This is a genomic window from Shewanella fidelis ATCC BAA-318 (assembly GCF_000518605.1).
Lineage (GTDB): Bacteria > Pseudomonadota > Gammaproteobacteria > Enterobacterales > Shewanellaceae > Shewanella > Shewanella fidelis.
The window spans coordinates 1-56026 of sequence record NZ_JADX01000025.1; the positions used below are offsets into that span (position 1 = coordinate 1).

At 43.9% G+C, this 56026-nt stretch carries 40 protein-coding genes and 1 tRNA gene; 18 read left to right on the forward strand and 23 right to left on the reverse strand.

The features are described 5' to 3' along the window. Window positions 1-224 precede the first annotated feature (224 nt). Complete coding sequence (gene yedE, locus L884_RS0112685; RefSeq protein WP_028767858.1) at window positions 225-1478, reverse strand: selenium metabolism membrane protein YedE/FdhT; 1254 nt, start codon at window positions 1476-1478, stop codon at window positions 225-227. Window positions 1479-1690: 212 nt separating this feature from the next. Then, window positions 1691-2554: a formate dehydrogenase accessory sulfurtransferase FdhD gene (gene fdhD, locus L884_RS0112690; RefSeq protein ID WP_028767859.1), complete on the reverse strand. Its 864-nt coding sequence runs from the start codon at window positions 2552-2554 to the stop codon at window positions 1691-1693. Window positions 2555-2837: 283 nt separating this feature from the next. Between fdhD and L884_RS23060 the strand changes: the two genes are divergently transcribed. Beyond that, window positions 2838-2932: transfer RNA gene (locus L884_RS23060), tRNA-Sec, on the forward strand. On the opposite strand, the gene selB is transcribed toward L884_RS23060, so the two are convergent. From selB to zntR, 9 genes are all read right to left on the reverse strand, one after another. Further along, window positions 2910-4817: a selenocysteine-specific translation elongation factor gene (gene selB / locus L884_RS0112695; protein ID WP_028767860.1), complete on the reverse strand. Its 1908-nt coding sequence runs from the start codon at window positions 4815-4817 to the stop codon at window positions 2910-2912. The two genes, L884_RS23060 and selB, sit on opposite strands and share 23 nt — an antisense overlap. Further along, on the reverse strand, window positions 4814-6292 hold the full coding sequence (gene selA / locus L884_RS22065) for an L-seryl-tRNA(Sec) selenium transferase (protein WP_051435629.1): 1479 nt from the start codon (window positions 6290-6292) through the stop codon (window positions 4814-4816). The genes selB and selA overlap by 4 nt, the downstream gene beginning before the upstream one ends. A 95-nt stretch (window positions 6293-6387) precedes the next feature. Further along, entirely contained in the window at window positions 6388-7341 is a 954-nt protein-coding gene (gene fdhE, locus L884_RS0112705; protein ID WP_028767861.1) for a formate dehydrogenase accessory protein FdhE, read from the reverse strand. A gap of 2 nt (window positions 7342-7343) precedes the next feature. Beyond that, complete coding sequence (locus tag L884_RS0112710) at window positions 7344-7988, reverse strand: formate dehydrogenase subunit gamma (RefSeq protein WP_028767862.1); 645 nt, start codon at window positions 7986-7988, stop codon at window positions 7344-7346. Between the two features lie 5 nt (window positions 7989-7993). Further along, window positions 7994-8896, reverse strand: coding sequence for a formate dehydrogenase subunit beta (fdxH, locus tag L884_RS0112715; protein ID WP_028767863.1), 903 nt, complete (start codon window positions 8894-8896; stop codon window positions 7994-7996). 2 nt (window positions 8897-8898) lie between these two features. Further along, window positions 8899-11919: a formate dehydrogenase-N subunit alpha gene (fdnG, locus tag L884_RS0112720; protein ID WP_156925688.1), complete on the reverse strand. Its 3021-nt coding sequence runs from the start codon at window positions 11917-11919 to the stop codon at window positions 8899-8901. A 764-nt stretch (window positions 11920-12683) separates the two neighbouring features. Then, window positions 12684-13073, reverse strand: coding sequence for a thiol-disulfide oxidoreductase DCC family protein (locus L884_RS0112730; protein WP_028767866.1), 390 nt, complete (start codon window positions 13071-13073; stop codon window positions 12684-12686). 158 nt (window positions 13074-13231) lie between these two features. After that, entirely contained in the window at window positions 13232-14614 is a 1383-nt protein-coding gene (locus L884_RS0112735) for an SO_0444 family Cu/Zn efflux transporter (protein WP_028767867.1), read from the reverse strand. 45 nt (window positions 14615-14659) lie between these two features. Continuing rightward, on the reverse strand, window positions 14660-15148 hold the full coding sequence (zntR, locus tag L884_RS0112740) for a Zn(2+)-responsive transcriptional regulator (protein ID WP_028767868.1): 489 nt from the start codon (window positions 15146-15148) through the stop codon (window positions 14660-14662). 343 nt (window positions 15149-15491) lie between these two features. On the opposite strand from zntR, the gene purH reads away from it, so the two are divergent. The 3 genes from purH to L884_RS0112755 all read left to right on the forward strand — a co-directional run bounded on the left by purH (window position 15492) and on the right by L884_RS0112755 (window position 19402). Further along, window positions 15492-17081 (forward strand): bifunctional phosphoribosylaminoimidazolecarboxamide formyltransferase/IMP cyclohydrolase, encoded by a 1590-nt coding sequence (purH, locus tag L884_RS0112745; RefSeq protein ID WP_028767869.1) that lies wholly within the window; start codon window positions 15492-15494, stop codon window positions 17079-17081. A gap of 169 nt (window positions 17082-17250) precedes the next feature. After that, window positions 17251-18552 carry a phosphoribosylamine--glycine ligase gene (purD, locus tag L884_RS0112750; protein ID WP_028767870.1) on the forward strand — a complete coding sequence of 434 codons (1302 nt, stop codon included), beginning with the start codon at window positions 17251-17253 and terminating at the stop codon, window positions 18550-18552. Window positions 18553-19183: 631 nt separating this feature from the next. Beyond that, complete coding sequence (locus L884_RS0112755; protein ID WP_028767871.1) at window positions 19184-19402, forward strand: hypothetical protein; 219 nt, start codon at window positions 19184-19186, stop codon at window positions 19400-19402. Window positions 19403-19419: 17 nt separating this feature from the next. Here L884_RS0112755 and L884_RS0112760 read toward each other — a convergent pair whose 3' ends face one another. Both L884_RS0112760 and L884_RS0112765 read right to left on the reverse strand, forming a co-directional pair. Beyond that, window positions 19420-20259 (reverse strand): SDR family oxidoreductase, encoded by an 840-nt coding sequence (locus L884_RS0112760; protein ID WP_051435630.1) that lies wholly within the window; start codon window positions 20257-20259, stop codon window positions 19420-19422. Between the two features lie 66 nt (window positions 20260-20325). After that, complete coding sequence (locus tag L884_RS0112765; protein WP_028767873.1) at window positions 20326-22881, reverse strand: putative bifunctional diguanylate cyclase/phosphodiesterase; 2556 nt, start codon at window positions 22879-22881, stop codon at window positions 20326-20328. A 292-nt stretch (window positions 22882-23173) separates the two neighbouring features. Between L884_RS0112765 and L884_RS0112770 the strand changes: the two genes are divergently transcribed. From L884_RS0112770 to L884_RS0112780, 3 genes are all read left to right on the forward strand, one after another. Then, the gene (locus L884_RS0112770) at window positions 23174-23875 is read left to right on the forward strand and encodes a spondin domain-containing protein (RefSeq protein WP_028767874.1); all 702 of its coding nucleotides are present in this window, start codon (window positions 23174-23176) and stop codon (window positions 23873-23875) included. A gap of 10 nt (window positions 23876-23885) precedes the next feature. Continuing rightward, the gene (locus L884_RS0112775; RefSeq protein ID WP_211239201.1) at window positions 23886-24617 is read left to right on the forward strand and encodes a spondin domain-containing protein; all 732 of its coding nucleotides are present in this window, start codon (window positions 23886-23888) and stop codon (window positions 24615-24617) included. Between the two features lie 88 nt (window positions 24618-24705). Further along, window positions 24706-25434 (forward strand): response regulator transcription factor, encoded by a 729-nt coding sequence (locus L884_RS0112780; protein WP_028767876.1) that lies wholly within the window; start codon window positions 24706-24708, stop codon window positions 25432-25434. A 78-nt stretch (window positions 25435-25512) separates the two neighbouring features. Here L884_RS0112780 and hemE read toward each other — a convergent pair whose 3' ends face one another. Continuing rightward, complete coding sequence (gene hemE, locus L884_RS0112785) at window positions 25513-26577, reverse strand: uroporphyrinogen decarboxylase (RefSeq protein WP_028767877.1); 1065 nt, start codon at window positions 26575-26577, stop codon at window positions 25513-25515. Between the two features lie 532 nt (window positions 26578-27109). On the opposite strand from hemE, the gene L884_RS0112790 reads away from it, so the two are divergent. After that, the gene (locus L884_RS0112790) at window positions 27110-27577 is read left to right on the forward strand and encodes an Rsd/AlgQ family anti-sigma factor (RefSeq protein ID WP_028767878.1); all 468 of its coding nucleotides are present in this window, start codon (window positions 27110-27112) and stop codon (window positions 27575-27577) included. Between the two features lie 156 nt (window positions 27578-27733). Here L884_RS0112790 and acnB read toward each other — a convergent pair whose 3' ends face one another. After that, complete coding sequence (gene acnB / locus L884_RS0112795) at window positions 27734-30331, reverse strand: bifunctional aconitate hydratase 2/2-methylisocitrate dehydratase (protein WP_028767879.1); 2598 nt, start codon at window positions 30329-30331, stop codon at window positions 27734-27736. Window positions 30332-30733: 402 nt separating this feature from the next. Between acnB and hxpB the strand changes: the two genes are divergently transcribed. Continuing rightward, complete coding sequence (gene hxpB, locus L884_RS0112805; RefSeq protein ID WP_028767880.1) at window positions 30734-31399, forward strand: hexitol phosphatase HxpB; 666 nt, start codon at window positions 30734-30736, stop codon at window positions 31397-31399. A gap of 132 nt (window positions 31400-31531) precedes the next feature. On the opposite strand, the gene L884_RS0112810 is transcribed toward hxpB, so the two are convergent. The 8 genes from L884_RS0112810 to ampD all read right to left on the reverse strand — a co-directional run bounded on the left by L884_RS0112810 (window position 31532) and on the right by ampD (window position 47321). Next, a complete protein-coding gene (locus tag L884_RS0112810) occupies window positions 31532-33748 on the reverse strand; it encodes a patatin-like phospholipase family protein (protein WP_028767881.1) in 2217 nt (738 codons plus the stop codon). 89 nt (window positions 33749-33837) lie between these two features. Then, window positions 33838-38301: an EAL domain-containing protein gene (locus tag L884_RS0112815; protein WP_028767882.1), complete on the reverse strand. Its 4464-nt coding sequence runs from the start codon at window positions 38299-38301 to the stop codon at window positions 33838-33840. A 144-nt stretch (window positions 38302-38445) separates the two neighbouring features. Beyond that, on the reverse strand, window positions 38446-39873 hold the full coding sequence (gene lpdA / locus L884_RS0112820) for a dihydrolipoyl dehydrogenase (protein WP_037410897.1): 1428 nt from the start codon (window positions 39871-39873) through the stop codon (window positions 38446-38448). Between the two features lie 218 nt (window positions 39874-40091). Continuing rightward, window positions 40092-41975 carry a pyruvate dehydrogenase complex dihydrolipoyllysine-residue acetyltransferase gene (aceF, locus tag L884_RS0112825; protein WP_028767884.1) on the reverse strand — a complete coding sequence of 628 codons (1884 nt, stop codon included), beginning with the start codon at window positions 41973-41975 and terminating at the stop codon, window positions 40092-40094. Window positions 41976-41988: 13 nt separating this feature from the next. Next, entirely contained in the window at window positions 41989-44649 is a 2661-nt protein-coding gene (gene aceE / locus L884_RS0112830; protein WP_028767885.1) for a pyruvate dehydrogenase (acetyl-transferring), homodimeric type, read from the reverse strand. 108 nt (window positions 44650-44757) lie between these two features. Next, window positions 44758-45510: a pyruvate dehydrogenase complex transcriptional repressor PdhR gene (gene pdhR, locus L884_RS0112835; RefSeq protein ID WP_028767886.1), complete on the reverse strand. Its 753-nt coding sequence runs from the start codon at window positions 45508-45510 to the stop codon at window positions 44758-44760. 361 nt (window positions 45511-45871) lie between these two features. Continuing rightward, window positions 45872-46720 carry a beta-lactamase regulator AmpE gene (gene ampE / locus L884_RS0112840; protein WP_028767887.1) on the reverse strand — a complete coding sequence of 283 codons (849 nt, stop codon included), beginning with the start codon at window positions 46718-46720 and terminating at the stop codon, window positions 45872-45874. Window positions 46721-46778: 58 nt separating this feature from the next. Beyond that, complete coding sequence (ampD, locus tag L884_RS0112845) at window positions 46779-47321, reverse strand: 1,6-anhydro-N-acetylmuramyl-L-alanine amidase AmpD (RefSeq protein ID WP_028767888.1); 543 nt, start codon at window positions 47319-47321, stop codon at window positions 46779-46781. Window positions 47322-47540: 219 nt separating this feature from the next. Here ampD and nadC point away from each other — a divergent pair, with 219 nt between their 5' ends. The 9 genes from nadC (at window position 47541) to mutT (ending at window position 55810) form a co-directional block, all read left to right on the forward strand. Further along, a complete protein-coding gene (gene nadC / locus L884_RS0112850; RefSeq protein WP_028767889.1) occupies window positions 47541-48425 on the forward strand; it encodes a carboxylating nicotinate-nucleotide diphosphorylase in 885 nt (294 codons plus the stop codon). Window positions 48426-49203: 778 nt separating this feature from the next. Next, window positions 49204-49650: a prepilin-type N-terminal cleavage/methylation domain-containing protein gene (locus L884_RS0112855; RefSeq protein ID WP_028767890.1), complete on the forward strand. Its 447-nt coding sequence runs from the start codon at window positions 49204-49206 to the stop codon at window positions 49648-49650. A gap of 78 nt (window positions 49651-49728) precedes the next feature. After that, window positions 49729-51438, forward strand: a complete 1710-nt coding sequence (gene pilB / locus L884_RS0112860; RefSeq protein WP_028767891.1) for a type IV-A pilus assembly ATPase PilB — start codon at window positions 49729-49731, stop codon at window positions 51436-51438. A gap of 71 nt (window positions 51439-51509) precedes the next feature. Further along, entirely contained in the window at window positions 51510-52778 is a 1269-nt protein-coding gene (locus L884_RS0112865) for a type II secretion system F family protein (RefSeq protein ID WP_028767892.1), read from the forward strand. A 72-nt stretch (window positions 52779-52850) separates the two neighbouring features. Continuing rightward, on the forward strand, window positions 52851-53762 hold the full coding sequence (locus tag L884_RS0112870) for a prepilin peptidase (RefSeq protein ID WP_028767893.1): 912 nt from the start codon (window positions 52851-52853) through the stop codon (window positions 53760-53762). Between the two features lie 20 nt (window positions 53763-53782). Continuing rightward, entirely contained in the window at window positions 53783-54388 is a 606-nt protein-coding gene (coaE, locus tag L884_RS0112875; protein ID WP_028767894.1) for a dephospho-CoA kinase, read from the forward strand. An 8-nt stretch (window positions 54389-54396) separates the two neighbouring features. Further along, a complete protein-coding gene (gene zapD / locus L884_RS0112880; protein WP_028767895.1) occupies window positions 54397-55131 on the forward strand; it encodes a cell division protein ZapD in 735 nt (244 codons plus the stop codon). 62 nt (window positions 55132-55193) lie between these two features. Beyond that, window positions 55194-55430: a DNA gyrase inhibitor YacG gene (gene yacG, locus L884_RS0112885; RefSeq protein ID WP_028767896.1), complete on the forward strand. Its 237-nt coding sequence runs from the start codon at window positions 55194-55196 to the stop codon at window positions 55428-55430. Then, window positions 55427-55810 carry an 8-oxo-dGTP diphosphatase MutT gene (gene mutT / locus L884_RS0112890; RefSeq protein WP_028767897.1) on the forward strand — a complete coding sequence of 128 codons (384 nt, stop codon included), beginning with the start codon at window positions 55427-55429 and terminating at the stop codon, window positions 55808-55810. The genes yacG and mutT overlap by 4 nt, the downstream gene beginning before the upstream one ends. Window positions 55811-56026: the final 216 nt, after the last annotated feature.

Here is a 56026-nt window from a genome sequence, read left to right on the forward strand (position 1 = left end):
GCATCAGAATCGCTAAAACTCGCCATTCTGGAGCGTTTTTGGCTGCCTACTTCTGCGTTGAATAGCTTGATAAGGGAATAACCATTATTGCAGCTATTCGCCTTGAATTAGTTTGCCAAAAACCGCTCTGAGTAGATCAAATTCTTATACTGATTGGTATAATACCAATCAGTATAAGAGCTGAACCGCAGATTGACTCTTGGCATCAACTCCAATCCCCCATTTTAGGCTTGGCCTGTTACGGTAGAATTGGCTGTGGCTGTTAACTCTGCAAGCTTGGCGCTCATGGCTTGCTGCTGTTTCTGTTGCTGCTTAAAAAAGCGCTGCTCCCAGATTAAGATCAACACAAACGATACGCCCAGCAAAAGATAAGTCATACCCAAGCCGCCAAGTGGGCCAAACAGCTCTAGCAGGTTAATTTTGTCCCAGCTGGTCGCCATAGGCTCGGCAATCGCATCCCAGTAGTAAGCTAAAATGGTTGCGCCAATAATGTTACCTATACCTACCCACCAAAAGTGAACTTGCCCCTCTAATGCACGATACATCCAGCCTGTTTCACAGCCACCAGCAATCACAATACCGATCCCAAACAGTAAGCCACCAATCACCGCGTTCGGACCAGCCCATAGCGTTTTAGGCGTCATACCTAACTGCACATAGCTATAAATACCGATCACACTCACCGCCATGCCTAAGATAATCGCCTTAGCCATATGCGTGCGCCCCGTGATCCACATATCTCTAAATGCGGAGGTAAAGCAGATCTGTGCACGCTCAATCAATAAACCAAAGATAATTCCCATGAACATGGCAATACCTAGCTTAGTTGAGCTTTGCATAACATAGAATGAAGCCGCGATCATGGCAGCAAACACTAGCCAGCCTAAACGAAAGCGGTTCTGCACTTGATTCGGGCTGGGTTTAGCTATTTGCTTCAAGCCGCCAAGCTTAACCTTGGCGCTTGAACGGAAAAACGGTAGCAAGGTGATCTTAGCGCCTATATAAGTGCCTGCTGCAGCGGCAAAGGCAAAAATCCATGCATGTAGCGTAAACTGCGGAATACCTGTGAAAAAAGCCGCTAAGTTGCATCCCATTGCCAAACGCGCACCAAAACCGGCAATCATGCCACCGATTAGTGCCTGTGCAATACGCTTTTTAGAACTTGGCATGCGCAGCTTCATGTTGTTGGCCCACAATACCGCAGCCAAACACCCACCAAACATACCAATAATCATCACCCCGCCGACGCGATCTAGCGGTGTGCCGTTAAGGCCAATAATCTTAAAATACTGCCAAGTTTCCGGCTCAGCACCAAACCACTGCAGTATATGGCCGCCCCAACGAGTAAACTCGCCGGTTACTGCCCATAGTGAGCCTGTAAGCCCAAAGAAGTAGGTCGACAAAATACCTGCCGCAATAACGGCAGCAAAAGGCGACCAGAATTTAATAAAAAACTGATTTTTAAAGGTTAACCACATATTCCACACATACCAACTTAATACCAGTCAGCATAAACATTTACTCAGTCTGCGATATTTTCGCGCCTCTGAGTAAATCAAACTCTTATACTGACAGGTATAAAATGAAACACTTAATTTAAGCGTTTAAGCTAAGCGGTCACTTATTGCAATGCGCTTAAATTAAGTGCTAAAACGTAAAACACTCATTAACAATAAAAATAACAGCTCAACTAAACCACAGCTAAATTATTATTTTCAACATCACTGAGTGTTTCATTACATAAATATAACCTTTGAGGGTGGGTATATATTGTCACGCGGTTTTCACGACAAAATCCCACTAAGGTTATATTTGATTTATTCGCAATATCAATCGCTAATGAAGTTGCTGAAGAAATTGCAAATATAATACTGATATTGGCTATCGCTGCCTTTTGTACCATCTCAAAACTGGCTCGACTGGTTAATAACAGCGCCGCATGACGAGCCTGCTTATCAATATTGATATGACCAATTAATTTATCTAACGCGACATGACGACCGACATCTTCGAAGCAGGATATTATATCACCTTCTGCCGATAACATGGCAGCAGCATGGGTTGCACCAGTCAAATTAAATGCGGTTTGGTGCTTATGCAAATTGGCTAAAGCTATCTTTAAGCTGTTTAAGTCAAACCGCGTATCCTTGGTCACTTTCACTATGGGTTTGACCGTTTGCTCTATCTGTTCAACCCCACATAAACCACAGCCTGTACGGCCTGCAAGGCTACGACGATGAGCCTTTAACTGCATAAAACAACGTGGTGCTATCTCAATATGAACCAACACACCACTGGCAATCGTTTCTATTTCAATAGCACGAATATCACGGACACTTTCAATGATGGACTCAGATAAACTAAAACCAATAGCAAACTCTTTTAAGGCTGTTGGACATGCCATCATCACCACATGAGAAATACCATTATAAATCAACGCCACCCTCACTTCTTTGGCAACGGTTTCAATAAGTGATTGTTCTCTGTCATTACGAAAACAGGTGACTGAAGCTTGCTCAGTAATATTATTTAAGCCACATACGAGTTCCGTCATAAAACTGTTCCATTTTTCGATTAAATATTCTGCCAATTAATTGTTTAAATATTTTTAACGGCAAAATGTAAATTAGACTCACATTTACAAAACATATAAGTCGATTAATATCACTTCTCAAAACAATTCTGATGAAGTCATGTTTTAATTACTTGGTAAATAATGTCCCACTCGTGGTAACTAATAAGCCGAAATCTCATTTAGATTCACAGTTAATAAAGTTAACGACCAACCACTATTGTTTAGCTAAACCCAATTGCCTATCATGCGCCGCAAGTGATAAGGAAGAACGTCGTTTCCGGTGAAACGTCTGGACTTCAAATCCAGGTGGGGCTGCCAGCAGTCCCGGGTAGGTTCAACTCCTATGTTCTTCCGCCAAATCACTTGCGATAAAAATACTGCTATCTCGTATCACTCTCGAATTATCTTTCTTCTTACGCCAAGTTAATCCACTGCGGTCATAAAACTCTAACAGTTGAATACTGGCTTTGCGGCCAAGCTGAATAATGGCATTGAAGTCTGCAGTCTTAATCTCACCTGCCATTGCCACTTGGCTACGGATAACATCGGCGTAAAGATACAAGCTCTCTGTAAGCATGAAGCGATCTTTAACGATTGCCGATAGATATCCCAGCTGGATCAACTTGCGGCATAGTGCGCGGATCTCTTTAAGCTCAATAGCCAATGCCGCAGCAAAGTCTGTCGACCACAGCGGGCCTTTTGCCGCTAATAGCTGTTGCTTTATTTGCCGCCACAGTTGTTGTTCAACCTCAGACAGTGCCAAGTTATGACATGGCAGATGCAATAAACCACGGGTACTTTGCAACAGCTTTTGTTCTCGAAGACTGTCGGTGAGCTTTAGCAGTACTGCTAATGGGTATTGGTTGTGAGTCATGCGCTGCAAGCGGTTTATACTCAAACCTAATAGCTCAGGCGACTGTTGATGGTAATCGTCAATTAACGCCAGTAACTTTGCTGTAATCTGTGCGTGAAGCGACTTAGATAGTAAATATCCCTCAAGCGTGATCACTTGCTCATTCGTCAAACATAGGGCGTGCTCAGTTAATTGATTAGCCCAAATAAAAGCTGACTTTTGTACACAGTGCTCAGCAGTTTGTAACTGTAGACTCGCCGCTAATGAATCGCATTGCTTCAACTTTTCTAGATAAGCTAAGCGCTCAACACTGCGTTTTGCACGAGTAGGTGGGTTAATGTCTAATACCCGCAATGCACCCAACGTTGTTTTAGCGGCACTGTCGCGAACAACGATGCGGTCTTGCTCGATACAACCTAGTGGCTGCTCACATTGCAACTCAACTAAGGCACTGCCGTCAGCAAGGTTTTGCAGTAATCCTAAACGCGCCGTTGTGTGACGATTGCCAAGATGCACTTGCACATTTTGCCAGTGCTTAAATGGCAATACAGATTCAAACACGCCACAAATGGCTTTGGCTGGTCCTGCTACAGGCTCAAGCTCGGTCAACCAGTCACCGCGCTCAGCGCCCCTATGAGCATCAACCCCAGTAATATTGAGTGCGACTCGCTGGCAATGATGTGCGCTATCACTCACTCGCCCCTGACTATGTAAGGTTCGCACCTTGACCGGTTTTCGCTGACCTGAAAGATATAGGCTTTGGCCTTGACTAACTTGGCCGCTAATCACAGTGCCAGTAACTACAAGACCCGCGCCTTTTACACTAAAGGCTCTATCAATTGCCATGCGAAAGCTAGCTTGCTCGCGAGTCTGTTTAAGCTTGGTCATTTGCTTCTGAGCAAGCTCAGTAATCGCAGCACTTAACTCGCGAATACCCAAGCCTGTTTGCGCTGAAACAACATAGATAGGGCTTGGTCTTTGATTTTTTTGCAGTAGCTCCGCCACCTCTAGCTTCACCATCTCAACTCGGTCACTGTCGACCTTATCTTGCTTGGTGAGCACCACAATAAGATGTTCAAGATTAAGCAGTTGCAAAATGGCTAGATGCTCATGGGTTTGCGGCATCACGCCATCATCACAGGCGATAATAAGTAGCGCATGTTTGGCACAGCTCACTCCAGCTAGCATGGTGTTAATAAACTTACTGTGCCCCGGCACATCGACAAAGGCTAAGCGCTCACCGTCAGCTAAATCCATAAAGGCGTAGCCTAGCTCGATGGTCATGCCACGCTGTTTTTCTTCTGGCAAACGATCAGCATTGGTACCTGTTAACGCTTGAATAAGGCTAGTTTTACCGTGATCCACATGGCCTGCGGTGACAATAATCATGACGCAGCCTCCATGCTTTTGTTCTCAAAGCTAATCTCTCTATGAAAGCTAAGTAGGCTTGTTGTCAGGACTTCAATAAGCTGGTTGTCATTGTCAGTGCCTCGTAAGTCTAACCACAACTGATTAGCGGCAATCCGACCAATAATTGGCACGCTAGCAGCTTTAAACCACTTATCTAGCTGCAATACACTTGGCGAGTTATTCTGTTTGTTTGCGTTAGTATTAACAGCAAAACACAAGGCAACAGAATCAAGCAACACATCAGGTTGCGAACCGCTACCCACTTGGGTTTGGCAAGCTTGAATTGATACATCAAATACGCTGCTACTGGCTAATTGTTGCTGAAGCTCTTGTGCAAATCGTTCAAGTTCAACCAAAGGACGGGAGAGTTTTCTAAAGATAGGTAATTGGCTATCCAGCTTTTGTGGATTGCGGTACTGCATCAAGGTTGCTTCGAGCGCGGCTAGCGTCATTTTATCGCAGCGCAACGCACGTTTAAGTGGATGCGCTTGCAGCTTAGCAATTAACTCGCTATTGCCAACCACCAATCCAGCTTGCGGCCCGCCAAGCAGTTTGTCGCCAGAAAAACTGACTAGATCAACACCATCTTGTAGCATCTGCTGTGGCATTGGCTCTTTTGATAAACCAAAGCGAGACAGGTCGGTGAGCGCGCCGCTGCCAAGATCGGAGATCAGTGCAATGCCTTTGTCTTTACATAAAGCCGCAAGCTCAGCTTCTTCGGTAACTTTTGTAAAGCCACTAATATGGTAATTACTGGTGTGCACCTTCATAATCGCCGCGGTGTTTTCATTTATAGCGGCTGCGTAATCTTTAAGATGAGTACGGTTGGTACAACCCACTTCCACTAGCTTACAACCCGCCTGCGCCATAATATCGGGGATCCGAAACGCACCACCGATCTCCACCAGCTCACCACGGGAAACAATGACCTCTTTACCAGCGGCTGTTGCAGCCAGCATCAGTAAAACTGCGGCTGCATTGTTGTTTACTATGCAGCAACTGTCAGCCCCTGTTAACTCGTGGATAAGTGCTGCAATGGCACTATCGCGATGACCACGCTTGCCTTGGCCCATATCAAATTCAAGCGGCACAGGACTGCGCATTACTTGAGTGACAGCATCAATAGCAGCTTCACACATCTGCGAGCGTCCTAGGTTGGTATGCAATATAGTGCCAGTAAGATTAATCACTGGGCTCATACTTTGACGTTGAGCTTTTACGATGCGATCAGCAAGCTCAGTGCTAATATCACCGAGATCCAAACACCAATTAGGTAAGCTGTGATGACTAGCGATTTGCCGACGTGCGTCCTGCAGCATTTGCGCCAATAAGGATTTAATCCAAGGCTTGCCCTGCTGCTCGATAAAACCTATCACTTGAGGTATCAGTAACAAGCTATCCATTGCCGGTAAACAACGGTATAGCGCTTGAGTGGAGTTGATAGCTTGAGTCATAAGTCTTGGTCTAGTTTCTTCTGTTAATGCTGATTGCTGGTTAATAAAAGAGCCGCAGCGATATGCGGCTCTTGATTGCCTTTTGTTAAAGCTGATTAGTGAATATCACCCACCTTTGGCTGCGGCGCTTGCTCTTGCTCATGAGCAAGTAGCAATGGATTGACTGTGGTTGCGCTGTATCCCTGCTCAACCAAATGACTATCCATCACTAAGGTCGCCAAGTCGTCTGCCGCCACTTCAAGTCTAGGGTTGATATCGGTAAAGAACATCTTGGTATACCCTTTACAGGTGTCGCAGCTTTCAACTCGAATTGCCGCATTGGTTTCGGTCTCAGCCCACAACAACACACCTTTGCTTTCACCACATGAAGTGCACTCAGCGCGAACTTCATGCCACTCGGTTTCGCATAAACTGCAATGTAAGTAACGTAAGCCCACACGTGGCTCTTCCTTGATCACGCTCCCTACTGGGTGGCTACCACATACAGGGCATAAACGTTTATGTGCCTCACCGTTATCCGCTAAGTGTTGAGCAACATCCACAGCCCAATGCGACCAGTACACCGACAGTGAGGCCCATATAAATAGGCTGTACTGCGCTGGTACTTGAGCAAAATGACCGTTTAACATCGACTCGGCATAAGCTTGCAGTACATCAGCCTTAGCTTTAGCAAGTTCCTTTAACACTACGTGCAAGTCAGTACTCACTTTAGGCATTAGCTCACTAACTAGTTCCAGCAATACTGACTGCCAATAGTTGCCCCACTCAAAATGCTGCTGCGCCATCGGCTTATCTCGGCTTAAATCTAACTCTGGTTTTGGACCAAAGCAGCTTTTTGCCGCCTCGCCATATAGAGCCGATACCTTCTCTTGAGCGATAACTAACTGCTCGAGTAAGCCAAAGTATTCTGTTAAACCAGACTCTTCAGCCAGCTCTGCTAGTCGCTTGGCTCTAAATTGATAAACGGCTTTGGGATCAGCGGCAATCACGGTTTTAATATCCAATGACTGACCAGGGATCTTTTCAGCGTCGAGTATTGCTGTGCTCATAATTAGTGTTTTTCCTGCTTATTAGTCTGTAATTCAGGATCGTTTAGCATGTTAGGGTGATGCTTCTTGCACCAAGCCCGTGATACGTAGCCGTACAACATGCCAGCAACCGACCCTTCCACCCACGTTGCCATCCAGAAGTGCACAATCACGAAGATCAACATGATCACGGCACAGATTGCGTGGATTAAAATCGCCCACTGGATCGCACTTGCTTCAAAGTAAGGAGCAAAGTACGGCTGCCACATCATGATGCCGGTAATCGTCAGTGCGATTGAGGTCACCACGAAGGTACGGAACAGTACTTTTTGACCTGGGTTGTAATGGCCGATTGCCGGGATCTTATCCTCGTTTTCGAACATCACATCCTTGATAGCTAACATCCAAGTTAGGTCGTTCTTTTCCCACTTGTTATGGTGGTAATAGCGCACTAGCATCACCATTAACGGTAAACACATTAGTAAACCGGCAATTGGGTGAACAAAGCGTGCCATTTGCGGTGTGCCTGCAATCGCTCCCAACCATTGAAATGATGGGAAGAAGAAAGCAAAGCCGGTTAGGAATGTCACCAAACCTGCTGCAACCACAAACCAATGACAGATGCGGTCGAACAACTTATGGCGCAAAATCATATTCTGCTTATGCATGAGCGTTACTCCTTATCTGACTTATCTTCGTGAGTGTGGTCGAACGCTGCTGGCTCGTCCTCTTCAACAAGGTTACGACCCACAGTGATGCGGTGTAGACACGCAACAGCAACTGTTGCCATGATCCCCGCTGCACCTAATGGTTTAACCACGTCTTGCCATAACTTAACTGGCACACTCGTTTTCGGATCGGCTGGTAAGCCATAGTCTTGCGGCTTATTAATGTCATGCAAAATCATAATCATACCTGTACCACCCACGCCTTCAGGGTTATATAGGCCGGCATTAACATAGCCACGTTTACGCAACTCTTTAATCCGTAAGTCTGCAATAAATAGCATGTCTTCACGGGTACCGTATTTCAGCGCGCCTGTGATACACGACTTCACACAAGCAGGCTCTTGGCCAACTTGGATCCGGTCTGAACACATGGTGCACTTGTAGGCTTTTTGATCGATAGGATCGAGTCTTGGTACATCGAACGGACAAGCCGATACACAGTAACCACAACCGGTACACTTATCAGAATCAAAATCCACCACACCGTTAGCGTGCTGTACGATGGCACCTTTAGTCGAACAAGCAGTTAAACAAGCTGGATCGTCACAGTGCATACATGCGCTATGGGCAAAACGCCAATTTAGCTTGTTATCTCGCTCAACTTCTTGGTACTTCATCAGTGTCCAACACTCTGAAGACAGATCCATTGGGTTCTGGTAAGAACCTTGGAAGCTACCTACTGGGGCGCGCAAATCGTTCCATTCAGAACAAGACACCTGACACGCTTTACAGCCATTACATTTGGTGGCATCGAATAACTTAGCCACTTTACTTAACTTACGTCGAACCTGCGCTGCAGGAGTAAGCTCTGATGTACCAGAGCTTAAAATGATATCTTGAGCAGACATGTTTAAACTCCTTCAGCCTTAGCGATATCCACAAGGAACGCCTTAAATTCAGGCACCTGGGTATTCGCATCGCCCACTTCAGTGGTCAGTACGTTACAGCTATAACTTCTGCGGGTAAGTGCGTTGTGACCACCATGACGCGGTAGACCTACTGTATGCACCATCTGGCCATGAACTTTCAGTGGCTGCAGACGCTTAGTCACTAATGCTTTAGTTAACAAACTACCGCGCTTAGAGCTCACTTTGACCCAATCGCCATTAGCAATGCCTTTCTTCGCCGCTAGAATTTCATCAAGTTCGACAAAAGTTTCCGGCATAGAAATCGCGGCTAAACGACAGTGAATAGTCCAGAAATTAAAGTGCTCAGTTAACGAGTAAGTAGTACACACATACGGGAATTCATTATGTGAACCCAATGTGCTCTCTACGCCCTCTAACAAACGTACCGCAGGGTTACTAACAACATTAGGGTGTAATGGGTTAGTACCAATTGGTGACTCCATCGGCTCGTAATGCTCTGGGAACGGACCTTCTGCTAATAGTTTTAGCGAGAAGAAACGACCCACACCCTCAGGCTGCATAATGAACGGATGTGCTGACTCTTGCGGTGGTAACGTCATATTGAAGTCACCCACGTCGATGCCGTGCCACTTGCCGTGGTTCCACTCAACGATCATGCGTTTTGGATCCCAAGGCTTACCATTCACATCACACGATGCACGGTTGTAGAGTACGCGGCGGTTTTGCGGCCAAGAGAACGCCCAACCTGGAGTGATACCTTTACCTGACGTATCAGAGTTATCACGACGCGCCATCATGTTGCCTTCTTCGGTCCAACTACCAGAGTAGATCCAGCAACCACACGAAGTACTACCGTCATCTTTTAACTGGCTGAAGCTATCAAGCTGCTTACCGGTTTTAAGGTCGATACCATTAAGCTCTTTTGCCACTTCTTCGCCGTGCGGGAAGTATGGGTTGTGGTAGCCCGCCCAGTTAACCGCTTCAATCGGCTCCGGTAATACACCACCTTCAGCTTTATACAGCTCGCGCAACTTCATTAAGATCCCAGATAAGATCTCGGCATCAGGCTTAGATTCGCCCGGTGGATTCGCGCCCTTCCAGTGCCACTGCATCCAGCGACCAGAGTTAACGATACAACCTTCTTCTTCAGCAAATAACGTCGTCGGTAAGCGGAAAACTTGGGTTTGAATTTCGCTTGGCTGCACGTCGTTAAATTCGCCTGCTTTTTGCCAGAATACTGAGGTCTCTGTCGCTAACGGATCCATTACCACCAAGTATTTAAGCTTGCACAATGCCGCTAAGGTCTTGTTACGGTTTGGCATAGAGTTAATCGCGTTAACCCCTTGCACGAAATAACCGTTCACTTGGCCCTTGTACATCATGTCGATGTGCTTGGTGAAGTCGTACTGTAAATCCCACTTAGGTAACCAGTCATAACCAAAACTGTTAGCCGCAGTTGCGTGCTCACCCCAGAAACTCTTCATCTGTGAGATAAAGAACTTAGGATAGTTAGACCAGTAGTTAGTTTGGCCCGGACGCAACGCTTTAGGCGTATAATTATTTAGATATGTGGTTAAATCTGTATCGTTATCATTTGGTAGCTTTAAGTAGCCCGGTAGGTTCTGACATAGCAGACCCATATCGGTTGCGCCCTGTACGTTTGAGTGACCACGTAGTGCGTTAACACCACCACCCAATACACCGATATTACCTAGTAGCAACTGCACTAATGCCATAGAACGGATGTTCTGCGCGCCTTTAGTGTGGTGGGTCCAGCCCAATGCATACATGAAAGTCGCCGCTTTATCATGAACGTGTGTGCTACCAATTAGGGCACAAACTTTTTCATAATCTTCAACTGGCGTACCGGTAATATTGCTTACAGTTTCAAAGTCGTAACGGTCAACGTGCTGCTTTAATAAGTTCCACACACAACGTGGATGCTCATAGGTTTCATCAACTTTGGCATAACCATCTTCATCTAATTCGTAGTACCAAGAGTCTTTGTCGTAAGTACGACTCTTGTCATCAAAACCACTAAATAGGCCTTCATTGAATTCGAAATCTTCACGAATAATGTAGCTCGCGTTGGTATACGCTTTGACGTACTCGTAGTTAACTTGCTTAGTCTCAATGAGGTATCGACATAGACCTAAAAGGAATGCGATATCAGTACCACTACGAAGTGGTGCATAGCAGTCAGCTAACGCTGCACTGCGGTTAAAGCGTGGGTCCACAACCACCAACTTGGCGTTATTGTGTTCCATAGCTTCCGTTACCCAACCGAAACCGACAGGATGTGCTTCAGCGGCATTGCCGCCCATGATCACCACGACATTTGAGTTCTTAATATCGATCCAGTGGTTGGTCATGGCACCGCGCCCAAATGTTGGAGCAAGACTTGCTACCGTTGGGGAGTGTCAGTTACGCGCAATAGTATCGATGGCCACTAGGCCAAGAGAACGAGCAAACTTGTGAGTAATAAAACCACCTTCGTTTGGCTGTGCCGATGAAGTCATCATACCGGTACTCAACCAACGGTTTACTGTGGTGCCATCACTATTTTTTTCAATCAGGTTTTCATCGCGGTCGTCTTTCATCAAACGTGCGATACGGCTGAATGCCTCATCCCAGCTAATACGTTTCCACTCGTTAGAACCTGGTTCACGTACTTCAGGGAAATGGTTACGGTTAGGGCTATTTACATAGTCGACTAGACCCGCACCTTTAGGACACAATGCGCCGCGGTTCACCGGATGGTCAGCGTCGCCTTCAATGTGGAAAATCGCTTTCTCAGCGTTTTTACCGTTGCTGCCATGGCTGTACATCAACAAGCCACAACCCACTGAGCAATAACAACAGTTATTGCGGGTTTCTTTTGCTCTCAACAACTTATACTCGCGGGGCGCAGCCATCGCAGTACCGGGCATTAACCCTAGTGCTGATATTGCTGATGTGGTCGCTCCGCAGGCACACAGTTTAAAAAACTGTCGTCTGTCCATATAACCCTCACACTATTAGTATTTTCTACTTCACGTCGACATCTCATCTCGGCGTGGTAGTTTTGATGTGTGTTAATTAAACCCACTTCAAAAATCATTTTGTCGCCGATGACAAAGCAACTGAAACGCTTGTTATCATCAAATACAACAAACAAGATGATTTAATCACTGCTTAACTAACGCAGAGGATTATCCCCAAAGTTACTTAAACGGACAATTTATAACACAAGATCAATATCACACTAAAAAGACAAAAGAGAAATATGCTAAAAGCAAACAAAAACACACCACAAGAACAAAATTAAAAACTAGTAAAAACAATATATTCAAAATTAAAAACCAAAAAGACACCATCAATACAAAATGGACATTTTGTCGCAAAATGAAAAGACATTTTGTCTCACAATTAATTAGATCGCAGATGTTAAATTGCAGAATAAATTTGCGTCCAGCGACGACAGGAAAAGAGCTTGATAGCAAGCTTAACAAGGGGAAGGCTGCAAAATGAATTGTTAACCATAGCGCAACGACAAAGTGTCGAAGCTGAACCGAATAGCCATTTTAGACAATATGGCACACCTAAAAACCTTAATAATTATATGGCGATTTTATTTTACGCCTAAAAATGGCTTGATTTGCCGTTAGGTCAAATAACTAAGGTAGGCTTCTCTGGCAGCTATTGCGCAATTTGACTCAGTCTTTTTCAACTAGCAGCATTAGCAGTAATGTGTAATTGATATATGACAAGGCTATTTGTACTGCGGCTAGCGTTTGGGTAAGCGGCAAATCGCTTTTTGACCAAACAAACGGTAACGGTGTTTGGCAATGAAGTTATAGATCGCGTTGCGTAAAGCCCTTGGAAGTAAAACCGCATACCTTAGTAAATGAGGCGCACCATGGAGTCGTTTGGCTATTTCAATAACGGCATCGCTACGTAAATAGCACTGTTGCCGCTTTATCAAGACCACGCTATCCATAGCCACATCCGTTAATTGATATTGGCTCAACAGTGCTTGCCCCTGTATCGATTGCAATGCAACCAACTCAAACTCTTTATGAGGATCATGACGTGTAATAACACTCACAGCACCATCGCATAGGTTGCACACGCCATCGAAAATCACAACAGCAGTTTGCTTAGCACTCTTTTTCAAGCAACTTCCTCCTCAACACTTATTGTCGATGCTTTTGTTGCTAACATGGTTTAACAAAATATGGCCAAGTAAAGCAACCTGCTTCAGATGGTTTAGCGCTAAAAAAGAGGCGCTCAATGAGCGCCTCTTTTAAAACCGGTAGCACGATTGCTAAACAACTAAGAACAGCAATCTCGACGCCACCAGTTTTTAGGTAGCTTATCTAAGAAAACCTTGGCCATGAGTATCGCTAAGATCACCCCAGAGGTATAAACAATGCCCGCTGGCAATAGCTCATGCTGCTCACCAATTTGCGGCATCACCACAAAGCCGAAAGTATCCACTAAGTAATTCACCAAGATACCAGACACTAACGCAACACCTAACACGCCACCTAAATAGCCATATAAAGCGCGTTTACCTAGCTCTTTAGTTACCACGCCTAAGGTCGCGATATTAGTAGCTGGGCCTGCTAACATGAACACCAGCACAGCGCCTGGTGATACGCCGGCTAACAATAAACCTGCTGCAATAGGTGTTGATGCCGTAGCACAGATATACATAGGTACAGAGATCAGTACCATCACTAACATAGCTAAAATGCCGTCGCCCCACTTCGCCATAAAGTCTGCTGGTACATAGGTTTGTACTAGTGCCGCGAAGAATAAACCAATTAGCAACCATATAGTTGTATCACGCACTAAGTCTGTCGCCGCGTAATGTAAGCCCTTACCGATCCGGCTGATTACTGAAGTGCCTTTTAGTTCGCTAGCAATATCTTTGGTTGACTCACAGCAGCTACCCGCTTCGTTATCGCTGTGACTATGGTTAGCTGTATCCGTTTTTTTGCTGCTACAACAAGATGATTTTTCTGGCGTTACTGCTGCTGGGGCTTTAGTTGAGCAGCACGAAGACTTTTCGGTTTTAGCTTCCACCGTTTCAACGGCTTTTTTACTGCTACAACAAGAGGACACAGCTTCTACTATAGGTTCGGCTTCTTTACTACTACAGCAAGAACTCACAGCCTCAGCTTTAGGCTCGACTTTTTTACTACAGCATGAACTCACAGTTTCAGTTTTAGGCTCGACCTTTTTACTACTGCAGCAAGATGATGCTGATGCGCTGTTGCCGTTAGATTCAGTTTGTTTACTGCTTACCTGCTCATCATCGTCATCACGGCCTACCAATAGACCGGCAACAATCGCACTCATTACTGCCGCAATCGGTCTCACAATAGCCATGAATGGCCCAAGTAATACATAAGAAACCGTTACGGAATCTACACCTGTCTCAGGTGTAGACACCAAGAATGAAGTCGTTGCAGCTTTTGAAGCACCACTGCGACGTAGACCAACTGCGGCAGGAATGACGCCGCATGAACACAAGGGTAATGGTGCCCCCAATACTGCAGCCTTTACCGTCGTTTTAACGCCATGACCACCCAGCTGTTTCTGCATCCATGCCATAGGCACAAACATCTTCAACATACCAGCCAATACTAGACCGAGCAAAAGCCAGGGGGCTGACTCTAAAAACAGCTCAATAAAGTTCTCTAATAACATAACGACTTCTCACATGTATGGTTATATTCAAATAGCTTTCAATATCTAAATGGGATCTTGTTTATCAGTGCATGCTTTAGTGAACTCATGCTCAGCAAAGCCATGCTTATCATTTTCACAGCGGATACTGTCAGTGTTTGACTCTAACGCTTCTAGAATCGAGCAATGCTCTGCACTTTCGGGCCCACCACAACAAGCTTGCGACAGCCTTTGCAGCGACAATTGAAAATGGTTTAACTCAGCAATTTTGGCTTCGACACTGGCTAACTTGTCATCCACCATGCCTTTTACATCGGCACAAGCCCAGTTAGATTTATCCAGCTCAATCGATAACAGCTCCGTTATTTCTGCTAACGTAAAGCCCACAGCTTTAGCACGTAAAATAAAACGTAGCCGCTCAGCATCAGCCTCGGTATAAATACGGTAGCCTGAGTCAGTTCTCGATGAGGGCGATAACAAACCGTGCTTTTCGTAAAAACGTAAAGTATCAGCTTTAACTTCACATAGTTGTGCTAACTCACCGATTCGATACATGCATGACTCCGTTTCAAATTACATTTTATTGCCAAGATACAGCGACTAAAAAGTGCAGACTTTAATGCGACAATAAGCCAAGTATAAACCTTGGAGTTGTATCCAAGGTCAAGCCTTATTCTGCGCTTAAATAAATAACAAAGCTTGTTCTGCTGAACGTATTGTGAAATCGCGCAGAAAAAAACACCGCCAAAGGCAAATTTACGGTAAAATACGCGCGCCGTGACGATAGGTATAAAAATTGAGGGACTTTTGGAAAGCAGTGTAGCTCGCGATGGTGCGGATAATACTGTTCTGTTTTCCGAAAGATCCTTAAAAATAACTACTGGACCCTGTACCTACAATGAATAATGCCAGACCTATTCGTCGCGCGCTGTTAAGCGTTTCAGATAAAACCGGAATCCTAGAGTTTGCACAAGCGCTGCATGCTCAAGGTGTTGAGCTACTTTCTACTGGTGGCACCGCACGCCTGCTGGCTGATAATGGCGTGCCTGTCATTGAAGTATCAGATTATACTGGTCACCCAGAGATCATGGATGGCCGCGTTAAAACCCTGCACCCTAAAGTGCATGGCGGCATTTTGGCGCGTCGTGGTATCGACGAAATCGTAATGGAACAAAACAATATCAAGCCTATCGACTTGGTTGCTGTTAACTTGTATCCGTTTGCAGCGACAGTTGCACAAGAGGGCTGCACACTTGCCGATGCGATTGAAAACATCGATATCGGTGGTCCAACTATGGTTCGCTCTACGGCTAAAAACCACAAAGACACCACTATCATCGTTAACGCGAAAGATTACGACCGCGTCATTGCTGAAATGCAAGCAAACGAAGGTAGCACCACCCTTGAAACTCGCTTTGATTTAGCCATTGCTGCATTTGAACACACAGCAGCATACGACGGCATGATTGCTAACTACTTTGGTACTAAAGTACCGGCACACAGCAAAGATGAGTGCCATGCTGATTCTAAGTTCCCACGTACTTACAATACTCAGCTAGTTAAAAAGCAAGACCTACGCTACGGCGAAAACAGCCATCAAACAGCTGCTTTCTATGTTGATACCAACCTTGATGAAGCTTCTGTTGCTACTGCAGTTCAACTCCAAGGTAAGGCACTTTCATACAACAACATCGCCGATACCGATGCTGCACTAGAGTGCGTAAAAGAGTTCGACGAACCAGCATGTGTGATTGTTAAGCACGCTAACCCATGTGGCGTAGCCATTGGTGAAAACCTGCTCGAAGCTTATAACCGTGCATTCCAAACCGATCCAACATCAGCATTCGGTGGCATCATCGCCTTTAACGGCGAACTAGATGCAGCAACCGCTAGCGCCATTGTTGAACGCCAATTTGTTGAAGTCATTATTGCCCCTAAAGTGAGCCAAGCGGCTCGTGACGTAGTAGCAGCAAAAGCTAACGTACGTTTACTTGAGTGTGGCGAATGGGCGACTAAGACTAGCAGCCTAGATTACAAGCGCGTCAACGGCGGCTTACTGCTGCAAGATCGCGACCAAGGCATGGTTGGTCTTGAAGAGGTTAAGGTGGTTTCTAAGCGTCAGCCAACTGCTGAAGAGATGAAAGACCTAATGTTCTGCTGGAAAGTGGCTAAGTTTGTTAAGTCAAACGCGATTGTATACGCCAAAAACAGCATGACTATCGGTGTAGGCGCAGGCCAAATGAGCCGAGTTTACAGTGCTAAAGTTGCTGGTATTAAAGCGGCTGATGAAGGCCTAGAAGTACAAAACTCAGTAATGGCATCAGATGCATTCTTCCCATTCCGTGATGGTATCGATGCTGCAGCGGCTGCAGGTATCAGCTGTATCATCCAGCCTGGTGGTTCTATCCGCGATGAAGAGATCATCGCTGCTGCAGACGAGCACGGCATGGCAATGGTATTTACTGGTATGCGTCACTTCCGTCATTAATTGGTTTGCGCGAATAAAGGGCTTTATTCGCGCATTAACAAAATTAATATTTAACGTTTAGAGCAAGCCATTTTTTCTAGGTAAAAAAAAGCACGCGCAGCGTATGCCAATACGTGAGCATGCTTGATGCAGTGATAGGAAGAATGGCGCAGCTATAAAAGGTAAAGATATGAAAGTATTGATTATTGGTGGCGGCGGTCGCGAACATGCATTGGCGTGGAAAGCTGCGCAATCTGAGCAAGTAAAAACTGTCTTTGTTGCCCCTGGTAACGCTGGCACAGCATTAGAACCAAAACTTGAAAACGTCGCAATTAACGTTGAAGAGATTTCAGCGTTAGTGGCATTTGCCACAGAGCAAAAAGTGGCTATCACCATTGTTGGCCCAGAAGTACCATTAGCACTTGGCGTTGTCGACGCCTTTAACGAAGCAGGGCTACCTATCTTTGGCCCAACCAAAGGTGCTGCGCAGCTAGAGTCTTCTAAAGCCTTTACTAAAGACTTTTTGGCTCGTCACGATATTCCTACAGCGGCTTACTCAAACTTTACTGAGATTGAACCAGCTAAAGCCTATGTTAAGCAAGTGACTGGTTTGACAGGTTTCCCTATCGTAATTAAAGCCGACGGCCTAGCTGCAGGTAAAGGCGTTATCATCGCAGCCGATCAAAGCGAAGCTGATGCTGCTATCGAAGATATGCTTGCCGGCAACAAATTTGGTGAAGCAGGTTCTCGCGTAGTGATCGAAGAGTTCCTAAAAGGCGAAGAAGCCAGCTTTATTGTGATGGTTGACGGTAAAAATATTCTTGCTATGGCCACCAGCCAAGACCATAAAGCTCGTGATAATGGTGATCATGGCCCTAACACTGGCGGCATGGGCGCATACTCTCCAGCTCCGGTAGTGACCCAAGCAGTTCACGATTGGACCATCGAAAATGTAATCCGCCCAACAGTAGATGGCATGGCAGCTGAAGGCAATGTTTACACTGGCTTCCTATACGCAGGCTTGATGATTGCACCAGATGGAAGCGCTAAAGTGCTTGAGTACAACTGCCGCTTTGGCGATCCTGAAACTCAGCCAATTATGATGCGCCTTAAGTCTGATTTAGTTGAACTGTGTCTAGCGGCAACTCGCGGCGAACTAAATCAAGTTACAGCCGAGTTTGACTCACGCGCAGCTGTAGGCGTAGTTATGGCTGCAGGTGGCTACCCTGATGCATACCGCAAGCATGATGTGATTGATGGCCTATCGCTAGGCAATAATGACGCTAAAGTGTTCCATGCCGGCACTAGCATGCAAGACGGTCACGTGGTAACGAATGGCGGCCGTGTATTATGCGCTACCGCCCTTGGTAATACAGTCACAGCAGCACAGCAAGCAGCTTATGGTTTAGTTGATGCTATCCATTGGGATGACGTCTACTTTAGAACTGACATTGCTTACCGCGCGATTGCCCGTGAAAACGGTGAAGGTTAATTAACTGTGTAATATTGGCTCGTGAAAATGGCGAAGGTTAATTAACCGCCCTGCATCGCCTACCGTGAGATATTGGCCCGTGAAAACGGTGAAGGTTAATTAACTGTGTAATATTGGCTCGTGAAAATGGCGAAGGTTAATTAACCGCCCTGCATCGCCTACCGTGTGATATTGGCCCGTGAAAACGGTGAAGGTTAATTAACCGCCCTGCATCGCCTACCGTGAGATATTGGCCCGTGAAAACGGTGAAGGTTAATTAACTGTGTAATATTGGCTCGTGAAAATGGCGAAGGTTAATTAACCGCCCTGCATCGCCTACCGTGTGATATTGGCCCGTGAAAACGGCAAAGGTTAAACAAATTTAGTTCTAGCTTAAAAGCCCTGTTAACTCAGGGCTTTTTTATGTCGGTGATTTAGCTCGATGAATCAGCGATGCCGCTGTCTATGCCACTTCTCTAGCAAACAAAAAAATCGCACCAACATCAAGTAATTCAGTTTAATGTGATCTATATTACACAAACTCTGCATCGTAAGGCGCATGCTAGAGCTATAGAGATGGCGCATTCAAACCAAAACAATTAAATCGAATGCACTACTAATATCATTAGATTTTACAAACTGGGGTTAGACAATGAAATATTCACTAAGCGATCTTATCTATCAAGGCGAGACATCTGGCGTACACAACTGGGATACACTATCTGGTTCCTCTTTCTACTGGCACCCAGATTGGTTGCATATCGCCGAAGACATGACGGGCCATAATGCTGCAGCACACATAGAACCCGCAGCTGACAAAGCCACAAAAGCGGAAGCTGCTGAGGCCATAGTTAAACACCTTAATAAATAAACCTAGCTATCTGTAAATTATCGACCTGATGCTATCGCCCTACGCGCTATTTTATCAATTAAGCCAGGGGCGATAACTTTAAACCAACGTCCAATTCTTCCTCTAAAAGAAGTAATTAACATACGCTGGCGTTTAGCAATGGCTGGTAACATCATCTGTGCACACTCTTCGGCCGTCATAATTTTACTTTCTTGCATTGGTGTATCACCTAAAGGTTTACCATGCTCATCAAGGGCACGCTTATGGATCTGACTGACAACAAAGTCGGGACAAATAAGCGTTACCGCAACCTTATCATCTGTGAGTTCAATCCGCAGAGAGTCAAAAAAACCTATCATGGCGTGCTTAGAGGCTGCATAGCCAGAACGTGTTGGCACACCTGTCATTCCGGCTAACGAGGCAACTGCAACTATTTGCCCTTGGCTTAGTTTCAAGTAAGGAATCGCTGCATGAGTAAGGTAGGCTGAGGCCAAATAGTTTACCTGCATGATTTGTGACAAAACACTTAAGTCCTCAAGCTCATCAAAGCGCGACCACATAGTCATGCCTGCATTATTGATTAAGATATCTAAGCGCCCAAAATGACTCATGCAAGCCTGAATTAATCCGCTACACTGCTCTTGCTGGGTAACATCAGCCACATGCACTAGTGGCGATTGCCCCAGTAAAGTTAACTCGGCAGCCAAGCTATTGAGCCGCTCGAGATTACGTGCAGTTATGACTAACTGGCAATCGAAACTCGCTAACGCGATGGCTAACGCGCGACCAATACCTTCTGAAGCACCAGTGATAATAATAACTTTATCGCTAAACTTACTCGCTAACTCATCGTTGAGGATTTGATTAAAGTGCGCCATATTGAACCAAGCTGGATAAGTGAACCTTATTCACCAAGCTCACATATTAATCACTCAAGTGCAAATTTAAGCGATCGACTGCGCAAGTAATACCTCATGTTTATAACTATTAAGTGGTTGCGGACGCCCAATACCATATCCCTGAGCATAGTTGACGCCAATCGCTTCTAACTTATCGATAATTTCTTGATTTTCAACAAACTCTGCTACTGTTTCAATTCCCATCACCCGACAAACATCACTCACAGATTTTACGATAGCGTAGTCTTTGGCGTTACTTGCTAAATGCTTCACAAAACAGCCGTCAATTTTAACGTAATCCACCGGCATCTCTTTTAAATAGCCGTATGACGCAAAGCCACTACCAAAATCATCAAGGGCAAACGCAAAACCACGCTTACGCAGTGCAAATAACATTTTCATCGCCCGGCTGTGATTTTGAATTGCACTGGTTTCAGTAATTTCAAAACACACACAGCAACTGGGTATACCAAAGCGATTTTGTTGCTGCAAAATGTAGTCAACCATGCCTTCGGCACCGAGGCTATTGCCAGATAAGTTAATTGATAAGCAATGATCATCCCAAACCTGTTCGTTTAACGATAACCACAAAAAGGCTTTTCTAATCACCTCTTTATCGACATCTACAATCAACTTAAATCGCTCTGCAGCCGCAATAAACTGCGCAGGGGGTAATATTCGACCAGAGCTATCTTGGATCCGCAGTAAAATCTCCATTCGCTGGCGATGACTATAGGAAGAAAGGCGCTTAATTTTTTGGTAGTAAAGGATCAGTTCACTATTATCAATAGCCTGTGCAATTCTCACAGCCCAAGCCGGTGCATTACGTTGGTAGCTAAGTTCTTTATCACGACTGTCATAGAAATGAATTTGGTTACTGCCCTTTTTCTTAGCGGCAAGACAGGCGACGCTAGCATCTTTTAGTAGTTCACGAACGTCATCAATATTCCGCGAACGCGCTAAAGCCACGCCAACACTAACACCGACTCGGTAAGTAATTGCTTTATCTTTAATAACTTGACTATGGATACTCGCAATAATTCGCTTAGTTAATTTAGCCACCTCAAGCGCTGAAATATCTCGAATGGCAAAACTGAATTCATCACCGCCCAAACGGCCTAATAACTCGTTTTCAATCAAACACGTCTCAAGTGCTCTAGCAACTAAACACAACATTTTATCGCCAGTTGCAAAACCACAGGATTCATTGATTAACTTAAATTGCTCTAGGTCTAAATACACTACAGCAAGTGAATTTGACGCTTCAATATAACTCGGTAAACGTTCTTCAAATGCCGCTCTATTGAGCAAGCCAGTGACCCTGTCAAAATGCACATTACGCTTAAGCTGACGGACAAGTAACATTTCTCTTGTCGTGTCTTTTATAACTAATACAGCCCCTACAACATCACCTGAATGACTGGTTAAGTTGCTCAAAGTGAGACTCATCAGCTTAGCGTCCCCTGAGCGCGTAGTTAATGGGCCGGACTTTTGCCTGAGGTCACCACTTTGCATCAAGCTGATAAGCCTTTGTTTCAGATCTTTCTCTGCCCCCAAAAGTGCATCAGGGCTCTTACCAATAGCTTGCTCACTGGTGCATTGCAGTAGCCGCTCAGCACAGGCATTTAGATAAGTTACATTGGCATTGATATCTGTCAGGATCACCGCCTCAGTAATTGAGTCCAGCGTAGACTTAGAACGTTGCTCATGCTGATAGATATCTTGCAGAAAGTTATTAATACCGCTGGTTAACGGTGTAAACTCGTTAACCCCTTCATTATGTATTTGCACTAGCTTATTAGAGCGAGGATCGAGGTCGGCTAACTGAGCCGTTAGTTTTTTAAATGGTTTCACGACACCAAAACGAAACCAGAATAACGCAGCGATCTGCAAAATAATAAACAGCGCAAATATGACTAGGCTCAATTGTGTGTACTTTTGCTCCATTTTTAAAATCAATGGATTAGAAAATGAGACTTTCAAATGTGCGGCAGTAGTACCAACAACATTGGGTAGGTTAAGTTCCGCAACGGTAGTATCACCAACCTTATACAAGGCAGTTTTGGCATTTCCGTGCAGGATCTCTATATCTGTTACTAAATTAATTAACCCTAGAGACTCAAAGTACTTGGTCGTTAATTGCGAAGCGAAAACAAACTGCTCCCCTAAGTGCATGCCACGTTTAGTACCAATAAAAAACACTTCACTCGTGAGCGGTGAAAAATAAATACCATTTTTGATACTTGATGAACTTAAGTAAGTTATATGGTGATCACTTTGAAGGCTAGGTTCACCAACACGGTGTAAATCATCGCCTGTTTGCAAAAAAACTTGCGTATCATTAAACAGCTGACCGCGAGACCATACGTCAGTAGACACTGTTTCAGCTGAGCCGTACTGTATCGAGTCTATAATCAGCTGAAAGTGCTCTAAATCATTTGTTATTTGAGCTTCAATACTCTTAATGTATTTTTCGATGGCATTAGTTCGGACAACATCAATCTCGGAACGTAACCAGGTTATCCCTGTAAAAAAAACCGCAATAAGTAAAGGGATACAAACACCAAAGATAACCAGTACAACTTTTTTTCCAATTTGCATCTTAGGGCAACTTCTCTAATTCAAAACCAGCCAATCTCTGACTACTACTTGGTTTGCGCTAGCAAATTACCCCATTTTGCAACAGATAACACCTACCTTTGAAACAGACGTTTATAAAAACAACAGCCGAACTACGCTTACTTAAAAATACTGTAATTATTTGTGCTTTAGCTCAACAAAAGCGCTGTTATTTTGCTAAAAATCAAATGTTATAGTTTTGTGACAATCAAGCGATATTCCAGTGACAATCCTTTGCCAAACTAAAAATCATACCAAGCAAAGGAGAGATACGATGAAACTTAACCCAATTACAAAGTTATTAATTCTAGGCAGCATAATCACCCTTCCTGCAACAGCAGCAGAAATAGAAATCAGCATTACTAATCTAACCCACGGTAACCATTTCACCCCGTTACTCGTTGCCGCCCACGATGCTGATAGTCATCTTTTCCAAGTGGGTGAAATGGCCTCTAGTGCTCTACAAAAAATGGCTGAGGGTGGCGATATTGGTGATTTAGATAGCGCAGTAATAGCTACAAATGGGGTTACGGTGGCTAACCCTGCAGCGGGGCTATTAGCGCCTAGCGCCAAAGTTGAGGGCATAATGTTAGATACGGGCGATATGACCCACCTATCAATCGTTGCTATGGTTTTACCAACCAATGATGCTTTTGTTGGTTTAGATGCATGGCAATTACCAACCGAACCTGGCAGCTATACCTTCACTTTAAATGCTTACGATGCAGGGACCGAAGCTAATGATGAAGTAGTTAATGGCGGAGGTATGTCTGGCGTAGCGGGGATCCCTGCAGCACCGGGAGGAGATGGTGGTATGAATGCCACAGGAGTCATGGACATGAGTAGCAATGATAAAGTGCATATCCACCCAGGCGTACTTGGCGATACTGACTTACAAGGTGGTATGAGCGATCTAGACAGTCGAGTACACCGCTGGTTAAACCCTGTTGCTCGCGTCACTGTCACCGTGAAATAGGAGGTTTACTATGAATATCTCCAAACTAAATGTTAAAACAGCGAGTCTCGCTGCACTCAGTGCCGTAGCGTTATTACTAGGTGGTTGTTCTGATAACGATCATACAAGTTCAACTGCAATCACCCCTCCAGCAGTCACGCCAACAATGCAGGACTACACAATTAACATTACCAACTTGACCGCAAACCAGCCCATGTCTCCCATTGCTGTTGTCACTCATGCAGCCGACAGCGTTCTTTGGAGCAGCGGTCAGAGCGCAAGCTTAGCATTAGAAACCTTAGCTGAATCAGGTGACGCCAGTGGCTTGACTGATGAAACTGGAGTGACTGACCTAATCAATGGCGCAGGTATTCTAATGCCAGGAGCAAGTGAAGCGATAAGCTTAAGCCTAGACTCAACGTCTGTTGCCAATTTATCTGTGCTGACAATGTTGGTTAATACCAACGACGCCTTTACTGGTTTTAGCGGTTATGACTTAAGTGAGCTAGCCATTGGTGAGTCTCAAGTATTTAGAGTCATCGCTTATGATGCTGGTACCGAGGCTAATGATGAAGCTAAAGGCACTATTCCTGGCCCAGCTGATGGTGGAGAAGGTTTTAATGCCGCTCGTAACGATACGAATAAAGTCCATGCTCACCCGGGAGTAATTAGCAGTGATGATGGTCTTAGCGACTCGGTACTCAATGCCTCACATCGCTTTGATAACCCTGTCCTGCTGATCAAGATAAGCAGAACTGAATAAGCACTCACTGATATAAATTAAAAAATTACGTAATAAATGTTTCCACTGGCGGGTCTTGTTGGCAAGGACTCGTCTTTGGGAGCAACGCATGAACGGAGCAACAAACACTGATCATATTGCCAACAAGCAGATCTTACTGGTTGAGGCAGAACAAGATTTAGCAGAGCTGCTAATGCTAAATTTAAAAAGTATGAGTCATCATGTTATTCATTGCAGTACCTTGCAACAAGCACAACAGTACCTAAGCAATAGCCAAGTCGATCTGATCTTAATGGATAGAATGATGCCCGATGGCGATGCAATTAGCTTGTGCCAACAGTTTCGCGATGCTGGTAACCAATTACCTTGCCTTATGTTAAGCAGTAAAGGCTCAGAAGCAGACATCGTTTTAGGATTAGAGTCTGGTGCAGATGATTACCTAGCAAAGCCTTTTAGCCTACTGGAGCTTAAAGCGCGAGTAACAGCATTAATACGCCGCTCTAAACTAATAGAAAAGCAACAAAACGCCATCAAGTTTGAAGGTATTACCATAGACTGTAATACCCGTGAGGTCATCGCCTTTAATGAAGTTCTTGAGCTGACCGCCAGAGAGTTCGATCTATTACTTTACCTAGCTCAGCATCCTAAACAAGTATTCAGTCGCATGCAGTTATTGGAAGCGGTTTGGGGATACTCATATTCAGGCTATGAGCATACAGTAAATAGTCACGTGAACCGCTTACGCTCTAAACTATCCCGCAATGCACGTACTTCAAAACTGGTCAGAACCGTATGGGGCGTTGGCTATAAATTTACTCCACCAGCGGCACAAATGTAGTGCTAAATCGCAAGCAATAAAAAGGCCCAGTAAACTGAGCCTTATTAAAGATGTATCATTCGCCGTAAGGCAAACTAATTACTTGTGATACTTAGCTGATAGCTCATGCACAGAGTTAATGAACGCACCTGCGTGCTCTGGATTAACGTGCTGATGAATACCATGACCCAAGTTAAATACATGGCCAGTACCTTCACCGTAAGAAGATAAGATTTGATCAACTTCTTGATGAATACGCTCAGGAGAAGCATAAAGTACTGATGGGTCCATATTGCCTTGCAGTGCAACTTTATGACCTACACGGCGACGAGCATCACCAATATCTACAGTCCAGTCTAGACCTAATGCGTCACAGCCGGTTTCAGCCATAGACTCAAGCCATAGTCCGCCGCCTTTAGTGAACAGCGTTACTGGAACTTGGCGACCGTCTGCATGGCGAGTTAAGCCATCAACAATCTTTTGCATGTAACGTAGTGAGAATTCACGGTATGCGTGGTGAGAAAGTGCTCCACCCCATGAATCGAAAATCATTAGCGACTGTGCACCGTTTGCCACTTGCGCATTCAAGTACAAAGTCACAGAGTCAGCTAGCTTGTCTAGTAGCATGTGTAAAGTCGCTGGCTCTTCGTAAGCCATCTTCTTAATCTTTTCAAATGCTTTACTAGAACCGCCTTCAACCATGTAAGTTGCTAGTGTCCAAGGAGAACCAGAGAAACCGATTAGCGGCACTTCGCCTTTTAGTTCGCGGCGAATAGTGCTAACGGCACGCATTACATAACCAAGCTCATCTTCTGGATCTGGAATGCAAAGCTTCTTAATTGAATCAATAGTGTCAGTAGGACGTTCGAAACGTGGGCCTTCACCCGCTTCAAAGTATAAACCTAAGCCCATTGCATCTGGAACAGTAAGGATGTCTGAGAACAAGATTGCAGCGTCTAAGTCGTAACGACGTAGTGGCTGTAGGGTCACTTCACAAGCTAAGTCTTGGTTCTTACAAAGAGACATGAAGTCGCCAGCTTCTGCGCGGGTGGCTTTATATTCTGGAAGATAACGACCAGCTTGACGCATCATCCAGACAGGAGTTCTGTCGACAGGCTGTTTTAATAACGCACGTAAATAACGATCATTCTTTAATTCTGCCATTTGGCTTGATTCCTAAACTTATTGTGATATCCGCTTGGGACAGTAGTTTAGCATTTACGTTAATAAAGTAACCTCTAACGGTAAAATAATGTGACAAGTAACCCGACTAAATCCAGCAACTCTGAGTTAGGTAACATTATTGGTATATTAATAATGCTTATTTTGCAGCGACAAATCCCAGTTCACAGCTTACTGTAAAAACGTGAAACAGATTCACATCAGAGCTTAACCTAAGCTGTATGGCTCGCAATGTAACAGAAAAAAGTTGCACCTATGAATTAGCTTTGGTATAAAAAGTCTGCGCTAGCAAGAACAATCAAGAAGCTCGTCGCATCGAGCCCGCAAAAAACTTACTCGCCCAGCGATAGATTTCTATCGCTGGGCATTTTATTTTTTATAGCAATTTATTTACAAACATCTCTTTCAAGCCCGCCTGTATTTATTACAAATATTTCCTGTAAAAATGGTTGATCAAACCTACATTCTTCCCCTACATTAGAGAGACGGAGATGGATTTTTATCGGGGAAGACCATGCTAAGAAAGCTAGAGAAAGCCGAACAAAAATGGGGCGGTTCAAATACGCTTATAGATCAGTGGTTAAACAATCGTCGTAACCTACTCATCAACTACTGCCAAATTGCTGGACTCCCGCCGTATGAAGTCAGCGACAAGCCGTTACCTGAGTTTGAATCAGTAAAACAGTTCTGCGATCAGTTAATGGACTATGTTTCAGAAGGCCATTTTGAAATTTATAACCAAGTGGTTGCAGCCTGCGAAAAGAATGGCCATTCCAGTCAAGCTCTAGCCCAGCAGCTAGTGCCTCAAATCAGTGAAACCACTGATACAGCATTAGATTTCAATGATAAATATACCGAAGCGGAAGATGAAAAAGTGCTATTTCATCTAGATAAAGACTTATCATCTTTGGGTCATGCTATGGAAACCCGCTTTGCACTTGAAGACAAACTGCTCGAAGTCCTACACAGTAAACACTCTTAAGACTTAAAGAAGGTACTAGGACGCTACGCTGCGAGGTCGGACTGCGTCCTGCTAGGAAAGTAACAAGCAAACACAGTTATAGATTCTAGCAAAGAGTATAACGAATTAACGAAAAGGCCAGCTGATTAGCTGGCCTTTTTAGTACTCCAATCTAGCTTACACTGCTGATTGGAAAATCACATCATCAGCTTTTGCTGTGTACGATGGAATTTGGTCGAAGTTCAGATAACGGTATGTGTCCGCCGCAGTCGCATCTAACTCTTTCGCATAAGTCTGATACTCTTCAGGCGATGGTAGACGACCAAGCAATGCTGCAACCGCAGCTAGCTCAGCAGAAGCCAAGTATACGTTTGCACCTGTACCAAGACGGTTCGGGAAGTTACGTGTAGAAGTTGACACTACCGTAGCACCTTCAGCAACACGTGCTTGGTTACCCATACACAGTGAACAACCTGGGATCTCAATGCGAGCACCGACACGACCAAAGATAGCATAGTAACCTTCTTCAGTTAGCTGATCACGGTCCATCTTAGTTGGCGGCGCAATCCACAAGCGTGTTGGTAAAGTTGATGCAAACTTATCCAGCATCTTACCCGTTGCACGGAAGTGGCCAATATTAGTCATACAAGAACCAACGAATACTTCGTCAATCTTAGTATCAACTACTGATGACAATAGGATTGCATCATCAGGATCGTTTGGTGCACAAAGAATTGGTTCTTTGATTTCATTCAAATCGATCTCAATCACTTCTGCATATTCAGCATCGCTATCAGCTTCCATAAGTTCTGGATTTGCTAGCCACTCTTGCATCGCAGTGATACGACGCTCGATTGTACGGCGATCACCATAGCCTTCAGCAATCATCCACTTCAGCATAACGATATTTGAGTTAAGGTATTCAATGATAGGCTCTTTGCCTAGCTTGATAGTACAACCTGCAGCACTACGCTCAGCTGACGCATCAGAAAGTTCAAACGCTTGCTCAACTTTCAGCTGCTCAAGGCCTTCAATTTCTAGTACACGGCCAGAGAAAGCGTTGATTTTACCTTTCTTCTCAACGGTTAGCAGGCCCATTTCAATCGCTTTATGCGGGATTGCATGTACAAGATCACGCAGAGTGATACCCGGCTGCATCTCACCTTTAAAGCGAACCAGTACCGACTCAGGCATATCAAGAGGCATAACACCTGTTGCTGCAGCAAATGCCACTAGACCAGAACCTGCTGGGAATGAGATACCAATTGGGAAGCGAGTATGCGAGTCACCACCTGTACCAACAGTATCAGGTAGTAGCATACGGTTTAGCCAAGAGTGAATTACACCGTCACCTGGACGCAGTGCAACACCACCACGGTTCATGATGAAATCTGGCAGTGTATGATGCGTATTTACATCAACAGGCTTTGGATAAGCCGCAGTGTGACAGAAAGACTGCATAGTTAAGTCTGCACTGAAACCTAGACATGCTAGATCTTTCAGCTCGTCACGCGTCATAGGGCCGGTTGTATCTTGCGAACCAACCGAGGTCATCTTAGGCTCACAATATTGACCAGGGCGAATACCTGTCACGCCGCACGCTTTACCAACCATCTTTTGTGCAAGGGTAAAGCCTTTACCTGTGTCAGCCACATCTTGTGGGCGAACAAACTCAGTTGATGCGTCTAGACCTAATGTTTCACGAGCACGATCAGTAAGACCACGACCGATGATAAGCGGGATACGACCACCAGCACGTACTTCGTCCATCAACACGTCTGTTTTAAGTGAAAACTCAGAAATCACTTCATCTGTGCCGTGACGCTTAACGATACCTTCATATGGGTAAATGTCGATAACATCGCCCATTTCCATCTTGCTAACATCAAGTTCAATCGGCAATGCACCAGCATCTTCCATAGTGTTAAAGAAGATTGGGGCAATTTTACCGCCTAAACAGAAACCGCCTGCACGCTTGTTTGGCACATTCGGGATATCATCCCCCATGAACCACAGCACTGAGTTGGTAGCAGATTTACGAGAAGAACCTGTACCGACAACGTCGCCCACATATACCAGTGGGAAACCTTTTTCTTTTAATGATTCAATCTCTTTGATTGGACCAATAACACCCGCTTCATCAGGTACAATGCCATCACGAGCGTTTTTAAGCATAGCTAACGCATGTAGTGGGATATCAGGGCGTGACCATGCATCTGGTGCTGGCGATAGGTCATCAGTATTGGTCTCACCAGAAACTTTAAATACGGTTAGTGAGATTTTTTCAGCAAGCTTTGGACGAGACAGGAACCACTCGGCTTCAGCCCAAGAGTGAACAACTTGCTTAGCAAAGTCGTTACCCGCTTGCATTTTTTCAACGACATCGTGGTACGCGTCGAACATAAGTAGAGTGTGAGATAGGGCTTTAACGGCCAATGGAGCTTGTGCATCGTTATCAAGTTGAGCGATTAACGGCTCAATGTTGTAACCACCTTGCATGGTGCCTAGCAGCTCTACTGCACGCTCAGATGACAGAATTGAAGATGATGCTTCGCCTTTTGCGACTGCATCTAAAAAGCCCGCTTTAACATATGCGGCTTCATCAACACCTGGTGGGATACGGTTTTCAAGCAGATCAAGAATAAATGCTTCTTCACCTGCAGGTGGATTCTTTACCAATTCAACTAGCTCTGACACCTGTTGGGCATCTAATGGCTTAGGGACTACGCCCTCTGAAGCACGTTCTGCGACGTGTTTACGATATGCTTCTAGCACGGCAACATTCCTCTTATTTTGGCGTTCTATCAGCCAAACTACCACTGGTTAATAGCAGCTAGCAGTTCAGCATGCTCGATCCTTTATTCGAGCGCCATTATACTACAGCTTTGCAAAAGTATGAATCAGATCACACTAAGACCGAAGTAGAACAACACCCAGTCGACATCTCGAGCTATACAGTAAATCCATTTGCTCAAAAAGAAAACTAGACCATAGTGTGAAACATTGATCTAAATTATATAAATCATACATTTAATTAACGACACAGTGATTACTGCGCCAGTTTTTCCGCTATGAAATCGCTCGCTTTTTATCGATTAAATCGTATGATTATTATCGAATTTTGCAGAATGCACGACTAATATTCACCAAAGTTATAATGAACATAATTGGGTACTTATGAGCAGATCTCAGCTAAAAGCGGTTATTTTCGACATGGACGGAGTACTGATTGACTCCGAGCCAACATGGCAACTGGCCATATTCAAGGTCATGAATGAGTTAGGTTTAAACGTTTGCATGGAAGATATGGCGCTAACAACCGGTTTACGTATCGATCAGGTGGTAGAGTTTTGGTACCAGCGCTCACCTTGGAATAATTATAATAATCAGCAAACCTCACAAGCCATTGTAGAGCAGGTTATTAGTGATATATCGGCGAATGGTCAGGCGATGAAAGGCGTAAATGAAGCACTTATCGCTTGCAAGAACTATGGCCTAAAGGTTGGTTTAGCTACATCTTCATCCAGTGCAATTGTTAATGCTGTTTTAAACAAACTCAATATAAGAGATTATTTTCAAGCCATAGCCTCGGCCGAAAATCTGCAATATGGTAAACCTCACCCAGAAGTGTATTTAAACTGTGCTGAAGCACTTAATATTGATCCAATCAATTGTTTAGCGATTGAAGATTCATTTAATGGATTAATCGCAGCCCGCGCGGCCAACATGCAAACCATCGCGATACCTGAGCCACAACATGCAAACCACACTAAGTGGATTGTCGCTCACCATCAACTTGATAGTCTCTGCCAACTAGCAGGTCATTTAGCTAATACCAATTAGTACAAAGATTTAGTCGCTCTGAGTAGATCAACTTCTTATACTAATTGGTATAACTAAAAGCGCCTTAGTAGAAAGCCCATCACAGTGATGGGCTTTTTAGATATGAAATTTTTTGTTCGACGAAACAGTTGATTACCAATTCTTACCGATAAACAAGAATACCGTTTTTTCGCCGTCATCTGATGCACCAAAACCAAAGGCAGCTGGGCCAACGCTAGTATCTATGCCTAAATACAAACTACCTGCGTATATAAGGTCATCGAGCGACACATTATCTTTTTGACTCCACACATTACCCGCTTCAATACTGGTACCTAAGTAAAGTGGGTATTCAGTCATTCCCAGAACATCGCGCCCTAGGTCATACTGATAAACAAATGCACCAAAAATTTTATGTGAGCCATAAAGAGCATTTTTATGATAACCAGAGAGATTCAAAAATCCGCCAAGCTCTGACACGTTTACTGTAAATGCACCATCCTTATCAACAGTGGCAAGAGAAGCAATCCCCACAAATGCATGATTACCAACGCCTACAGCGCCACGCCAATCCGCTTCGTACTGCATAGAGAAATCTGAAGATTCAGCCAGACCATTTAGATCGTAACTCTCTTTACGCATATACATATTAAATGTGAATCTGTTACCGGAGGTCGGGAAGTTAATACTGTTTAAGTCATCATAGGCAAATTTAAAGTAACCGCCGTAGCCGTCATAAGGCACCCGCCCGAAGCTCCAAGCATCATTCTCTAGATCGCCCTTTTCACCTAAAAAGCCAATTTCAACCATGCCATTCTGGGTGTAATTCATACCAATGCCGAGCTCCGCACGATAAGCGGTTTGTTTTAACTCAAGCACACGATTATTGTTTTCGAAAAAGCCCCAATCTTTAAGTTCATACTCGATGCGAGCACGACTAAAGTAAGTTTGCTCTTTTACTAGTGGTTGATAAAATTCAGATGCAATCAGCTTATCAAACCCGAGTGATAATTCATTACGCCATTCACCACCATTTTCGGTCAGCTCAGTCATGGTATAAGCCATATCCAGTGAGATCACTGAATCTAAGCTAAAATCATCTTCCCAACTAAAGCCGAGCTGAAAGTAATTTGGCCCCCAGGATTTAGCTTTAGTACTAACCGTTAATACCCGTCCCTCTTCTGTATCAGTAAACTCGGCATCAACCCGCTCGAACTTATCTAATGCATAAATCCTATCAATACCAGCCTCTAGAGATTCAACGGTTACGGTATCACCAACATTAAGATCTAAATTATCGGCAAGTAACTTTTCACTTACTTTGGAGTTATTGTCGTAAATGACTTTTATTAACGGTCTATCAATATCATCTAGCCACTGCTGGCTCTTGTGCTTTTTCTGCGCCAGGTACTGTTTGTATGCTGCGCTAGCAACACTGTATTGTTCAAGCTTGTCAATTTGATTACGCGCAGCTATCTCGCCTAAAGGTAAGGCGATTGGCATGATGCTAAAATCTGTGGTGCTCAGCTCACCAATATTAGGACGAATTAAAATATCATGATCAGTCAGCAAGGCTTTTTGTCTATCTGAGCTGGCATTGGTCAAGATAGTCGATAACTGATTAAGTACCGCAATCGTACTATTCAGCTCATCTTGACCAACTAAGGGAGAGCCAATATCAACAGCAATCACTATATCGGCACCCATCGCCTTGACCACGTCCACTGGCATATTGTTAGCAATACCACCATCAACCAATAACTTGCCGTCGATGACAGCTGGCTGCAATGCGCCCGGTACTGAGGCTGAAGCCTGCATTGCCGCAACAACACTACCAGAACTGAGCACCACTGGCTCACTGGTTGCTAAGTTAGTCGCCACCGCGCGATAAGGAATAGATAAGTCATCAAAGTCGCCAAACTGGTGGATCAAATTTGTTGAGCTACGCAGTAACTGTGACATTGTTTGACCACGAAGCAGACCCGCTGGTGTTTTTACCTCTTCATCGCTGTAACCGATATTGATAGGAATATTAAACTGATCGCGCGTCTCCTTATCACGGTAGCTAAGTGACTCTCTTGGAATAGTATCTGAATACCCTTTATCCCACTTAGTATTCATCATGATGGCTTCAATTTCTGCAGCGCTATAACCCAAAGCGTACATACCACCAACATAAGCACCAATACTGGTACCAGCGATGTAATCTATCGGAATTTGTTTTTCTTCGAGTACTTTAAGCACCCCAATATGGGCCGCGCCCTTTGCACCACCACCACTTAGCGCTAAACCAATTTTCGGTCGCTCTTGAGCGACAGCGCTATATGGACATGCTATAGCGATACAAAGAATAATAATTCTATAAATCATAATGACTTAATTTGACTCTTTCAGTTATGTCTAACGTATTTGATTTCAGCTTAAGCTGCAAGCTACAGGGTAAGCATTAAGTTCAAGTTTCATGCCGTCATCGGCTGCTTTATCCCCATGAACGTTTCAATTTCTGCAACAGGCATTGGCTTGGCAAAATAATAGCCTTGAATGACATAACAACCTCGGCTAAAGACTTGCTCAAGCTGCTCGTGGGTTTCAACACCTTCAGCAACCACATCTAGTTTCAAGTTTCTTGCTAACTCAATAATACTGCTAGCAATCGCCTGATCAGCCTTATTTGAAGCAATATCAATCAAAAATGAACGATCAATCTTAAGGGTGTTCACTTCAAAATGACGTAAATAAGCTAGTGAAGAGTATCCTGTACCAAAGTCATCAATGGCGACATCGATATTGAGCGCCTTCAGTGCTTTTAGATGTTGTTTAGCCACCTTAAGCTCTTTCATTAATACGCCTTCGGTAATTTCAAGCGATAGATTAACATTCGGCATCTCTGTCTCAGCCAATATTTTTTGCACGCTTTGAATGAAGTCAGGCTGCCTAAAATGCAGTGCTGAAACGTTTACAGATACTTTTATCTGCTCATCTAGTTGTTGACTCCATGGCGCGGCGACTCTGCAGGCCTCACGCATCACCCAACGGTCGATTTCGACAATCAAACCGCACGCTTCCGCTACTTTAATGAAAATATCAGTACGAACATAGCCTTCGCTAGGGTGCTTCCAACGCAATAAAGCTTCAACACCTATCAATTTGTCGGCGTTAAGAATATCGATTTGGGGTTGGAAGTGCAGTTCAAACTCATCTCGTTCGATAGCCTTACGTAAGTCAGCTTCCAATTTCAAATGATATAACGCTTCAGCATTACGCTCTTGTGAATAGTACTTAAAGGTGCCTTTACCCTCTTCTTTAGCGTGATACATCGCCAAGTCAGCATTTTTAATGAGTGCTTCTGGTTGCTTTGCATCTTCTGGCCACAAGCTGACACCAATACTGGTTGAAATAAAAAACTCTCGACCATACAACTCGAATGGCTTTTCAATCGCTGCAAGCAATTGCTCACATAGATAGTTTATCTCGTCGATATTTGGATTTTGCCGCAGTAAAATAACAAACTCATCACCACCAAAGCGACACAATACATGTTGCTCTGCAATCAGCGCCTGCAGCCTATTTGACGCCTCCACCAGCAAAGCGTCCCCCATGCTGTGACCATATGAATCATTTACATGTTTAAATCGATCTAAATCCAAGAATAATAGCGCTAAATTACCACCTTCTTTCTCCGCTTGATAAATCGATTGCGATAACTTACTTGAAAATAGGGTGCGATTAGGTAACGCAGTAAGCACATCATAATTAGCCAAGCGCCGCAGTTCAGACTCCGCACGTTTACGCTCGGTAATATCTGAAAACACAACTACGTAATGGCTAGCCTCACCATTACCATCTAATATAGCCGACACATTAAGCCATACTGCACGCTGACTGCTTTGCAAGTTTGCAACAGAGCACTCTCCAGCCCAATTAAGATGCTGGGTAAGAATATCTGCAAGGCCATTTTCTAACTTTTCTCCCTGAAGCACTTCACTAAACGGCAGACCTATCAAGCCTTGGGCATTCAGACCTATCATATCTTGTGCCGCTTTATTGGTTACTTCTATCTCCTCGTCTCGGTTAAAAATAAGTAATGCTTCTGAGGTATTTTCAAATGCTTGTGCCAGTAGGTAGATGTCATTTTTGAGCTTTCGCTGCTCAGTAATATCGCTATATATCCCTGCAACACGTTCAATTGCGCCAGTCAGCTGATTGCGCTTAACCGGTCGCCCCATAACCCTTAACCAGCCCCAACTTTTATGACGAGTCCAGTAGCGATATTCGACCTCAAAGCGATCTGTTCGCTCATCTAGCATATCTTGCCATGCCGCCAACGTTTCCTTAGCGTCATCCCTATGGATGGCAAACTCTTCAAGGCGTAGGTAAATCTGTGGTTTGTCTGCGCTTAATAAGCCCGCGGTATTTTCAACACGAAATAATTCGCTTTCTATCTGCCATTCCCATAACTCGGAGTTACTGCCTTTGAGTGCCTGCTTTAGTCGATCTTCACTATCAGTCAATGCCGAATTAATCCGCCTAAATGCTCTAACCTGCTGTTGGCGAATAAGAATGATAGCTAAGCCCGCTAACAGAAAGCACAAAATTAATAATCCAGTGAACCACGACGTTTGCCACCAGTGTTTTTCAACATAAAAATCAAACGAGAAAGGCTGTTCAGACCAAACCTCATTATCAAGGCTAATAACATCGATAACATAGGCACCAGACTCTAAACCAGAGATATTAAGCTGAGACTTGCCTTCTAAATAAAGATAGTGACTATCGTTACTATCGGATTGACGACGCAAGCGGTACTTTAGTTGTAATGGCTTATCATCAAGATAGTTCTTACGCGCAAATTCAAAACTGATTAACTGAGCACCGGGCAATATATGAAAACCACTTTTAGGCAGCAAACTAAGCTCTGTTTGCGACTCAAAATATACCTCCATAGACTCCAGCATCACCACATCATTTGCCGAGCGATTTGCTAATAAATCAACATCAACCAACATAGCCCCGTCAGGCGTACCAAGATAAAGCCCTTGCTCAGAACTAAAGTAAGCTCCTTCATTAAGCTCGTCGCTGATCAAACCATCCTGTGGTGAAATAACGATAACCTCACCCGTATTCAAATCTTGGCGGACCAGTGAACGCGAGCAGCCAACTAATCGATAGTGCTCAATGTTTTCGATAAAGAAAATACCACTACAGCTAATCCCCCAGCTATCAGTAATACTTTCAGTTACCTCGGTTTGTACATCAAAAGCAACAATGCCATGGGCTTCAAGGCCTAACCATAATTCACCCGGACTGGTCTCACTTATAAAGCGAACGGTTGATTCTCCGGCCTCAGTCACTATAACGTCCATTTGCGGATGAAAACTAAGCTGCTGATCCAAATAACCAAATATGCGATTGCCACCTAACCATAGCTTGCCATAACTATCTCGAGTAATTGCCATCACCACTATGGCCGGCTCACTATTCATCGAACCCGCTAGACTAACTCGCACCGGATCTAATAAATCTGGCTGCCAATAAAACAAGCCTCGGCTCGTAGCAAACCAAATCCGCCCTTTGATAACACTATCAAAGTATGTCGTATACACTACGCTGTTACGTAGTGACTGTTTACCACCTGTCCATGCCGCAAAGCTTTCACTGTGAAAAGTGTTTTTATTAACTACAGACAATCCGTTGGTCGTGGCAAGCAACAAATGCTCAGCATCTAAGGGATCTATCTTATAGATGCTATCACTCGTCCCAATACCATCTGGAATAATTTGATAGGACTGTTGCGTCACTTGATCGACTAATATCAGACCTTTATCTGTACCTAACCACAAATGGTTATCTTCGGCATAAATTGACCAAACTAGCTCATCTTGAATGTTGTAAGGCGAAGACGCAGTGTATGCATCTAATAAAAAATCAGGCTCTATCGCCAAAATCGCCACACCATCGCCAGAGCCTCCAACCCAAATAAGCCCGGTGTTATCAACCGCAATATCGTAGGTGTAATCGATATTCGACTTATGCTTTAGCGCATCGCCATAGGAGCTGTATTGAGCTCCCCCAGGTAACCAGCGCAACAAACCACTATGAGTAGAAAGCCAGAGATATCCATGCTGATCTTCCACTATATTGCTAATGTAATGATCAAATAGCGCAACCCGAGTAATAGAAAAGTTAGACAGATCAATTTCAAACAAACCTTTACTACTGCTTATCCACGCACGACCCGTTGAATCTTTATAGCCGTAGTTAATCTCTCCCCAAGTCTCATCCCAATTAATAACTTGCTGCCTAACACCATAATTATCACGCACCTCTAACTGGTGCTTTCTGCCAATAAGCAGCCTTTCATCACTAAGTAAGAACATTATCTGCAACGGCTGATCGGGATGGCTTGGTAAAAAACTAATGCGCTCAAGCGTCATAGCTTGATAATCAAACCGCAGCAGTTCGCCTTCGTAAGTAAGTAATAACCTGTCGCCATTCGCATCTACAATATGTGACGCAATACCGCCACCACGATAATCGGGAAATAGTTGTGGAGAGCCGAACTCTAAGAATTGATTGTTAACGATATCGTATAGATAAACATTATAAATACCGCTAACCAGTAGGTGACGCTCACTGATGGGTTCTGCTAAATATAAGATGCTATCACTGAGTTGTGACTGCAAACCTCGCTTATCGATACGACGAACTTTATTACTACTAACACGATACAAGCCTTCATCTGTCGCCAACCAAGTAAAGCCATGCTGGTCAAAACTGATATCCCAAATCGTGCCATTTGTCAGTCCATCACTTGCAGTAAACACTCGCTGAACTACGCCACTAGCCATTGCTGGCACAGCGCTAGAGATAAACAATAAGAATAGGAGTGAGCTAAACCAAATTTTTTTAATTATTATTTTCATCTGCTTTACCACGTTCAGATTAACCTGAATGTATCATTTCGGTAACAGACATTCACCCTTTGATTGCTTGAAAAGCATACAAAAATAAACTGAGATATAAAAAAAGCGCTCAATGAGCGCTTTTTTTAAAATATTAGCAAATGCTTATTTTTTCTTCTTTGCCTTTGGGTTTGGCAAATCAGTAATTGAGCCTTCGTAAACTTCAGCAGCTAAGCCAACTGATTCATGTAACGTTGGGTGAGCGTGGATAGTTAATGCTAGATCTTCTGCATCACAACCCATTTCAATCGCTAGGCCAATTTCACCTAGTAGCTCGCCGCCATTAACACCAACAATCGCACCACCGATTACGCGGTGAGTTTCTTTGTCGAAAATAAGCTTAGTCATACCGTCTGCACAATCAGATGCGATAGCACGACCACTTGCTGCCCATGGGAAAGTCGCAGTTTCGTAAGCAACACCTTGCTCTTTAGCTTCTTTCTCAGTTAAGCCAACCCATGCAACTTCTGGGTCGGTGTAAGCAATTGATGGAATAACTTTAGGGTCAAAGTAGTGCTTAAGACCAGAAATGACTTCTGCAGCAACATGGCCTTCATGCACACCTTTGTGTGCCAGCATTGGTTGACCAACGATGTCACCGATTGCAAAGATATTTGGTACGTTAGTACGCATCTGCTTATCAACATTGATAAAGCCGCGCTCATCAACATTCACACCTGCTTTGTCTGCATCTAGGTTTTTACCGTTTGGTACACGACCAATAGCGACGAGTACTGCATCGTAACGAACCGGTTCTGTAGGCGCTTTTTTGCCTTCCATTGTTACGTAGATACCATCATCTTTAGCTTCTACAGCAGTCACTTTGGTTTCAAGCATCAAGTTGAACTTCTTCTTGATCTTCTTGGTGTAAACACGGACAACGTCTTTGTCTGCAGCAGGGATAACTTGGTCGAACATCTCAACCACGTCAATCTCACTGCCTAGTGAAGAGTAAACAGTACCCATCTCTAGACCAATAATACCGCCACCCATCACAAGTAACTTACCTGGCACTTCTTTAAGCTCTAGTGCATCAGTTGAATCCCAAACACGTGGGTCTTCATGAGGAATAAATGGTAGTTGGATTGGACGTGAACCCGCAGCAATGATTGCTTGCTCAAAGTGAACCACTTTAACGCCATCTTCACCTTGAACTTCTAGCGTATTAGGGCCAGTGAACTTACCTAGACCATTAACTACGTCAACCTTACGCATTTTAGACATGCCGCCTAAACCGGTAGTTAGCTGACCAATAACTGATTTTTTGTATTCGCGCAGTTTATCAAGATCGATCTGAGGCTCACCGAAAACTACACCGTGGCTAGACACAGCTTTTGCTTCTTCGATAACTTTAGAAACATGCAGCAAAGCTTTAGAAGGGATACAACCTACGTTTAGACATACACCGCCTAACGTGCTGAAACGTTCAACGATAACAGTATCCAGACCCAAATCCGCAGCACGGAATGCAGCAGAGTAGCCAGCAGGGCCAGCGCCTAGTACAACTACCTGAGTTTTAATTTCGTTACTCATGTTTTCCTCTATTCTTTTTATGTCGTTGGCAATACTGAGTTAACTGTAACTCGTGACTCAACGATAAACTGTGGCCAAATCTTGTAAGGTGGCCGCATTTTAACCTTTGTTTGACACTGATCACAATCCTAGAAACGCTTAATCTTACTGATGTTTACTAATTGTATTAATTAAGCGAATTAGAAAATAGGCTGCTTTAACAAAGCAGCCTATCGGTTTTAAAGCACTAAAGTACGAATATCAGACAAACAGCTATTCAAGTACGTGATGAAACGTGCGCCATCCGCCCCATCAATCACACGGTGATCATAAGACAGAGACAGCGGTAACATTAAGCGTGGCTCAAACTCTTTACCGTTCCAAACTGGCTTCATATCTGACTTAGATACACCTAAAATTGCAACTTCTGGTGCGTTAACAATAGGCGTAAATGCTGTACCACCAATACCACCTAAGCTAGAGATAGTGAAGCAACCACCCTGCATATCAGCAGCTGTTAGTTTGCCTTCACGGGCTTTCTTAGAAACCACTTTCAGCTCATTCGATAGCTCGTGAATACCTTTCTTGTTCACATCTTTGAACACTGGTACAACTAAGCCATTTGGCGTATCAACGGCAATACCCACATTAACGTACTTCTTCAAAATCAAGCTTTCGCCGTCTTCAGATAATGAAGAGTTAAAGGTTGGGAATGCTTCTAATGCTTTCGCAACAGCCTTCATAATAAACACTAGTGGCGTGATCTTCATGCCAGACTCTTTCTTCGCTTCAGCAACATTTTGCGCCTTACGGAAAGCTTCTAGTTCTGTGATATCAGCGTCATCCCACTGGGTAACATGCGGGATCTTCACCCAGTTACGATGTAGGTTAGCACCAGAAATCTTCTGAATACGTGATAATGGTTTAACTTCTGTTTCACCAAACTTGCTGAAGTCTACTTTTGGCCATGCAAGTAGGTTTAACTCTCCCCCACCCGCTGCAGTTTTTACTGCGCCAGACTCAACCTGCTTAATAATCGCTTTAATGTAGTTTTGAACATCTTCTTTCACTACGCGACTCTTACGACCAGTACCTTTAACGTTCGCTAGGTTAACTCCTAGTTCACGCGCCATGCGACGGATTACCGGTGAAGCATGGGCATAAGCACTGTTTTCAACAAACTCTTCTTTTGCCGCAGGTGCTGCTTGGCTAGCCGCTTGAGCAACTGGCGCTGGGCTAGCAGCAGGGGCCGCAGGAGCAGGAGCTGCCGCCTGTACTGGAGCTGCAACCGGTGCGCTACCAGCCACTTCAAATGTCATAATCAAAGAGCCAGTTGATACTTTATCGCCTTGAGCCACTTTAATTTCTAATACTTTACCAGCGAACGGCGCAGGTACTTCCATCGCCGCTTTATCACCTTCAACACTAATAAGTGATTGCTCTTCAGTAACGGTATCACCCACGCTAACCATGATTTCAGTCACTTCAACTTCATCACCACCAATGTCTGGCACGTTAACGTCTTGTACTGAAGGGGCTGATGCCACTGCAGCTGGTGCCGCTACTGGTGCTGGAGCTGCGGCAGCAGGAGCAGAACCTGCAACCTCAAATACCATAACCAAGCTACCTGTAGACACTTTATCGCCCACATTCACTTTGATCTCTTTAAGCACACCGGCAAATGGTGCAGGCACTTCCATAGAAGCTTTGTCGCCTTCCACACTCATTAGTGATTGTTCTTCAGTAATGCTGTCACCAACTGTTACTAAGATTTCAGTCACTTCAACTTCATCGTCGCCGATATCTGGTACGTTGACTTCTTTTAGCTCAGCTGAAGCTGCAGCAGCCGCTACTGGTGTAGCCTCAACCGCAGCAGGAGCAGATGCTGCACCTTCAGATTCAAAGATCATAATCAATGAATCAGTAGACACTTTATCACCGACAACAACTTTAATTTCTTTAACAATACCCGCTACAGAAGCTGGTACTTCCATTGCTGCTTTGTCGCCTTCAACAGAGATAAGCGATTGCTCTTCTTCAACCTTGTCGCCTACGCTAACAAGGATCTCTGTTACTTCAACCTCATCGGCACCAATGTCAGGTACATTAATTTCGATTGTCATTTTGTGTTGCCTCTTACGCGTATAGCGGGTTTGTCTTGTCAGCGTCGATGTTGAATTTAGCAATTGCAGCTGCAACTACTGACTTTTCAATATCGCCACGTTTAGCTAGTTCATTCAGTGCTGCTACAACAACGTAGCCAGCATTAACTTCAAAGTGACGACGTAGGTTTTCACGGCTGTCTGAACGACCGAAACCGTCTGTACCTAGTACTTTGAATGATTCTGAAGGCATAAATGCACGCACTTGCTCTGCATAGTTCTTCATGTAATCGGTTGCTGCAATGGCAGGCTCAGTACCCATTACTTGAGTGATGTAAGCCGTCTTTTGCTCCGCTTCTGGGTGCAGCATGTTGAAACGCTCAACATCTTGGCCTTCACGAGTTAACTCGTTAAATGAAGTCACAGAGTAAACATCAGATGCAACGCCGTACTCTTCACTTAGGATCTTAGCCGCTTTACGTACTTCGTTCATGATAGTACCAGAGCTCATCAGCTGAACCTTGCTGTTACCAGCATACGACTCAAGCTTGTAGATACCTTTACGAATACCTTCTTCTGCGCCTTCTGGCATTGCAGGCATTGCGTAGTTTTCGTTCATCAAGGTCAAGTAGTAGAACACGTTCTCTTGCTCACCATACATACGACGGATACCGTCTTGCATGATTACCGCTAATTCATATGCGAATGTCGGGTCGTAAGAGATACAGTTTGGAATTGTGTTCGCTTGAACATGGCTGTGACCATCTTCGTGCTGTAAACCTTCACCGTTTAGGGTTGTACGACCTGCTGTAGCACCTAATAAGAAACCACGTGCCTGCTGATCGCCTGCCATCCATGCCATGTCGCCAACACGTTGGAAACCAAACATAGAGTAGTAGATGTAGAACGGGATCATAGGTAGATCGTTAGTGCTGTACGACGTCGCCGCAGCAACCCATGAAGACATAGCACCTAGCTCATTGATACCTTCTTGCAGTACTTGACCTGAAGTCGCTTCTTTGTAGTAAGACACTACACTGCGATCTTCCGGCGTGTATTCTTGGCCATGGGGGTTATAAATACCGATTTGACGGAATAAACCTTCCATACCAAATGTACGCGCTTCGTCGGCAATAATTGGCACGATGTTCTTACCAATGCCTTTATTTTTAAGCAGAATGTTCAGTGTACGTACAAATGCCATCGTCGTTGAGATTTCACGCTTTTGCTCGGTAAGCAATGCGCTGAACTCTTCAACTTCAGGTAGCTCTAGTGCTTTAGTAAAGTTAGGTAGACGTTGTGGTGTATAACCGTGCAACGCATCACGACGAGCATGTAAATACTTGTACTCTTCTGAACCTTCTTCAAGTGTCAGATAAGGTAGCTCAGAAACTTTTTCATCGCTAAGTAGATCTTGTAGGCCTAGACGATTACGTAACTGTAGTACGTGGGTCATGTCCATTTTCTTCACGCCGTGGGCAATGTTCTTGCCTTCGGCCGCTTCACCCATGCCGTAACCTTTAACGGTTTTAGCTAAAATAACCGTTGGCTTACCTTTGGTTTCTTGGGCATTTTTAAATGCAGCGTATAACTTAGATGAGTCATGACCACCACGCTTAAGCGCAAAGATTTCTGCATCTGTCATATCTGATACGAGTGCAGCTGTTTCTGGGTACTTACCAAAGAAGTGCTCACGGACATAAGCGCCATCTTTTGACTTAAAGGTCTGGTAGTCGCCATCAATGGTTTCATTCATTAGCTGTAGTAGCTTGCCTGAAGTATCTTTAGCAATTAGCGAATCCCAGTTGTTACCCCAGATCACCTTAACCACGTTCCAGCCAGCACCTTTAAATAGGCCTTCTAGCTCTTGAATAATCTTACCATTCCCCATCACAGGGCCATCTAGGCGCTGTAGGTTACAGTTGATTAGGAAGCATAAGTTATCTAGCTTTTCACGCGAAGCAAACGAGATAGCACCACGCGATTCTGGCTCGTCCATCTCGCCATCACCTAAGAATGCGTATACACGTTGCGCTGAAGTATCTTTTAAGCCGCGACCTTCTAGATACTTAAGGAAACGCGCTTGATAGATAGCAGACATAGGGCCAAGACCCATAGATACTGTAGGGAACTGCCAGAACTCAGGCATTAGTTTAGGGTGCGGGTATGATGGAATACCTTTACCATCGACTTCTTGACGGAAGTTATCTAACTGTTCTTCAGTCAGACGGCCTTCCAAAAATGCGCGAGAGTAGATACCTGGAGAGATATGACCTTGATAGTAAACCAAGTCACCGCCATCAACTTCGTTTGGCGCACGGAAGAAATGGTTAAAACACATTTCATAAAAAGATGCTGCAGACTGGTAAGACGCCATATGGCCACCAAGATCGAGATCTTTCTTAGACGCGCGCAATACGATCATAATCGCATTCCAACGAATAATTGAACGAATACGGCGCTCTACCGTTGTATTACCAGGATATGCAGGCTCTTGGCTCGTAGGGATCGTGTTGATATAGTTGGTCGTGATCCCCGTAGGCATATCAACACCGTCTAAACGGGCCTTATCGAGTACTTGTTCAAGTAGATATTGAGCGCGCTCAACACCTTCTTCGCGTACAACTGATTCTAGAGCTGACAACCACTCGTTAGTTTCTAGTGGATCGATGTCGTTTAGCATATGTTCAGACATTTTGCAGTCCTTTCCTATACGTAATACCTAAGTAACTACAGGCAGTTCTTAGTGTATTTAACTATTGAAATTTAGTTAGGTATAAGCTGCTACTTTCATTGAGCTAGCTTATACACCACTCTTTAATCGACGCAGGCTACGCTGCAGTCTACTGTCTTCTTCCCTTACAGATAGCATCACTTCTTCAATGTAACTTAAATGTTCATTGGAGGCTTCGCGGGCTGCTTCAGGATCTCGACGAACAATCGCCGCAAGCAGAGCTCGTCGATGATCGTTTGCCGTGGTAGAGGCTTCTTCGCGTCGGCTTAAAAGCTCTAAGTTTTGTGCCACGTTTTTGTGCAGCACAGGGGATAAACTCAATACGAGATGTAGCATGGCTACATTGTGTGATGCTTCTGCTACCGCGCGATAAAAACGCACGATTGCATTTGCTTGCTCTTCGATAGATTTAGCCGATTCAACTTCTAAAATCGTACGCTTGATATTTTGCATATCAGCATCGTTACCACGAAGTGCCGCAAAGTAAGCCATCATGCCTTCAGTGGCATGACGAAACTCCAGTAAGTCATACTGACTTTCTGAGTCTGAATGCATAAGTTCAACAATTGGATCGGCAAGACTTTGCCAAAGCTGCTCTTTTACATAGGTTCCGCCGCCTTGACGACGCATTAACAAGCCCTTTGCTTCAAGCTTTTGAATCGCTTCACGTAAAGAAGGACGTGAAACTTCAAATTGCAATGCCAGTTCACGTTCAGGCGGTAGCTTTTGACCGGGCTGAATACTGCCCTCTAAGATCATCTGCTCCAACTGCCCCATGATGACATCGGATATTTTTGGCTGGTTTATTTTGCTATAAGCCATATGGGCCTCAGCTCCTATTGTAAATTGGTCTTACCAATTTAATTGACTGAGCGCACTTTATCAAATCACACTTTGAATGTCCAGTTAGTGATCTACATCAAAACTATGCGCGATGTGTGAGCATAGCTGATTTTCAACTAAATGGGGTCAGACCAATGTGCCAATTTTTTTAAGGCGCGCATTGATAATAATTATTATAAGCAATTAAACATGGAGAGATTTTTGGTAAATGGACAAGAATATTAACGATTAAAACGGCCTATACTAATGTGCAAGGCCGTATATAAATCAGTCTAAACTTATTTAATAAAAACAAATTTAGAACTGGGTAATTTTTAGTTTTTACTGGTTTAAGTGTTGCTTAATTCACCACCCCAAAGATGGTCATTAACGACAACAGGGTAATTAACAAAATGAAATTACGCTTACTCAGCTGCAGTAATGCAATAGTAGACTGCAAGCAAACGGGTGCTGAAGATGACTCAGGCAAGGTTTCTGCGGCTAAGGCCACCTGAGTAATGATGTCTCTTGCGCTGCGCTTTGGATCTAATACTTGGCTCAACCATGCGGAGATCGCTTTACTAAAATGGCCACTTAATACGTAGCCAAAAGCAAATATTCGACTCGGCAACCAATCAAGCACGAATAATAAGTTATCAATTAACGGCAGCTCTATGTTGGCATGGCGACTTTGTTCGCTATAAAAGCGCACAGTGCAATACAAAACAGCCCCAACAGGCCCCAAAATAATGAGATAAAGCGCAATCGCACCGTAATAACGGTAATTAATCCAGGCAACGCTTTGCCCAACTTGTGTACCTAACTGCTTTTCAGACACTGTAGTTAAATTCTGGCTAGGGTCTAATTCATTCGCGTAATGAAAACACGCCTGAACATCACCGCGACAAGCCGCTTGTATATATTGCTTAAACGCCTGTCGCTGGGGATTATGACTAAAGCATAACACTGCAATAACCACCCAAACACCAACACTCAGAACGCCCCAAAACACGCCTGAAACCAACCAAGTTAATAAATACACGATTGCAGCTGGAGTGACCGCAGCAAGCGTCATAGTTGATAACGATGGCTGCTCTTGTTGAATAAGCCTCTGGTAATACTTGAGGAGTAAGCCATCAAATTGCCAAGAGCTCGGCAAAAGGCGTAACCGCTCAACCACTATTGCAACTAACAGCGCAAACAAAGCCATAATGTTCACCTTCAATGTTAACGAGCAAAATTAAAATTTAGATTTAATTAGCTCAAATCTACAACGCTCCTTTAAAACGTTGCCAATCAAAACTCTCACCCGGATCTGTTTTTCTTCCCGGTGCAATATCGCTATGCCCAGTAATTCTATCTAAGGTAATGTCGGGATATCGAGCCATTAATTCCTTAGTCAGAGCAATTAACTTAGCGTACTGCAAATCTGAATAATCAACTGAATCTGTTCCTTCAAGCTCTATACCAACAGCAAAATCATTGCAGCCTGAACGCCCGTCAAACTCAGACACTCCAGCATGCCATGCTCTATCGTCACAAGATACATATTGCACTAACTCGCCATCACGCCTAATTAAAAAATGTGCCGATACCTCAAGCCCTTGTAGTTGTTGAAAACTTTCATCTGCTGTAACGTCCAAACACCCTTGAAATAACTGGTCAATAAAAGGCAAGCCGAAACGCCCCGCTGGCAAACTGATATTATGGATCACCAACAAGCTTACTTCTTTGTTTGGCCGAGCATTGAAATGGGGAGACAAGCAATGCCGAGCATCGTCCAGCCAGCCATTACGTATAGTTAGTGGCAAAAGAAAGTTCCTTGAGCAAAATATTGAAATAACTTTAGCAGTTTTAACCCCATGAATATAGTTAGGCTTTTTAGTTTTATTCAGTCAATAACATCAACAATTCCAACTGATAAGCCACAATAATGCTAGCTTTGTTGCCGAAGGTTTATGTTAAGATTAATACCACTATTAAAGCGTGCTCTATATACAAGGGTTATAAGCCAGTAAGGACAAACCATCATGCTTGAAAATGATATTCGACTTTCCGTCAAAGCAGCTCTAGATGAAGACTTAGGCCATCAACAAAGCCATACGAGCCAACCTGGCAGCCTGAGATCAGACGCAGATATTACTGCACAATTGATCCCCGCCGACAAAATTGCTCAGGCTAATCTAATTACCCGAGAAGAAGGTGTGTTTTGCGGTAAAGCATGGGCAGAGCAAGTCTTTAACCAACTTGGTGGCGAAGTCGCACTGCATTGGCATGTAGATGATGGTGACTTAGTCGTGCCTAATCAGCTGCTGTGTGAGCTTGAAGGTCCTGCACGGGCAATTCTCACTGGCGAACGCACCGCAATGAACTTCATTCAGACACTATCTGGTGTGGCAAGCTTAACTAAACACTATGTCGACAAACTCGCTGGCACCCAAACGCGTTTATTAGATACCCGCAAAACCATTCCAGGATTGCGCACCGCACAAAAATACGCGGTGACCTGTGGTGGCGGCCACAACCATCGCATTGGCTTATTCGATGCTTTCTTAATTAAAGAAAACCACATTATGGCGTGTGGCGGTATCGACAAAGCTATTCAAGCTGCGAGACAACTACACGCTGACAAACCCGTAGAGGTTGAAGTAGAGAGCATAGATGAGCTAACCCAAGCTCTTGAAGCGCAATCAGACATTGTGATGCTAGATAATTTTGACGTTACCATGATGCTTGAAGCTGTAGAACTGAACAATCGCTATAAAGAAAATGGTCAAGGTGTAAAACTTGAAGTATCAGGGGATGTGACCTTAGATACTATTGCCAGCTTTGCCAAAACCGGCGTTGATTACATCTCTGTTGGTGCACTGACTAAGCATGTAAAAGCACTCGATCTATCGTTGCGATTAAAGTAACTCGGTATTAGTTCGGTCACGCAAACCAGCAACACTGAATTTAGGTTTAAAGACTCAAGCTTCAGCTTAAACTTCTGCTTAGTCTTTAAACCTACAACGTCTGTTATTGCTAGCGCCTGTAATTGCTACTAAAGACCTTCAAAAAGCGAAGTTAAACTCTGCTCCAATTCGCCACATCTACGCACTTTTGCCTGCTACTTTTTCTTACCAGCAACAAGCATCAAAAAATTGACACTTAGTTAACATTCGCCAGAAAAATACCAGCTAACAAATTACAGCCACAGAAAAACCCGAGCAAAAACATAAAAACAACCAAACTTACAGTAAAATAACGCATTAATTACATTTCACTATTCCATTTTACCCATCTTTGTACTAACTTGCAGATATACCGATGTGCAGACTCGGTTAACAAAAATAGAAACGATTAATGGCTCAGTTTAATTTTGCAGCAACAAGCCATTTACACTTGCAAAATAGACGGTCTTTTTATCGTTTTTAATGAGCACTCCTGCTGTTAATTTTCATGACGTAATGAATGTTAATAAAAGGATAAACGGATACCTTGTCGCCGTACTTTTTTAGGTATGTTTGGATAGCGACACGCTAACGCAGGAGCACTCAGCAGGGTTGACGCACACATTTATCGAATGATGATTTTACGACGTACTAGCTTTGTCTAACACCAGCCTACGATTTATAAGCTTTTGGTTTAAAAGTGCAGGTTAGCCACTATAGATTTAATCACAGTTCAAACATCTTTCTAATGGAGATAGATATGCAAAACAAGATGAAAAACATGAAGAACGCTAAGGGTTTCACCCTTATTGAATTAATGATCGTAGTTGCGATCATCGGTATTTTGGCAGCAATTGCATTGCCTGCTTATCAAGATTACACTCGAAGCGCTCGTGCGGGTGGACTTGTTAATGCTGCTATGTCTTATAAGACTGCTGTTGAAGTTGCAGTACAAACCGGACAAATTACTGACGTAACGAATATCGCACTAGGCAATGATGGAGTTCCAACTGCGGCATCGATGCAGACAGATGCTAACGTATCAACCGCTGCAATTGCCGCGGGAGTGTTAACTCTTACTGGTACAGCCAATCTAGGAGCAACGTCAAATGTTCTAACATTGACGCCAGTTATTGATGCAAACACATTGGCAGTCACTTGGACTTGGGGTGGAAACTGTGAAACTTCAGGTGTGTGTAAAATTTAATTAGCAATAAAGCAATCTAATACAGGGTAGCTATATCCTATAGAAACCCTGTATATTTTTTTTAATTTAGGTTATAGCATGCCAACTACAGGTTTACACCTTGGCTTATCAACCCTTTTTATTCGCAAGGGACTACTTAGCGAAGCACAAATTGCATCTGTAATTTCTAACTCTCGTAAAAGAAAAGCCTCACTTGTCAGCACTATTGTTAGTTCCGAATTAATTCCTGCCAGTAAAATCGCACAATTATGTTATGAGGAATACGGTACACCGCTTTTATCTCTAGATGAATTTGATATTCATTCCATACCTGAAGAGTTTCTTAATAAAAAGCTGATTGAAAAACATAGATGTTTACCATTATTCAAACGTGGTAATCGTTTATATATCGCCACATCAGACCCCACAAATATTGCTGCTTTAGAAGATTTTCAATTTAGTGCAGGCTTACATACTGAAGCAATTTTGGTTGAAGATGATAAGCTAGATAAAGCGCTAGAAACTGTTTTAGAAGACGATATTAGTAGCTTAGATTTAACTGGTATTGATGAAGAATCTCTGGCTGGTATTGAAGTTACCGACACAGATAAACGCGAAGAAGAGCAAGACAATAGCGGCAAAGATGATGCCCCCATTGTTATCTACATCAACAAAATTCTTACCGATGCTATTCGCAAAGGCGCGTCAGACTTGCACTTTGAGCCTTATGAGAAACGTTACCGTATTCGGTTTCGTATCGACGGGATTCTACACGAAATCTCTGAGCCACCAGTCAATCTTGCCGGCAGAATATCAGCTCGTTTAAAGGTGATGTCTAAGTTAGATATCGCTGAGCGCCGGGTACCGCAAGATGGCCGCATAAAAATGAAGCTGTCGCGTAGTAAGTCTATCGATTTTCGTGTCAGTACTTTGCCCACTATCTGGGGCGAAAAAATCGTGATGCGTATTCTCGACTCTTCCTCGGCGCAACTAGGTATCGAAAAGCTCGGCTATGAAGATGATCAGCGTCAGCTATACGAAGAGATGCTTGCCAAGCCCCAAGGCATGATTTTAGTTACCGGTCCAACAGGTTCAGGTAAAACTGTATCGCTTTATACTGGCCTTAATATTCTCAACACTGAAGAGCGAAATATCTCAACCGCTGAAGATCCAGTTGAGATTAACCTTGAAGGTGTTAACCAAGTCCATATTAATTTAAAAGCTGGGCTGACCTTTGCCTCTGCGCTGCGATCATTTCTACGCCAAGATCCCGATGTGGTGATGGTCGGTGAGATCCGCGATTTAGAAACCGCAGAGATTGCCATTAAGGCAGCACAAACCGGCCACTTAGTGCTATCGACCCTGCATACTAACTCTGCAGCCGAGACCCTAACCCGTTTAATCAATATGGGGGTACCCGGTTATAATATCGCCAGTTCAGTCAATCTAATTATCGCCCAGCGTTTAGCACGTCGCCTGTGTACTAGTTGCAGACAACCTGAGCAGATCCCTGCTGAAGCACTTATAAAGCTGGGCTTTAATCAGCAACAAGTTGATGCAGGTATTTCTGCCTATAAGCCCGTTGGCTGTGACTTATGCTCAGGCGGCTATAAAGGCCGTGTTGGTATTTACGAGGTGATGAAAATGAGCGATGAAATTGCCCGCACCATCATGGAGGGAGGTAACTCCCTGCAAATTCTAAAGCAAGCAAAACTGCAAGGTATGCGTGATTTGCGAGACTCCGGCCTACTCAAAGTCATTCAAGGTGTCACCAGCATTGCCGAAGTGAACCGTGTAACCAGTTTTTAAACCGATGTCCCCCAAAGAAGTAGTACTTGCTAATCAACTAAAAATACTGAATATAAAATCAAAGGCATACTATGGCGATTGCAACTAAGAGCTCGAAACAATCTAGGGAACGTAAAAAAGCTCAGAAAAATCAGCCAAAAGTCATCACCTATACTTGGAATGGAACCAACCGCGATGGCAAAAAAACATCCGGAGAGTTACGCGGTGTATCCAGTGCTGAAATTCGCGCGCAGCTAAAAGCGCAAGGGGTTATTCCTAAAGGCGTGCGCAAAAAGTCGCCACCACTATTTAAATCAGAAAAGAAAATTAATGCCATGGATATCGCCATGGTCACCCGTCAGATAGCCACCATGTTAGCAGCGGGTGTGCCGATAGTGACAACATTAGAACTATTGGGCAAAGGCCATGAAAAGCCGAAGATGCGAGAGTTACTAACAACGATAGTAAATGATGTTCAATCCGGTATACCTCTATCTGATGCGTTACGCCCACACAGGTTATATTTTGATGATTTATATGTGGATTTAGTTGGCGCCGGCGAACACTCTGGTTCACTTGATCAGGTATTTGACCGTATCGCAACTTACAAAGAAAAATCAGAGGCACTTAAGTCAAAAATCAAAAAAGCCATGTTTTACCCGGCTGCAGTCGTGGTTGTGGCAGTTCTCGTCACGGCATTATTACTATTATTCGTTGTCCCACAATTTGAAGATATTTTTAACGGCTTCGGAGCAGAGTTACCTGCTTTTACTCAATTCATTATCGGTATATCACGATGGCTGCAAGCCTCTTGGTATATTTTTGTGATTGCAATAATTTTAGGTGTTTGGAGTTTTAAGCGCGCCCACAGAAACTCGCAGATGTTTCGCGATAGAGTTGATGAGTTGGTATTAAAAATACCGGCCATTGGCGATATTTTGCATAAAGGTGCTATGGCACGCTTTGCCCGCACACTTGCAACAACTTTTGCTGCTGGCGTACCGTTAATTGATGGCTTAGAGTCTGCAGCAGGTGCCTCGGGCAATGCCGTTTATAAAAAAGCCATTTTAAATATTCGTACCGAAGTGATGTCTGGCATGCAGATGAATGTCGCGATGCGTACTACTGGTCTTTTCCCCGATATGTTGATCCAAATGGTAATGATTGGTGAAGAGTCTGGTTCTCTGGATAATATGCTTAATAAAGTTGCCAATATTTATGAGATGCAGGTTGATGATGCCGTCGATGGCCTATCTAGCCTAATTGAACCTATTATGATGGTGGTCATAGGTACTGTAGTTGGCGGCCTGATTGTCGGTATGTATCTACCTATTTTCGAAATGGGTAATGTAGTAGGATAAAAGTCTTACTGAATACTTATTATCACATTAACCAAGCGCTAATGTGATATTAGCTGAATTAAAAGAAAAATAATGACTGAACCAATTTCTGTTTTTAGCCAGACTCCTTGGCTGTTTGTCACATTAAGCTTTATCTTTGCAGCGGTTATAGGCAGCTTTCTCAACGTCGTCATCCATCGTATGCCTGTGATGATGAAACGAGAGTGGCAGCAAGAGTGCAACCATTATCTAAGTGAATACAAACCTGACGTCTTTAACAAGAGTAAGCAACTGCTAGAGCAGCCGATCGACCCATTCCCAGAGAAATATAACTTGGTCGTACCGGGTTCGGCTTGCCCAAAATGTAAAACCAATATCAAAGCAATTCATAACCTCCCTATCCTTGGCTGGTTAATGCTCAAAGGCAAATGCTCAGCTTGCGGAACCTCAATTTCAGCTCGTTATCCCATCGTTGAGTTAGTTACTGGCTGCTTAGTTGCTTTTCTTGCTTGGCATTTTGGTCCAAGCCTTGAGTTTGCACTCAGTTCACTACTGACTTTTTGTCTTATTGCTCTTACCGGCATTGATCTAGATGAGATGCTATTGCCAGACCAAATTACCCTGCCACTGCTTTGGCTTGGGCTTATCATCAATTTCAACGGCGTGTTTACTAGCTTACCTGATGCGCTAATTGGTGCTGTAGCCGGATATTTAAGTTTATGGAGCGTATTTTGGCTGTTCAAATTACTAACCGGCAAAGAGGGCATGGGTTACGGTGACTTCAAGCTACTCGCAGTATTTGGCGCTTGGCTAGGTTGGCAGGTACTGCCTGTTATTATATTGCTTTCATCACTTGTAGGCGCTGTCGTCGGTATCACACTCATCCTTATTAAAAAGCTCAACCAAGGTAACCCTATCCCTTTCGGTCCATACATCGCGGCTGCGGGCTGGATTGCAATGATATGGGGCGAAAGCATTATTAATTGGTATATTTCTACTTTATAAACAGTGTGAGATAAACAATTATGGCAAATTTTATTATCGGCCTCACTGGCGGGATCGGTAGCGGTAAAACCACGGTAGCAAACATATTTGCAGAACTAGGCATCACGCTTATAGATGCTGATATCGTGGCTCGAGAAGTCGTACAGCAAGGCTCTATAGGCTTAAATAAAATCGTGCAACACTTTGGCGAGCAGGTACTGTTAGCCGATGGCAGCTTAAATCGCGCCAGATTACGCGAAATTATTTTCCAAGATGACTCAGAGCGACTGTGGCTCAATAGTCTATTACACCCAATGATCAGAGAGACAATGCTTGCTCAATGTAAAGAAGCGCAATCAAACTATGTAATTATGGTTGTACCCTTGCTATTTGAGAATGGGTTAGATAGCTTAGTAGATCGGACTCTTTTGGTGGATATTTCACCGGAGTTACAACAGCAAAGAACAGTAGCAAGAGATGCTGTAACCGCTGAGCAAGTAAAAAATATAATAGGCAGCCAAGCTTCACGAGCTGAAAAACTGTCAAAAGCTGATGATGTCATAGACAATCAGGGAGAGATATCGGCGTTAAAGTGCAAGGTACAAGCACTACATAACCTTTATTTGAGTTTAGCTAATAATTCCTAAATAACGCCATGACTAACTTAATCTATGAACAGCCATTAAATGAGAAAATTCGCAGTTATTTGCGTCTTGAGTACCTAGCGCAACAATTGCAGGCCAACGTAGAGCAAGACCATCAACATCGGTGTTTTGACCCTCTTTTTGCCTTATGTGAACTGACAGAGCGATGCGATTATCGTGGTGAAGTGCTAAAAGATGTCGATAGGCAACTATTTGCTTTATCAAAGTGGCAATCTCTGCCATCAATCGATGATGAGCAAATTGAATTATATATCTCACGGTTAAGTGCAGCTCGAGACATTTTACAAATCGCTCAACGCCCCGGACAAGAATTAAAGCAAAACCGTTTTCTAACTGCTTTAAGACAAAGATTTAATATGCCCGGAGCCTGCTGTAACTTCGACCTTCCTCAACTCCACTATTGGCTAGCAAAACCTTGGCATGAGAGGCAAGAGGAGTATCAAGATTGGGTAAGCCAGTTTGCGAGTTTGCTAACACCAATCAATCTATTGCTAGAACTCACCCGACAAACCACTATCTATCAGCAACAAATTGCCAACGGTGGTTTTTTTCAAGGAACCAGTGACCAAGCATTATCATTAATTCGAGTAAAACTCTCTTCAGAACAAGGCTGCTACCCAACCATCAGTGGCCACAGAAATCGATACGCCATCCATTTTGTTAGCTTCGATAAACAAAAACATTCAGATCAGTCTATTGAATTCGAGTTGGCAACCTGTAGCTAACGCTTTAAAATCTTATATATGATTCCTCTAAAGTCAGCACACTGAAACTGACAAGGTCTATTATGTCTTTAACTGTGAAATGCCCAACCTGTCAGCAATCGGTTGAATGGAATGCTGAGTCCAAATTTAAGCCTTTCTGTAGCGAACGCTGCAAACTTATCGATCTTGGTGATTGGGCTTCTGAAAAACATGCGATCCCTGTAAAACCGCAATTTGATCCTGAGCTATTGGATCAATTGGGATACGATGAAGCAGAGTTCTTCGTAGGTGAGCCGTCTGATGATGGAAAATACCAATGAAACTAATACACGTTGCAGTTGGCGTAATTAAACAAGGCAATAGAATTCTATTAGCTAAGCGCCCACTAGAGCTTCACCAAGGTGGAAAATGGGAATTTCCCGGTGGTAAGGTAGAACAAGATGAAACGACTTCTGAAGCGTTAATCAGAGAGCTTAAAGAAGAAGTTAATTTGGATGTAATGAATACCAGTCCAATGATGGAAATTCATCACGATTATGGCGATAAAAAAGTATTTCTCGATATTCACTGGGTAGAAAACTTTACTGGTACCGCACGCGGTATGGAAGGCCAACAAGTCTGCTGGGTAGAGAAAGAGGATCTTCAACAATACGATTTCCCAGAAGCCAATAAAGCTATCTTAGAAAAGATCCTAAGTTAAATTCATATCAACGGTTAAAATTACTCAAGCAAAGCCCGCTACATCGTAGCGGGCTTTCTCGTTATTTGGCGCCTGGAAATGGCCAGCTTCGCTAAAGCTTCGCGCTCATAAACACATCGCTAGCGCGATATTCGCCCTACTCGGTTCGCGCAGCGAACACATGGGGGTGAAAGTGAGGCGCTTTGAATACGCAGTATTCAGACTCGCTTGAACGCG

Excerpts from the sequence above, each read along its gene's own strand:
- fdxH (WP_028767863.1), bottom strand. The coding sequence starts at position 8,896 with ATGTCTGCTCAAGATATCATTTTAAGCTCTGGTACATCAGAGCTTACT.
- nadC (WP_028767889.1), top strand. The coding sequence starts at position 47,541 with ATGCTTGAAAATGATATTCGACTTTCCGTCAAAGCAGCTCTAGATGAA.
- L884_RS0112760 (WP_051435630.1), bottom strand. The coding sequence starts at position 20,259 with ATGGCGCACTTTAATCAAATCCTCAACGATGAGTTAGCGAGTAAGTTT.
- L884_RS0112735 (WP_028767867.1), bottom strand. The coding sequence starts at position 14,614 with ATGTTATTAGAGAACTTTATTGAGCTGTTTTTAGAGTCAGCCCCCTGG.
- ampE (WP_028767887.1), bottom strand. The coding sequence starts at position 46,720 with ATGGCTTTGTTTGCGCTGTTAGTTGCAATAGTGGTTGAGCGGTTACGC.
- aceF (WP_028767884.1), bottom strand. The coding sequence starts at position 41,975 with ATGACAATCGAAATTAATGTACCTGACATTGGTGCCGATGAGGTTGAA.
- L884_RS0112780 (WP_028767876.1), top strand. The coding sequence starts at position 24,706 with ATGAACGGAGCAACAAACACTGATCATATTGCCAACAAGCAGATCTTA.
- L884_RS0112775 (WP_211239201.1), top strand. The coding sequence starts at position 23,886 with ATGAATATCTCCAAACTAAATGTTAAAACAGCGAGTCTCGCTGCACTC.
- L884_RS0112865 (WP_028767892.1), top strand. The coding sequence starts at position 51,510 with ATGGCGATTGCAACTAAGAGCTCGAAACAATCTAGGGAACGTAAAAAA.
- hxpB (WP_028767880.1), top strand. The coding sequence starts at position 30,734 with ATGAGCAGATCTCAGCTAAAAGCGGTTATTTTCGACATGGACGGAGTA.
- L884_RS0112765 (WP_028767873.1), bottom strand. The coding sequence starts at position 22,881 with ATGCAAATTGGAAAAAAAGTTGTACTGGTTATCTTTGGTGTTTGTATC.
- L884_RS0112815 (WP_028767882.1), bottom strand. The coding sequence starts at position 38,301 with ATGAAAATAATAATTAAAAAAATTTGGTTTAGCTCACTCCTATTCTTA.
- L884_RS0112790 (WP_028767878.1), top strand. The coding sequence starts at position 27,110 with ATGCTAAGAAAGCTAGAGAAAGCCGAACAAAAATGGGGCGGTTCAAAT.
- aceE (WP_028767885.1), bottom strand. The coding sequence starts at position 44,649 with ATGTCTGAACATATGCTAAACGACATCGATCCACTAGAAACTAACGAG.
- mutT (WP_028767897.1), top strand. The coding sequence starts at position 55,427 with ATGAAACTAATACACGTTGCAGTTGGCGTAATTAAACAAGGCAATAGA.
- fdhE (WP_028767861.1), bottom strand. The coding sequence starts at position 7,341 with ATGAGCACAGCAATACTCGACGCTGAAAAGATCCCTGGTCAGTCATTG.
- L884_RS0112855 (WP_028767890.1), top strand. The coding sequence starts at position 49,204 with ATGCAAAACAAGATGAAAAACATGAAGAACGCTAAGGGTTTCACCCTT.
- yacG (WP_028767896.1), top strand. The coding sequence starts at position 55,194 with ATGTCTTTAACTGTGAAATGCCCAACCTGTCAGCAATCGGTTGAATGG.
- zapD (WP_028767895.1), top strand. The coding sequence starts at position 54,397 with ATGACTAACTTAATCTATGAACAGCCATTAAATGAGAAAATTCGCAGT.
- lpdA (WP_037410897.1), bottom strand. The coding sequence starts at position 39,873 with ATGAGTAACGAAATTAAAACTCAGGTAGTTGTACTAGGCGCTGGCCCT.
- fdhD (WP_028767859.1), bottom strand. The coding sequence starts at position 2,554 with ATGACGGAACTCGTATGTGGCTTAAATAATATTACTGAGCAAGCTTCA.
- L884_RS0112770 (WP_028767874.1), top strand. The coding sequence starts at position 23,174 with ATGAAACTTAACCCAATTACAAAGTTATTAATTCTAGGCAGCATAATC.
- L884_RS0112755 (WP_028767871.1), top strand. The coding sequence starts at position 19,184 with ATGAAATATTCACTAAGCGATCTTATCTATCAAGGCGAGACATCTGGC.
- selB (WP_028767860.1), bottom strand. The coding sequence starts at position 4,817 with ATGATTATTGTCACCGCAGGCCATGTGGATCACGGTAAAACTAGCCTT.
- L884_RS0112810 (WP_028767881.1), bottom strand. The coding sequence starts at position 33,748 with ATGATTTATAGAATTATTATTCTTTGTATCGCTATAGCATGTCCATAT.
- L884_RS0112710 (WP_028767862.1), bottom strand. The coding sequence starts at position 7,988 with ATGCATAAGCAGAATATGATTTTGCGCCATAAGTTGTTCGACCGCATC.
- pdhR (WP_028767886.1), bottom strand. The coding sequence starts at position 45,510 with ATGGCTTATAGCAAAATAAACCAGCCAAAAATATCCGATGTCATCATG.
- pilB (WP_028767891.1), top strand. The coding sequence starts at position 49,729 with ATGCCAACTACAGGTTTACACCTTGGCTTATCAACCCTTTTTATTCGC.
- purD (WP_028767870.1), top strand. The coding sequence starts at position 17,251 with ATGAAAGTATTGATTATTGGTGGCGGCGGTCGCGAACATGCATTGGCG.
- coaE (WP_028767894.1), top strand. The coding sequence starts at position 53,783 with ATGGCAAATTTTATTATCGGCCTCACTGGCGGGATCGGTAGCGGTAAA.
- yedE (WP_028767858.1), bottom strand. The coding sequence starts at position 1,478 with ATGTGGTTAACCTTTAAAAATCAGTTTTTTATTAAATTCTGGTCGCCT.
- purH (WP_028767869.1), top strand. The coding sequence starts at position 15,492 with ATGAATAATGCCAGACCTATTCGTCGCGCGCTGTTAAGCGTTTCAGAT.
- selA (WP_051435629.1), bottom strand. The coding sequence starts at position 6,292 with ATGACTCAAGCTATCAACTCCACTCAAGCGCTATACCGTTGTTTACCG.
- L884_RS0112870 (WP_028767893.1), top strand. The coding sequence starts at position 52,851 with ATGACTGAACCAATTTCTGTTTTTAGCCAGACTCCTTGGCTGTTTGTC.
- zntR (WP_028767868.1), bottom strand. The coding sequence starts at position 15,148 with ATGTATCGAATCGGTGAGTTAGCACAACTATGTGAAGTTAAAGCTGAT.
- hemE (WP_028767877.1), bottom strand. The coding sequence starts at position 26,577 with ATGGCAGAATTAAAGAATGATCGTTATTTACGTGCGTTATTAAAACAG.